Here is a 57,671-nt window from a genome sequence, read left to right as displayed (position 1 = left end):
CCAGTTCCGAGCGGCTCAGCTCGTTCTCCAGCTCCTCCGGGGATACATTCTCGCCGTTGGCAAGGATAATCAGGTTCTTGCGGCGGCCTGTGATATAGACGAAATTGTCCTCATCCACATACCCTAAGTCTCCGGTCTTAAGCCATCCGTCCTTCAGGGTCTCGGCCGTCTGCTCCGGCATCTTGTAATACCCCTGCATGACGCTGGATCCCCTTACCCAGATTTCTTCGTCCACCACCCTGGCCTCACAGTTGGGAAGAAGTTTTCCAACAGAACCCTTCTTATTCTCCCATTCCAGATTGGTGCTGATAACCGGCGAGCATTCCGTCATGCCGTAGCCCTGAAGGATGGTAATTCCGTATTCCCTGAAACGGTCTACGTAGTCCGGATCCAGGTAGGCCCCGCCGCTGCATATGATCCGCAGGCTGCCCCCAAAGGCGGCCTTTGCCACCATCTTTTTGGGAATCAGGCTTCCGGCATCCTTTAACTTTCCGTAGATAGACTCAATGACAAGGGGCACCAGCAGCACAATTTCCGGCTTGAACAGCTTCATATTGCGCTGTACATGCATAATGGAATCATTGATGCAGATAATCATTCCTATATAAAGCCCCTTTATGATATCCATGGTCAGACAGTAAACATGGTTGATGGGCAGCAGGGTCATGGACACGGTTCCCGCAGGTATCCTCATGTCCAGGCAGACCGCATTGTCCGTCAGGTTCCTGTGGCTCAGCATGACTCCCTTGCTCTTTCCGGTGGTGCCTGAGGTAAAGAGTATGGTGCAGAGCTGACCGCCGGCAAGCTCTGTCTCATATGTACCGGCATGTCCGGCTATCAGCCGGGACAGCGAAAGCACATCCCCCACCGTCTCCCGGGCCTGCATGGATACCACGTGCCTGATGCCCGGACATTTCCCGCGCACAACGCCTGCCACGTCAGAGCGCAGTTCATCGTACACCAGCATTTCTACATCCGCCCTGTTTAAGAGCTCACACACGGCTTCTACGGGAAGCTGCGCGTCGATGGGCACTGCCACGCTGCCGCTGTTCACGATTCCGAAATAGGTGGTAATCCACTGGTAGCTGGTAGTGCCTATGACCGCAATATGCTTTCCTTTCATCCCAAGGGCCTCCACGGCACGGCTTACAGCCATGGAATCCAGGTTTACCTCATTGTAGGACTTGTCAATGATTTCCTTCTTTACCTTGTACCGGAATGCTGTCTGCTCTCCATAAGCCTCTGCGCCGTGCCGTATTATATCCCTTAATGTCTCTGCTGCCATATCTGCCTCCTGCCTTTTCGGCCTACTCTGCCTGCAGGGACTGGATATAAGCCACTGCATCCTTCACGGTCTTTACATTGATCACTTCCCGTTCCTCTACCTCCACGTCGAATTTCTCCTCAATCTCCCCCACCATGCTCATGAAGTCATAGGAATTGAAGCCCAGGTCCTCAATGAACCGGGAATCCTCCTTAATAGTCTCCGGCGCCACATCCACATACTCACAGATGATCTCTTTTAAATCCTCAAACATATCTTTGTAATCCTCCTGCTTTTTTATTTCTTTTTTAATTCTCTTTCTTGATATTCTCTTTTTGTTATATTCCGTCTTTGTATCCGTCGCATCAGCTGTTCTGCTGTTTTACACCATCTCTATGATTTCCCCTACCGGGCGCTCCGGGTCTTCCACACCCCGGAATATGATTCTGCACAGGTAATAATAAATATACTCCAGCTTCTCCGGCGTCACCACGCCGGTCTGGTACTCAAAACCAAAGTCCAGGCCATTGTCCTCTGCCCTGTGGCTCACGGTGAGATACAGGGTGTGGGCAGCCACACCGTTGGAATAACGGGCAGTCTTATACTTGATATCGCCCAGCTTGTCCAGGCCGGGACCGTCATACTTCATGGCCAGGGGCTGATAGGTAAGGCTTAAGGGCTCATAGGTCTGCCCGTCCTTAAGCTTATAATAATCATGCCTGTAATTGAAATACTCCGACGGGCTGTAACCCGCATGGCGGAAATACTGGTTCTGGGCATCCCTTATTTTGAGCAGGCCCTCCATGAAGGTATCCTCCCTGGACACAATGGTCCTGAAGGGGAAACAGTGAATCCTGCTTCCGCCGCAGCGCTTCTCCGACAGGGTGGCCCGCCTGGAAATGGTGGTGGTGACGGAAACGTCGTCCTGGTCATTCTCCTTCTGGAGATAGGTCCGAAGGCCCATTAAGAGAAGGCAGGTCATGGAAATACCGTATTTCTCGCAAAAATCCAGCAGGCGTCTGGAAGGCTCCCCTTCCAGATGGAAGTTGGTGATATTTGCCTCCACATTATCAGATGTGTTGGTGGCTGCCCTCAGCTTCGGGTTGCGGGCAGCCTTTCTCTCCTCCAGCAGCTTCTTCGGACCGTAGATGTCCGTGAAAATGGGTTCGGAGGAAGCAATCAGTTCCTGGAAAAACTGCCTGTCTTTTTCACAGGCCCTGTTTCCGGCCTCGTAGGCCAAATCCTTTTCCAGCTGCCTGATATAGGAGGACATTTCCTTTGGATGTTCCACCTCGTCGTAAAACCTGCTGGCATACAGTTCAATCACATCCCGGAAAAACAGAATCAGGGACTGGGCATCCATGGTCATGTGGTCCACGCAGATGTAAAGCCCCTGGTACCCATCCGGCATTTTGATCATTACAATATGGTGCATGGGGGAATCGTACCGCTCAAAGGGAACCTCTGTCCACTCCCTGAGCTTTTGCTCCGCGTCCTCCTCCTTCCAGCCGGTAAAGTCAAAGTGTTCGATTTCCTTTGTCTCCTCCTTCACCACATACTGGTAGATGCTGCCCTCCTTGTCATGGGTAAAGCGCAGGCGCATGGTATCGCAGCGGGCAATGGCCTCCTGAATGCAGCTTTTAAGCACGTCCCAGTCTAAGTCCACCTGGATGGTCAGGCTGGATCCGATGTTTAACACCTGCTTCTTGGGGCAGTATTTCAGGCAGTAAAAGTGAAGCTTCTGCGCTGATGTCAGCGGGTATACCTTGTAGCCTTTCCTTGTCTTCATACTCTGTTCTCCTCTTTTCCGAAAACCCGGGCAATCAGTTCCTCAATTGCATGTTCATAGCGGTCCGTATCCTTATAGTAGGCCTCTGCGTGGCTGGCTCCGGGTATGACTAACAGCTCCTTGGGCGAGGCGCAGGCCCCGTACAGCTCATGTACCATGGAACAGGGCACAAAGGTGTCCCTGTCCCCATGGATGAACAGAATGGGAATACGGGCCTTCATTACCTCTTTCCTGGCATTGCATTCATCCAGGCCGTATCCGGCCTCACTCCTGGCCATGCGGTCCGCAATCTGCAGCACGGGAAAAGCCGGCATATGGTACATACTCCTCAGCACATGGCTGAACACTTCCCAGGCAGAGGTAAAGGCACAGTCTGACACAGCGGCCTTTACCTGCTCTGGAAGCTCCAGGCCCGTGGACATCAGCACGGTGGCGGCTCCCATGGAAATACCGTGAAGCATCAGCCCGCAGTCCTCTCCCAGCCGCTCCACCACATACTCCATCCACTGCAAGGCGTCATAGCGGTCCAGACAGCCAAACCCGATATAGGTGCCCTCGCTTTTGCCGTGAGCCCTCTCATCCACCACCATCAGGTTAAAGCCCTGGTTCAGATAAAATTTCGCAATGGATGTGTAGTCGTTGAGTCCTTCGCTGGTATAGCCGTGAAAGCACACCACTGCCCTCCTGGAACCTTCACAGCAAAAGAATGTGCCGTGGAGTCTGAGCCCGTCCCTGGATGTTATGTACACATCTTCCTGAGGCTGTCCTGCCAGCCATTCCCTGCTGGCGCGGATACCCGGAATATGAGCGTCCCAGTCCGTGCCCGCCATCTTCTGTGTCCTGTCCCGCTTTGCATTTCCCCGGACCACGGTCCGGTGGAAAAAATACCGCGCTATGCCGTATTCTCCCGCTGCTCCTGCTGCCGCCAGTCCCAGCATCCATCCTTTGATTCCCATATACCTCACTCCTTTACCGCGGGCTGACCGGCTTTCCGGCGCCGCACACGCACCTGCCTACACAAACATCTGCAGCATCAGAGCCTTTTCCAGGCTCCCCTCAACCTTCAGTTTTCCTGTGGTAAACGCAAAGACCGGGTCCAGCTTACCCGACGCCAGCTTCATAAGCGTATCGGCGGAACAGATAAACTTTGCGTCCCTGTCATAATACTCATACGGCTCCACCCTCAGAACACCGTCCTTAACCTCTGCATAAAACACGCCTTCACCCTCGCCCGTAATATTGAACTGAAAGGCCAGATGCTCCTCTACCCTGCTCACATCGGCCTTCATGAAAATCTCCTTTACCTTTGTAAATACTTCTTCGTAACTCATACTGACTCTCCTTTTTCGTCCGCCGCGCAGACGGATATAATATATGATTGGTAAACCCTGGACTGGTAAAACCGCCAGCCCGGAATACTCCCTTTTATAACGCCCTCCTCCAGGGAAAATGTGATATCCCCCAGCGGAAAGGCCAGCCCTCTGCCAATGGCCTTGGCATAGCTCTCCTTAAGGGTCCACAGCCGGAAAAACCGTTCCCGGCGCTCCGCCTCAGACCTTCCTTCCATCACAAAACTGCGCTCTGTTCCGGAACACACGCGCCTCATCAGGCCCGCCTTAAACGGACGAATCTGTTCCGTATCCGCGCCCAGCGCTCTGTCTGCTACAGCGCAGACCACCAGACCCTTTGTATGGCTGATATTAAATTCCACGCCCTCTGCACCCCTAAGACGCGGTTTTGAACCGGCTTCCTGCTCTACCTCCCAGGTCCGTCCATATTCCTTCATAAGACCAAAGTTCAGCAGGCTCCTGCCCAGTATATGTTCCCGTTCCCGGTTATAAAGACTGCCGCCGGGTTCATATGAAGCCAGATAAATCATGACGTTTCCTCCTGAACCTTGTACTCCTGCTTTTTCGACCAGTGGTCGAATCGAAATCAAACTAAACATAACACGTTTTCGACCGCCAGTCAAGTCTGGCGTTTTCATTTATATTCTGCTATACTTGGATGTATTCTAAAGAAAAAACCGAGGATTTTTCATGCAAAACCATAATAAAAAGGACATGATACTGGATGCCATGCAGGAACTTATGGGTTCTGCCAATGTCCAGGCCATTTCTGTCAGTGATATTGCCCAAAAAGCCGGTATCGGGAAAGGAAGTATCTATTACTATTTTTCCTCCAAGAACGATATCATAGACGCAGTGATTGAGAGAAACTACTCCCGGGTCCTGGACGAAGGCAGGGAGCTGGCCGCGTCCTCCCACCTGGATGCCTTTAAAAAACTGGAAATCATATACCACGCCTGCCTGGACTCCTCCATGGAATTGAGACGCCGGGAGGAAATACACACCTTCAATGAACAGCTGGAAAGCGCTTTCATACACCAGAAGTTCTCCCGCATCATCATCACCAAACTGAAACCCATCCTGGCCGACATCATCCGCCAGGGGGTGCGGGAGGGCAGCATCCAGTGCAGCTTCCCGGAAGAGACAGCCCAAATCGTGCTGACTGTGCTGACCATCACCCTGGATAACCACCTGATTCCCTCTGACGACGAAGAGATCGCCCGGATTCTGTCTGCCTTTACCGAGATGCAGGAAAAGGGCATGGGAATCCCCTCCCACACCCTCCGGTTCCTGATGCGCAAAATATGATATTTATTTCCAAAATAAGGACTTTTCCCCCACTTTTGGCGGAAAAAGTCCTTATTTTTATACTTTTTCCCTATCCTTTTTTTCCATTCTGGCTTATAATATCAATGGTTTACCGGGCTGGCAATTGTTTCCAGCCCTATTGAGATATCAGCGCCCATTTTCATATCCATCCACATAACCCGGGCGCAGAGAGGATAAAGAGGACTATGAAAGATACACTGAAACAGGCCGCCCGAAAAACCCTGCTGGTGATCCGCGACATAGGAGTCAGTCTCCTGGGCATCACAGGATGGCTGTTCCACGCCCTTCTGGCCGTGATCACCGCCGGATTCATATTAGGTGCCATCCTGTGCCTGCTGATTTACGCCAAGGTCAAGCCGGATCTGGATGAGTGCCGAGAGCTGGCTTACGACAAGCTGGCCCAGATGGAGCGTACAGATTTCTCAAAACTGTCCGATACCGTGATTTACGACAAGGACGGCCGTCAGATAGGGCTTATCAATGCCGGCCACTACCAGTATGTGGGCATCACCGGCATCAGTATAAACATTCAGAACGCATACATTGCTCAGGAGGACAGACGTTTTAAGAGCCATACAGGCGTTGACTGGATTGCCACCTTCCGCGCCGGTCTGGCTCTGGTAAAGCACAGGGGACAAGTCACCCAGGGAGGGAGCACCATCACCCAGCAGGTCATTAAGAATACATACCTGACCCAGGAACAGACCTTCACCCGTAAAATTGTGGAAATCCTTCTGGCCCCTGAGATTGAAAAAAAGTACTCCAAAGCAGACATTATGGAGTTTTACTGCAATACCAATTTCTATGGCCACCAGTGCTACGGCGTGGAAGCTGCCAGCCGCTACTACTTCGGCAAGCATGCGGCAGACCTGAACGTGGAGGAAGCAGCTGTCCTGGTAGGCATCAGCAACAGTCCCTCGGCCTACGATCCGGTAGCCCATCCCAAAGCATCCCTTGAAAAGCGCAATGACGTATTAAAGAGCATGAATGAAATAGGCGAACTTTCCGATGAGGATTACGAAAAGGCCCTGTCAAAGCCCCTCACCGTGGTCAAGCAGGAATCCGAGGGCACGGACGAGAATTACCAGAGCAGCTACGCCATCCACTGCGCGGCCCTGGAGCTGTTAAAGAAAGACGGCTTCCAGTTCCGCTACACCTTTGAGGACAAGGATGACTACAATTCCTACATGGAACGCTATACAACCGCCTACACGGAAAAATCCGACTTAATCCGCGCCGGCGGCTTCAAGATATACACTTCCCTGGACAGCAGTCTCCAGGACATGCTTCAGGCAGACATAGACCAGGGGCTGTCCTCCTACACCGAGCTGCAGGACAATGGAAAGTATGCCCTCCAGGGCGCAGGCGTTATCGTGGACAACCGGTCCAACTACGTGGTGGCCATCGTAGGCGGCAGGGGAAGCGGGGACCAGTTCAACCGTGCCTATTTAAGCGCCAGGCAGCCGGGCAGTACCATCAAGCCCCTCATTGACTACGGCCCTGCCTTTGACACCGGAGAGTACTACCCCACGTGCATGGTGAACGACCACAAATGGGAGGACGGGCCTTCCAACAGCGGCGGCAATTACCACGGTAACGTAACGGTCCGTGAAGCCTTAAACCGCAGCCTGAACACAGTGGCATGGCAGATACTGGAGGACATCGGTGTGGACTACGGCCTCAGTTATCTGGGAGAGATGGAGTTCCAGAAGCTTACATACGTTGACAACGGCGTGCCCTCCCTGAGCATCGGAGGCTTTACCAACGGCGTCCGTGTGGTGGACATGGCTAAGGGATACAGTACCCTGGCCAATTATGGTGTATACAACGACCGGACCTGCATCACCCAAATCATCCATGAGCACGACGGCGACCTGACCAAGGATTTGCCGCCTGCCGCCAAACAGGTCTATCGTGATGATTCCGCCTTCATGCTCACCGATATCCTGAAAGGCACCATGACCTCCCCCTACGGCACAGGACGCGGACTGGAGCTGGATAACGGCATGCCCGCAGCGGGTAAGACAGGAACCACTAACAGCAGTAAGGACACCTGGTTCTGCGGCTACACCCGCTACTATACCACGGCTGTGTGGGTGGGATACGATATCCCCCGCAAGATGCCCGGCATATACGGGAGCACATATGCCGGAAAAATATGGAAAAACATCATGAACCAGATACATGAGGGCCTGGAACCCTGGGATTGGGAGCAGCCTGAAAGTGTGGAATTAAAGGCGGACCCCAGGACGGGAACCCAGGATTACTTCAGCACCACCGCTGAATTCCGGGCCCAGCAAAGCCTGCACGACAAGGAGCAGGCAAAGCTGACCGCGCAGCTGGAACAGGATATCCAGGAATTCACCACCAGGGAAATCAGTTCTGTGGAGGATACCTACTCGGTTAAGAGCCAATATCAGGATATCACCTCCCGCCTGCCCCTTCTGGACGACGGGGAGCTGAGGGCCGGCATGCTGGAGCAGGTGGAAAACCGGTACGATTACTTTACCGGAATTATCAGCCAGATGGGCGATACCATTGCCCTTTACGAAAAGCAGAAGGCCATTGACGATGCCAGGGCCAGGGAAGAAGCCCAAAAGCAGGCCGAGGAGAACCGGAAGCAGGCTGAGAAGGATACCAAAAAGAACGAATTCCTGCAGGCCTTAGAGACTGTGGAGGAACTGGAATACCAGCAGAAGAATGCCCAGGATCTGGTGCAGGATGCCATCGGCAAGCTTTCCCTGGTGGCCGGGGACCCGGAGCAGCAGGCTCTGTCCGACCGGCTTCAGGCAGCCATCACGCGGATCTCCGGCCTGCCCACAGAGGAGCAGTGGAACGCATCCCAGGCCGAGAGCCGGGCATCCGAGGAAGCTGCCATGAAGCAGGCCGAGCAGCAGGTGCAGGTACAGCAGAACCAGCTCCGCTCCTCCTTAAACAGCGAGAAATTTAAGTGGAACAACATGGAATATTACGGACCAGGAGGCAGACCGGATGATGAAAACTGATTTACATAAAAAAGCAGGACATACAGGCGCCCCGCGTCTGAGGCTGCCCAAAAAGGCCCCCGTGGAACCCGAAAAGGATACTGCCAATCCCTACCGCATGCCGCCCAGGCGCTGGTTCCTTACATTCATGTGCATGAACATCCCCATCGTAGGATGGGTTTACCTGCTCTGTCTGGCCTTTGGAAAAAAAGAGAACCAGCTGCGGGATTTTGCCAAGGCTTACCTGGTCTATAAGCTGGTATTCCTGGCAGCGGCTTTGATCATCCTGGGTATTCTGGTATACATCGGACTGGACCTGGCGGACAAGCTGCTGGCTTATATGGAAATGCTGTAGGTCTGCCTGTCAAATAATAAAAATAAATAAAACAATAAAAAGGTTCGTTCTGAATCTTTGGATAACCTAATAATCCAAAGATCAGAACGAACCTTTTTCCATCCGTGGCCCAGCCTCTATATGGCTTCTTCACCCGCAGTTTCCACCGCCTCAGTTTCCACCGCCTCAGTCTCCGCAGCCGTCAGTCTCTGCAGCCGCTAGTTTCCGCAGCCGCCAGTCTCCGCAGCCCTGAAAAGGGCCAGCTCTTCCTTAAGTGCTGCAATCTCCGCCTCGTAAGCTTCTATTTTACGGTCCTTTTCCTCCAGAATCTTTTTCTGTTCCTCCACAATGCGCTCAATCATACTGCGGTCCATCATTCCCTCAATGATGTCCCTCAGCGCATCCACTGTTTCCCCGGGAGTCTTGCCCTCCTCGTCAATGGTAATGTCCGCATATTTCTCATAATAAGGCACGCGCTCATTGTAAAGGTCCCGAAGGGTAAAACCCGGTTTCAGGGCAACGCCCCGGTCCACCACATTGCCAATGCGGTTTTCCATCTCCTCATAGCTCATCTTCAGATAGACCACTTCGCTGATTTCCTTCAGGTGCTCCATGGCCTTCTCACCGTATATAACGCTTCCGCCGGGAGCAATGACAGAGAGGGTCACATCCAGTCCGGCATTGATTCTCTCTTCCACTTTAAGGAATCCGTCCATACCCTCCTGTGCAATAATTTCCTTCAGGAGCCTGCCTTCCTTTTCCTGTATCACGATATCCACGTCCACAAAGGAAAATCCCAGCCTCTTGGCCAGCAGTACCCCAATGGTGCTCTTGCCCGATGACGGCATGCCTATCATGGTAATGTTCGGTTTCACGCTTTTTTCCTCCTTGCAGTCCTTTTCTTATCACTCTGCCTTTTCACCGGCTTTTTCACCGAATATCCAAAGCTCCCCAGCTTCTTTCCCAGCTCAAAGTACTCTCCGTGGGAATAGCTCACAAGTCCGGATGCATTGAGGTTGAACTTTCCCCTGTCGTCCATGTACTGGTTGTCAATGGTCACCCCCATCACCTTGGCAATGAACATATCATGGCTTCCCAGTTCCTTCACTTCCACCACCTTGCACTCAATGTTCACCGGGCTTTCCTCCACTCCCGGCGCCTTCACATACCTGGATGCCTGGGGGGTCAGCCTTGTCTCCTTAAATTTGTCCACATCCCTGCCGGATTTTACGCCGCAGTAATCCGTGGCCCGTACCAGCCGCTTATTCACCAGGTTGATGACAAATTCTCCTGTATCCCTGATGATGCTGTGGGAAAAACGTTCTTTGCGTATGGATATGGACACCATAGCCGGATCCGAGCAGATGGTGCCCGCCCAGGCCACTGTGATGATGTTAGGTGTCTCTCCCTCCCTGCCGCAGCTGACCATAACAGCCGGCACCGGGTAGAGCATGTTGCCTGGTTTCCAGTATTCCTTTGACATATCTTAATCCTCCTGCCCTGCCGGGCCGTTGTCCTAATCCTGCTCCGCCAGCATCAGCTCCGGAATCAATTGTTTTTTACGGGATACCACACCCGGCAGGCTCAGCACCGGTTCCGGCTTTTCCGTGGCTTCCTCTATATCCAGATGAAAGGCCTTGGCCGCCAGCTGCACCGCGCCCTGCCCGTAACAAATCAGGTCCGTGGATTCCTTCAGTATGTTGGTCAGCATGAAAAATGCCATATCCAGGCTGTTGCTCTCCTTGGCCTTTTCCATATAACCCAGCATCTTCTCCTTCAGGGTTTCCAGCTCTATATCGTTTAACGACGTAATCTGTCCCACGCCAATCAGCGCCTTGCCAACAGAAAACTTCTTAAAATCCTGGTAGAAAATCTCCTCATCGGACTTATCCTTAAGATTACTTCCCGCTCCGAACATTTCCATGGCGTATTTCTCTATATCCAGGCCTGCTATGGCTGCCAGGGACCTGGCTGCCATCTCATCCACCGGTGTGCAGGTGGGGGAGCGGAACAACAAGGTATCCGACACAATAGCGCTGCACAAAAGCCCTGCAATCTTCGGCTCAATATCCACCTTGTTTTCCAGGTACATCTGGTAAATGATGGTGGCCGTACAGCCCAGGGGCTGGTTGCGGAAGAACACCGGAGCCATGGTCTGGACGGTTCCCAGCCTGTGATGGTCGATGATCTCCATGATTTCGGCGCTCTCAATACCTGCCACAGCCTGGCTCTTCTCGTTGTGGTCCACCAGGATAACCTGTTTGCCCTTGGCGCCCAACAGGTTCCGGCGTGAAATCATTCCCAGATACCTTCCCTCCTTGTCCAGGATGGGGAAGTCCCGGTGCCGTTTGCTGGCCATGACCTCCCGGATTTCATCTGTATAATCATCGCTGTTAAAGGTTATGAGGTGCTCCCTGGTCATGAAATAGCTGATAGGCATGCTCTGGTTAATCAGACGGGCCGCCGTATATGTGTCGTAGGTGGTGGCAATGACCGTACATCCCCTGTCCTGGGCAATCTTCTTGATGGTCATGGACACGCCTGCACCCTCACACACAATGATGCAGTCAGCCCCCATCTCGATGGCGCAGAGCTGGGACTCATAACGGTTGCCCAGTATAACCAGGTCATGGGGTTCAATGTAAAATTCCATCAGGTCCGGATTGGCGGCTGCAATCAGCACCTTTCCCTTGTCAAAATAGACGTCCGCATCCCCCACCACAATATCAGCTTCCAGAGTTTCAATGATGTTGGAATACTGGGTATGGGCCTTGGACAAGATGCTGCTGTCATATATATTCATATAGGTCTTTGTGATATCGCCTACCGTGATAAGCCCCTCCAGGGTACCGTCGGGCCTGACGGAAGGAATGGTCACCACATTGTTTTCCTGCATGATGTTCCATGCCTTTTTTAAGGAAATGTTATCCGCAACTCCCCTGGTCTTGCGGATTTCAATGTCCTTTACCTGGGTTCTCACGTCCTCCACCAGCTTAGGCTCCTCCATGCCGAAGTAATCCAGGACAAACCTGGTCTCTCCGTTCACATGGCCTGCCCTGGCCGGAATGTACGCATCCCCTGTAATGGCCCGCTTCAGGTTGGCATAACAGATAGCCGAACAGATGGAATCCGTATCAGGATTCCTGTGGCCGATGACCGTTGTCTTTCTCTTTAATTCCTGCTCCATTTTCTCTCCTTCGATTCTGCATCTATGGTAATATATAATGTTTCATAATCTGTTTACAACAAATTCACATTTCGTTCACATTTATTTTTTATACTATTTTCATAAGAGCAAGTCACATATACAAATGATAAATAGTAAAATTGCACATAGATTTTTCATAATTGCCCCGGTTGTTATACAATCGGGGTCTCCTCATTTTATAAGGCTTTTACGGGCTGAAAACTCCGGCTCTATCTTTATACTGTATACAAGATATTTCCCGCCATTTCAGTATATCAGACCGTATTTCTTTTTTCAACCACAACCTAAAAGGGACGGCCCTTCCGCCAGTATGGCGGAAGCCGTCCCTTTCCAAAGCTCAGAAACAAAGCTTATAAAACATCAAAGCTCATATACCTGATCACAGGTGAAATCCGGAAGCGTGGCGCTGCTGTCTGCCTTCTTCGTCTTTTTCCCGTTGTCATCCGTATAGTAAACTTCCCTGTCCTCAACCAAATAGACATAATCCCCATCGCTCTTATAAGCCTTCTCATTGGTCTGTACCTTACCGGATTCATTGACCAGGTAATATTTGCCGTCCACCTGATAGACCTCGTACTGGGAATCCCCGTCCGCTGTCACCAGCAAACCGTTGTAGTACAGGAATCCATCCTTTTCTCCGCTGAAGCCAGCTCCCTTGTTGGATCCCGAGGTGTTGAAATAGAAGGTGCAGCGTTTGCCGTCATCGTCAGCAATACCGGTATTCCTGCCGGTGAGCATCCTGCCGTCAGTCCCCTTTTCTCCGAAATATCCCACCAACACATGGCCGCCGGATACTATCTTGACCAGTCCGTTCCTTCTGCATCCATACTGGTTCACAAAATAATTTTCGCCATCCACCCGGATGGTGGCGGCATTCATGGTGGAGATGCCTGTTTTAAGGTAGGCGGGAGTGCCGTTGTTCTCAAAGTAATACCACTCCTTATCCCCTTCCCTTGGAAGCTCCTCATCCCCCTTCTTTAAGATGGCTGCCCCGTCGTCGGAATCACCGGGATGCTCAGACAGCTGTTTCCACTGTCCCTTTGCAATGGCTCCGTCGTCCTTACCGCCCAGGTATACGAAACGGCTGATGCCTGTGGCATCATCGCTGTCCGCTTTCTCCTTCACCGCATGCCAGCCCGTCAGCATGGCACCGTTCCGGTCAAAATAGAATTTTTCTCCGTGAATGGTCTCCTGGTCATAATTGCCGGTAAGAGAGCGTTTGGCCTTACCGTTATTCTGAAAGAAAAACCACCGGGAATTCTCATCTGCCTTCTTATATTCCTTGGAGATATCCCCAATCTCAGGCAGATCATCCTCATCAAATTCCAGGCATACCCAGCCCCGTCTCATGGCTCCGTCGTCCTTGCCGCCCAGGTAGTAGATATTATCGCCCTCGTAGAACCAGCCCGTGCGCATCTTACCGTCGCTGTCAAAGTTGTACCGGCCGTCTCCTACGTTCTTCCAGCCTTCCTCTGTCTTGCCGTTCTTGCCCAGGAAATACCAGCCCTCTTCCTTCAGGCCGTCCTTGCCGTCTGTGTGGACCCAGGAATTCTTCACCATGACTCCCTTGTCGTCCACATAATATGTATTCTCTATCCAGGTGCTCTTCTCAATCTCCCCGTCGCTGCCCAGGAAGTATGATTTTCCGTCCCGTGTCCTCCATTCATTGGTCACATAGTTACCCTTGTTATCCACAAATTTAAGAACTCCGTCCTCTGTCTTCCATCCGGACTCCGCACCCAATGCAGTGCCGGCAGCCATCACTCCCAACAGCAATCCTATGGCCCATCCTGTCAGTATCCTTCGTCTGGTCATATCCTCCACCTCCTTATAGTACCATTTTATCAGAAAGTGAAAGGAAATAACAGGATGAGAAAGGGGAAAAATTGTGTAAGAATTACTTAATTTTATTTATGCGTGCAAATAATCTCACAGTTTACAGCTCAAACTCGTAATTGCATGAAAAGGCTTTCCCTGATGACCTTTGTGGAGACGCCGCTTATGACGGATGCCGTTGTAAATATTCCTTAACAGACAGTGGAAATTATGTGACATCAGTGATAGAATGTAGGTTGCAATACAAACCTTCAAAAACATTTATATATCTGAAACATTTATATATTTAGAAAGGAGTCCCCCATATGTCAGACACAGCCGTCACCATCCGAATGGCAGAAGAAGCAGACGCGGCCGCCCTCCTGTCCATATACGCGCCTTATGTAGAAAAGACCGCCATTACTTTTGAATATGAGGTTCCCACTGTCCAGGAATTCAAAAACCGCATCACATCCACCCTGAAACGGTATCCATATCTGGCTGCAATCCGGGATGGACGCATCATAGGATACGCCTATGCATCCCAATTTAAAGAGAGGGCAGCCTATGACTGGGCTGTGGAAACCTCCGTCTATGTATCCGGGGATGCGAGGCGCACCGGCGCAGGCTCCCTTCTCTACGAAGCATTGGAAAACTACCTGAGACGCCAGAACGTCATCAATGTCAATGCCTGCATTGCCTACCCCAATCCGGGCAGCATAACCTTTCATGAAAAATACGGCTACCATACCGTGGGACATTTCACCAAATGCGGCTACAAACTGGGCCAGTGGTGGGATATGGTCTGGATGGAAAAAATGCTGGGCCCTCACCCGGAACAGCCGGAACCTTTTATACCGGCAGGCAGGCTTTAAGGCCTGCCTTTTCTATCCCATCATGTCTTTTACCCATGAAGGAGTCAACTCAGGTAGTTCTGTCCCTTCTTTTTTACACTTCCTATATTGCTCAATTGTATCACATATCCAGGCTTACAGCTGTATATCGCTATATGTATGGGAAGATTATCACCGTCTTTTGTATCTACAGTACAAGCGGTTCCAACCACCTTCATGTTATCAGATACAGGTTTAATCTGTTGGCACATACACCGGTTCGCAAGCAGCCCCAGCTTATTTAAACCATCGCAAATTCTTGAGTAAATTCAAATACCCAGCGGAATCCTGTTTCCTATTCCGCCGGGTATCATTACACAATATAATACGATTGTATTATAAATATATTTTTTCTTTCCTTCTACGCCTCCCCCAGCCGCCCATATATCCCGGCCAGCCGCCTGCACCGCTTCACAGTGTCCTCATTCAAATCTTCCCTGCTCATCCTCCACCGCCAGTTCTTCCCCAGGGTAGACGGCTCGTTGATTCTGGCAGACGTATCGTATCCCAGATAATCCTGGACCGGAATCACTGCCAGGTCAGCCACGCTTCCCAGCGCAGCCCTGACTAAATCCCAGTGAATCTCTCCCTCCGGTGTGTATCCGGCTCCTATGTACTCCCTGACAAAATTCCTGTCATGTTCATCCAGTGACGCGAACCAGCCCTCTGCTGTATCATTGTCATGAGTACCTGTGTACACCACACAGTTGCTCCCGTATTTGTGGGGCAGATAATCACTGTTCTCACCGGCGTCAAAGGCAAACTCCAGCACCTTCATCCCCGGAAATCCCGTATCCTTAAGAAGCCGTCTCACAGTAGGGGTAAGGAACCCCAGATCCTCTGCTATGATAGGCAGCTTGTCCCCGCCGAAATGCTCCTGCATCTGCCGGAATATTTCGATACCCGGCCCCTTTTCCCAACGGCCGTACTCAGCCGTGGCATCGCCGTAGGGTATGGCGTAATACTCATCAAATCCCCGGAAGTGGTCCACCCGCACCAAATCATACATGCGAAAACAGTACTCCATCCTCCGCATCCACCAGGCAAATCCAGTTTTCCTGTGGTATTCCCAGTTATACAGAGGATTTCCCCACAGCTGGCCTGTGGCTGAAAACCCGTCAGGCGGACAGCCCGCCACTGCCCCCGGCATATTATTCTCATCAAACTGGAACAGTTCGGGCCGCGACCAGCTGTCGGCGCTGTCAAATGCCACATAAATGGGAATATCCCCTATAATCCGGATCCCCTGCTCATGGGCATATCTCTTAAGGGCATCCCACTGCTCCTCAAATTTAATCTGCTGGAATTCATAAAACCCAATCTCATCCGTCAGCATGGCCCTGTATGCCTCCAGTGCCTCCGGTTTTCTCAGACGGATACCTTCGTCCCACAGATTCCAGCTGCATGAATCAAAATGGTTCTTTACCGCCATATAAAAACAATACTCCCTGGTCTCATCCCCCAGTTTCCGTCCCGCCAGCTCATGAACCAGCTCCGGGGACCGGCCTTCCTTCCAGCGCTCATAAGCCTTCCTTAAAAGCGGGAATCTACCATCGTATATCTTCTTATAATCAATGTCCCTCTCATCGTTTCCAAAGTCCGCGTCCAGGCACTCCTCCCTTGTGAGAAGTCCTTCCTCTGCCAGCTTTTCCAAATCAATAAAATATGGATTTCCCGCAAAGGCCGAAAAGGACTGGTAGGGCGAATCTCCGAACCCGGTGGGACCCAGGGGCAGAATCTGCCAGAAGCTCTGTCCCGCTGCCTTTAGTGTATCAATAAAATCATATGCTTCCTTAGAAAATGCCCCGATGCCATACCGCGAAGGCAGGCTGGCAACCGGAAGCAGCATACCGCATTCCCGCATAGTGATAATCTCCTTTATGTCCGGTGTGCCCATTCATTTCATGCTGTAGGATTATTCTGCCACATAATCACTCTGCCGCATAATCACTCTGCCGCACAATCATTCTGCCGCACAGCTGCACTGCCGCAATCTGACAGGCCCCGGAAAATACCGCTTCATTTTATCACACTTTCATATCCCCTACAAGTAAATCTCCCCATTCTTGCGGTATTCCCCCGGCGTTTTCCCGTACTTTCTCCGGAACAGCCGGTTAAAATAGGATATGTTATCAAATCCGCATCTCTGGGCCACCGCCGTCACCGGATCCGGGGTGGTCAGCAGCATTCCCGCCGCCTTTTCCAGACGGAATTCATTGAGATACTGTATGAACGGCACACCCATATACTGTTTAAAATACTTCATAAAATGGGAATTACTGTAAAAACAGAGCTCTGCCCCGTCCTCCACAGTTATCTTTTCACCGTAGTGCTCTTCCATGTATTCCAGCAGCCGTTTCATCCTCTCCCTGGATTTACGGGGCTGCCCTGCGGCCTCCGGGCCCCAAATTCCTGCAATCAGGCCCAGGAACCAGAACAGGGTTCCTTTTACCCCCATCTGGTAGGCATAGTTCTTTTTCCCGCACAGCTGGTCCAGGATCCCGATACATTCCATAAAAGCCCCGTAATCCGGCAGACCTCCTGTAATATGAAGAGGCTTTCCGATACCGCCCTCTGTCATGGGCCGCAAAAAATCATAGGTGCACAGGTCTGATTCAGCCGACATAAGCATAGAAGGAAGAAAAATAATATTTTCATACTCCATCGCCTCAGAGCCGCACTGGCTGATGCCATGAAGCTGTCCTGGAAACACCACCACGGCCTCCCCCGCCCCTGCTTCATACGGCTCCATATCCACAGTCACCACACCCCGTCCCTTTTTCACCGCAATAATCTCCATATCCTCATGCCAGTGAACAGGAACCTGCCTGAAATCAGCCGGAATAGAGCAGGGGTAAATATTAAAGGGGAAATCCCTTCCCGCATGCTCTTTTATCTCATGGTACCCATATTGCTCACGCCCGCGTCCTCTATACTCCTCACGCCCGACTTCTCCATATGCCCCATTCCCCTGCATCCCGCTCCTGTCTCTCCCCTGATAACCGCTCTCCGTGCTTCCCATTTTCATGCCGTCCTGCATCCGCAGACCACCTTTATCATAAATTTGATAGTATTGTACTATATCATCACATAATTATGCAAGATTTTCTTTTTTCATCCCATTATAATACAGACAAACGTACAATCATGCCGCTACGGCACACCTTACGGAGGAATGTAAATCATGAATCAGAACCAATTGGAGCAAATGCTGACAGAAGCGTGCAAAAAAGACATTTCAAGCTGCACTGACAAAGAGCTGTACACAGGCCTTCTCTGCCTGGTAAATAAACTGTCCAAGGGCCGGGAATCCGCCCGGGGAAAAAAGAAATTATACTACATTTCCGCTGAATTCCTTATAGGCAAGCTGCTGTCCAATAATATGATAAACCTTGGAATCTACAGCCAGGTCAAATCCATTCTGGCAAGCCGCGGCAAAGACCTCAGTGTCCTGGAGGAACTGGAGCCTGAGCCATCCCTGGGCAACGGCGGGTTAGGCAGGCTGGCAGCCTGTTTCCTGGATTCCATAGCCACGCTGGGACTGAACGGGGACGGAATCGGGCTGAACTACCATTTCGGCCTGTTCAGGCAGTTATTCAGGGATAATCTTCAGAATGAGGAGCCCAACCCATGGATGGAAAACACCTCCTGGCTGAGTAAAACCAATGTTACCTACCAGATTCCATACCGGAACTTTACGCTCACCTCACGGATGTATGACATCGAAGTCACCGGCTATGACAACCGCACCAACAAGCTGCATCTTTTTGATGTGGAGACCGTGGATGAGTCCATTGTAGAGGACGGGATTTCCTTTGACAAGACTGATATCAGGAAAAACCTGACCCTGTTCCTTTACCCGGATGACAGCGACAGGGCTGGTCAGATACTGCGCATTTACCAGCAGTATTTCATGGTCAGCAACGCGGCCCGCCTCATACTGTCAGAGGCAGCTGCAAAAGGCTCCACCCTTTACGACCTGCCCGACTATGCGGCCATCCAAATCAACGACACCCATCCCACCATGGTCATTCCCGAGCTGATTCGCCTTCTCACCACAGAGCACGGCATGGAAATGGACGACGCCATACAGGTGGTGACGGATACCTGCGCTTATACCAACCACACCATCCTGGCGGAAGCCCTGGAGACCTGGCCCATGGACTACTTTAAAGAAGCGGTTCCCCAGCTGATTCCCATTATGGAAGTGTTGGACGACAAGGTCAGGAGGAAATTTGATGATCCGTCCGTGTATATCATTGACAAGGGCGACCGGGTGCACATGGCCCACATTGACATCCACTACGGCTTCAGTGTCAACGGCGTGGCTGCCCTTCACACAGACATACTGAAAAAGAATGAGCTGAACAACTTTTACAGGCTCTACCCGGAGAAATTCAACAATAAGACAAACGGCATCACCTTCCGCCGGTGGCTGCTTCACTGCAATCCCCAGCTGGCTGATTATATATCAGAACTCATAGGCGATGGTTTTAAGAAGGATGCATTTGAACTTAAGAAACTGGATGACAGGGCATTCACAGCCAACATAAAGACCCTGCACCGCCTTTTAGCCATCAAGGACAGTAAGAAACAGGAGCTGGCAGACTACCTTAAGGAAACCCAGGACATTGACATTGACCCCAAATCCATTTTTGACATACAGGTAAAACGTCTTCATGAATACAAGCGCCAGCAGATGAACGCCCTGTACCTGATACACAAATACCTGGAAATCAAACGGGGCAGCAGGCCGGCCACTCCCATCACCGCCATCTTTGGAGCCAAGGCAGCGCCTGCATATACCATTGCAAAGGATATCATCCATATGATACTCTGCCTCCGTCAGGTCATTGACAGCGACCCGGACGTAAAGCCATGGCTGAATGTGGTCATGGTAAATAACTACAATGTGAGCCTGGCTGAAAAGCTGATTCCTGCCTGCGATATCTCGGAACAGATATCCCTGGCCTCCAAGGAAGCCAGCGGTACCAGCAACATGAAATTTATGCTCAACGGAGCCGTGACCCTGGGCACGGATGACGGAGCCAATGTGGAAATCCATGAGCTGGTAGGCGACGACAACATCTATATCTTCGGTGAATCCAGCGAAACCGTCATCCGGCGGTACGCAGAAGGCAGCTACTGCTCCCGCTCCTACTATGAGGCGGACCCTGACCTTAAGGAAGCCGTTGATTTCATCATCAGCCCCGCCATGACAGCAGCCGGTTCCGTGGAACACCTGGAGCGCCTGTACAACGAGCTTCTGAACAAGGACTGGTTCATGACCTTCCCCGACTTTAAGGCTTACTGCCAGGCCAGGGAACAGGCTCTGAGCGACTACGAAAACCGTACGGCCTGGGCCAGGAAAATGTTAATCAACATCAGCAAGGCCGGTTACTTCTCCTCTGACCGTACCATTGAGGAGTACAACAGGGATATATGGAAGTTAGATACGGGTCTGGTACCATAATTTGTAATAAAATCGGAAAGATTTTCATAAAATTTTCAAAGTCTTATGCTATCTTATGTGTTATACTATTACAATGGTATAATGAAACATCAAAAAGGAGCATAGTCATGAAAAAACTGATTACGGCCACGGCGCTTTTCCTGGCACTTGCCACAGCGTCCGGGGCCGTCCCCTATAATGCGGCGGATAACGCATTCTCCGCCTATGCGGTAGGCCCCGGCCTCAACAACCTGTCCATCAAGGACGACAAGGCCTCGTACCAGTGGGCCCTTAAAAATGACGGCCAGGCGCAAAAAATAGTCCAGGAACTGGATATTGATTCCCTGGACCCCGCCTATGTACACAGAAACAAAAGAGGAAAGGTAGACGCCATAGCCCTTCCCCCGCTGGAGCCGGCCAATATCCTGACCAGCGCCATTGATGCTGTTCCCGGAATTGATATCAATATCCAGCCAGCATGGGAGGCCTACTCCCAGACAGAGACAAAGCGCCCCCTGACCGTGGCGGTCATAGACACAGGCGTGGACATCTCCCATCCGGATTTGCAGGGTTCCATATGGGTCAATGAGGATGAGATTCCCGGAGACGGCATTGACAATGACGGAAACGGATTCGTGGACGATGTAAACGGCTGGAATTTTTACAGCAATACCAACCAGGTATACGAAGGCCCGGAGGACGTCCACGGCACCCATGCAGCCGGCACCATTGCGGCCTCCAAGGATAACGGCGGCATCGTGGGAATAGCCGACAACAATTACGTAAAAATCATGCCTGTAAAGGCCCTGGGAGGAGAAGAGGGAAAGGGTTCACCGGACAATGTGATTGCAGCCATCAAATATGCGGAGGCCAACGGCGCCCAGATATGCAATCTGAGCTTCGGCTCCCAGAACTGCACCGAAGAATTCAAGGCAGCTATCCGCGACTCCGGAATGCTTTTCATTGTAGCCGCGGGCAACGGGGATGACAACGCAATCGGCTATAACATAGACGCCTCACCCATTTACCCTGCCTCCCTTCCCTTTGACAACGTGATAACCGTAGCCAACCTGATGTTTGACGGCAAACTGGATGAGAGCTCCAACTTCGGCGCGGGCAGCGTGGACATCGCTGCCCCCGGCACCTTCATCCTGGGCATCACCCCGGACAATGGCTACGCCTTCATGAGCGGCACCTCCATGGCCGCTCCCATGGTCACCGCCACAGCAGCCATGCTCTATACCTCCAGACCGGAATTGAGCCTGACAGACATCAAAAACGTAATCCTGGCCTCAGCCCGCAAGATGGACAGCCTGAACGGCAAGGTATTAAGCGGCGGAATGCTGGATGCCAACGGGGCTATGCAGTGGGGACGGCAGTAAGGCAGACAGGAGCATGACAGGAAGTCTCTCCCGTCCTCCGCGTCAGGATTCCCGTATCTTCATTCCTATAGAAACATGTAATGGTATTGCTGTCCTGATTAGCAGACAAAAGCATGTCCTTAAGTACCAGAATATCTCTGGGAGTCCTGCCGCCGGCCTTTTCTATCTGCACCAGATGGAGAAGGCCGTTTTTTGGATCAATCCTGAATACAGCAATGCTGTCGTCTCCGCGGTTGGACACATATAAGAAACGGCCGTCCTCCGAACATTTGATGGCTGCACAGGAGCTTTTATCATTCGGTGCGCTCAGGGAGGAAATTCTCTGCAATATTTGGCATCCCTCTTTTAATATATTCACCGCAAACACCTCTGAACTCAATTCACAGACCACATACATCCTGTGCGCGTTTCCCGGCTGAAACACAAAATGCCTGGGGCCGGTTCCCTTTGGCAGCATAATATCCCGCTCCGGCCTATGGCTAAGGGTCATGGTATGAACATCTATTCCATAAAATAATATACGGTCCAGGCCCAGGTCCACACACCAGATTCCGTCCTTTTCCGGAGACAGACCGCTGAAATGCACATGGGGGCCTTCCTGGCGCAGGGTGTTGGGTCCTTTTCCCTTATGCTGTCTGCAGTCACTCATTTCCCCTAAACTTCCATCCGGCATCAGAGGAAACATGGACAGGCTTCCGCTCATATAGTTAGCCGCATAAATAACCCCTGCTTCCTCATCCAGGGTCACATGGCAGGGAAGGGTGCCCGTAGTTCCTCTGGAATTGAGAATCTCCAGAGAATTCTCACGGCATTTTATGGCGCACACGCCTCCCCCCGCTTTCCCATGATACTCCATATCCTCCATCACTGCATACATCATGGTCCCGTTCTGCGAAAGGGCCAGATACGACGGGTTTGATATACCCGGAAGAGCCAGTTCCCTTTCCAGTATTTGGCTGTTTCCATCCATCCTGTATCTGAAAATACCATTTTCATCCGCACCCGCATATGTTCCTGCATAAATCCTATATTCCATCATACATCCCTCCCCGTAACCTGTTTGAAAAACATTGTTCCAAAAAGATAGGTACTAAAGTATACCAAAGGTAGCAAATGCCTCCGTCGCGCTCATGCCTTTCTCAATAGCCTTTCTTACGTTCTTCTCTCCTCTTGCTTTTTCAAGGGCCTTTTCAATCACATATTCAATATGCTCTGCCGGAATAACCAGAACACCGTCCACATCACCAAAGATCAAATCGCCGGACATAACGGTTACGCCTTCTATTTCAATCCGGCAGCGGTAATCCACCACCTGGGTGCGCACAGAAGAATCCTGGGCATAACATCCCCTGGAAAATACAGGCCAGTTCTGGTCCAGCACCTGAGGCGTATCCCTATGCCATCCATTGACAACTGCACCTGCCGCCCCGCGCTTTTTTGCAGTGGCCGTTAAAAGCTCTCCCCAATACGCGCAACGCATGGTGCCTCCGGCAGCCACATAAATTTCGTCCTCCTGCAAGTCATCCAGCGCCTCTGTCAAATAACCAAAGGGCTTTTTCTGCTGGCCGAATACATCAATCATTAAAACGGTCATAGCATAACCTGCCAGCTTCATATCATCCCTAAGGGGCCGGACTGCCTGGGGGAGAAACTGGTGGTATAATCCCATCTGGTCCAGTATATCCCCTACCACAGGAGTATACAGCTCTTTCTTTATAACTTCCAGCAATTCATGTTTTTTTAACACCATTTTATATCTCCTCCTTTTTAATCCAGAAGCAAAGTTCTGTTTGCCTTACCTCCCCTGCCTCAAGACAGAGAGCGCTTCCATTCTCAATGGCCTTTATTAAACCCGATGACGGGTAACTGGTCCATGGCTCCAGCGCCAGGTTATAAGTTCTTCCATACCATGGATATCCATAAGAACCACCGCATACCTGCCACATCCACATATATGGGAACAGTTTTCCGTCCCAGCTCATTCCATAACTTATGTTTTTAGTTTCATTATGTACCCGGTACCAGGCACGCTCCGGAAAACCGGTTATATAAATCATATCCGCAGTATCAGCATCCTCCCCCGGCACGTTTGAAAAATCCACTCCATTGCCGGCAGCAGGCCATTCAAACCTGGTTCCCGGCTTCAGACGCTGTGTCTCAAAATCGCGCTGATCCATGGAAAAACCTACGGTCCCATTTGTATCAATCCGGCAGCTGCTATCCAGAAAAGGTTTTCCCACGGTGGGGTGATGGCCCCACATAAGCTCCATTGGCTCCTTTGCCAGATTGGTAAGGCTTTCCCGGATTGTGATGGCGCTTTCATCCCTCTTTAAGGATATTTCCTTCTCCAGACGGAACGGAGAACGCAGGGTGGTAATGCATGCCTTAAGGACAACCTCCTCCTCAGAATCCTTTATGATCCTGCAATCCCACGGCACACTTGAAATCTCCCCGTGCATCCCCAGACAAGCGCCTTTGTAGCTGCACTCTCCTCCTCCGTTGGGAAGTATCTCCTGCCATCCTCCTGAATTATGGTCCAGGTAATTCCCCAGACTGTCCCCGGAATTAGACAGATACTCACTTCTTTTATGAAGCCCCGCCGGAGACCGCCACATAAAATCAATATCCTCCGGCTTGTACAGCATTTCCACACAGTCCATGCCCCTGTCAGCCAAAAATGTCAGCCGCAGCTTTTGATTTTCCATGACAACCGCCTTGTTGCCATCCATGATTATCTGGTCTGTGATCCTGCACCCATAATTACGGCTGTACATTGCCACTCTCCTTTCTGCGCACTTGGCAATGCCAATATGCATCCTCACTCCGCAATTCCACTTCCCAGCCTTTAATACTGCAGCAGATTTTCACTGTACCCACCGTCCACATACAATGTGGTTCCGGTTACATAGGAGGAGGCGTCAGAAGCCAGGAATACGGCAGGACCAATCAGCTCATCCGCACGGCCAACCCGTCCTATGGGAATCCATTGTTCAAAATCCATGGCCTCCACCAGTTCACGGTTCATATCCGTAAGAATGGCGCCGGGGGCCAGATTATTGACACGGATTCCATACTTGGCCAGCTCCAGGGCAGCCACCTTGGTAAACATACCTAACGATGCTTTAGCCATGCAGTAATAGCCATTTTCCCGCACCGGCACCTTCTGATGAATGGAGGTCACGTTGATGACGGATGCCCGCCCGGCCTTTTTCAGAGCCGGAAGCAGCTTCTGCAGCAGGAAATAAGGCGACTTGGTATTTACATTGTAGATGGCGTCCATTGACTCCTCCTCAGCGTTTTCAATGGCGCTGTGAGTCTCAAAACCGGCATTGTTAATCAGCACATCCAGTCTGTCCTCCCTGGTCAGGAAAGGACGCAGCATTCCGTCTAACCCTTCCTGGTCTCTGAGATCGCCGTAAAGATAGTCAAATCCATTTTCCTCTGCAATCCTTCTGGTCCTGTCCTCACTGCTGCCATGAATCCATACCCTGCCGCCTGCCTGCTTCACTCCCTGTGCAATTGCATAGCCAATTCCCCTGGTTCCTCCTGTAATCAGGACATTCTTATCCGTCAAATCAAATAACTGCATATACAGACCTCCTTTTATCTTCCTATCCTTCCAGCCCCATTAACTCCGCCCTTATAAATCCAAGAGCAAAGGCCATTCCCGCATGCCATGTATCCTGGCACTGAATCTGCGGCGTATGGTCAGGAATCAGAACACCTTCAAAGTGATTCTTTTTTAAAATCTCCAATGTTCTCTTTATATTGATATCCCCGTCATCCACAAATACTTCCGTATAATCCGGAACCTTGCCCCGTACATTCCTGACATGGGCATAGCCAATCTTTCCCTGGGAGGAATACTGCTCCAAGGCATCATAGATATTTCCATCTGTCATCTCCTGGATACTTCCCATGCAAAAGTCAATTCCATTGCAGGGACTTGGAACCAGGTCCAGCACTTTCTGATACAGCTGCGGCTGGTAGACCAGGCGCGGAGTACCTCTTAAAAATGGCATAGGCGGGTCGTCCGGGTGCAGGGCCATCATTACTCCTGCCTCCTCTGCCACCGGAAGAATACGCTCCAGAAACCATTTTAGCCTATTCCACAATTCCTCGTATCCGATATCTTCTATGTATTCTCCCCGGGCATTCTCTGCATAGGTCATATTCCATATCTCACCCTTTGGAATCCTGGCATCCAGATTGAGCTGTCCGGCATGAAAACAGGTACTGATCGCTCCTCCTCTGGCCTTTTTTGTTTTTTGGTGGCCCCACACTCCAGCAAGACTGAAATTATATCCGAAACATCGTATACCTGCTTTTCCTGCATTGCGTATAATTTCCTTCAGATGCTCCATCTGTTCTTCCTTTTTAGGTCCATCCAGCAATATATCATACCAGTCCGCCGGACTGAAATTCTCAATTCCGTAAATATTAAGCCCCTTTTCCTTTGCCTGCTTCTGGAGCGCCATCATGTGGTCCAGACTCCAAACAGACTCCCCTGCTCTGGCGATTCCGTAATTTTCCTTTTCATCCGTAGCTTTGACAATATCATTTTCTCCATCGTAGTAATTTGCCAGATGGATAATTACATCCGAGCATCCGCACTGTCTTGCAAAGGTAAATTCCTCATCCTTTAGCATGTAACGATATAATCCGACTCCCAGCTTCATTTCCTTCCTCCAAGCCACTCTCATTAATTATTTCTTTTTTTCGTCATGTATGTGTTAAACATAACTGCAAAAAACATCAGGGCGCCATTAATCACATACTGCATGAATTCGTTTACATTCAGCAATGTCATGGCGTTGGTGATTACACCTGTAAATAGTACGCCTATCAAAGTTCCCCATATGGTTCCAATACCGCCCAACATACTGGTACCGCCGATTACTACAGAGGATATAATCTGCGTCTCCCAGCCGCGTCCAAAGGTAAATGTGGCAGAACGGACCTGTGCGGAATTCATAATACCTGACAATACACACATCAGCTGCACCATACACATGACAAAAATCCTGGTTTTCCATACACTGATTCCATTTAAACGGGCAGCCTCCGCATTACCTCCCACTGCGTAAATTCTTCTTCCAAGGTCAGTTTTCTCTGTCAGGAACCAAAAAAACAGGAAGATTAAGATAAAGACAATGGCGGGAAAGGGTATTCCCAGAATCCTTCCGCTTCCCAGAAAGGCATACCAGGTTGGGAAGGCATTGGCGATAGGAAATCCGCCGCACACGATAGCCGCAAAACCATACATCACATTCAGGGTAGCCAGTGTGATAATGAAACTGGGCATATTAAATTTCTGTCTGGCCCATGCGTGGAACAATCCTGTCAAGAGAGCCACCAGGGTGGCTGCTGCAATTCCCACTAACGCGCCAAGCTCAATAGGCATGATTCCTGCCTCAGCAAGTCCCTTTGAGATAAATCCTGCCAGCACTCCGCTTAAGGCTACCTGAGATCCAACGGACAGGTCTATTTCACCAGAAATGATTACCAGACACATTCCGTAAGCAATGACACCCTTCATAGCCGCATTCCGCAATATGTTTAAAATATTTCCCGATTTCAGAAAGGACGGCGCCGCAATACTTACACCAATAATCAGAACCAGCAGAAGAATTTCAATCAGGTGGTCCAGAATTAAATTTTTTGTTTTTTTGCCGGAAAATAGTTCCATATGCAATGAGTCGATTTTTACAGATTTCATTCTACCTTTCCTCCCATACAATACGCGTATAATGCATCTATGGTCACATGGTCGTCCAGACACACTTCCCCAACGATTTTTCCCATATGCATAATCAGAATCCTGTGACATACCTCCACCAGTTCCTCCAGCTCTGATGACACAAAAATACTGGATATTCCTTTTCTGGACTGCTCCCACATAATCTGGAAAATCTGTTGTTTTGCTTTTACATCTATTCCTCTGGAGGGCTCATCATACATCATAATCTTGGGAGCCGTATTCAACCAGTTTCCAATAATTACCTTTTGCTGGTTGCCGCCGGAAAGAGAGCTTACCGGGGCCATCAAATCCGGAATTTTAATCTGTAAATCCCTAATCTGTCTCTCTGAAAATTCTTTTCTGGTTTTTTCATTTATCACATGGCGCTGTGTCATCTTATCCATACTGGCATAGCAGAGGTTATCACGGATGGAATGAATCAAAATCACCCCCTGCGTTTTTCTCTCTTCCGGCGTCAGCCCCAGCCCCATCTGCATCATTCCGATGGGACCGGCATTTTTGGGAGCAGTTTTCTGATCCACCAGGATTTCACCGCTGTCGTATGGGTCTGCACCAAATATACAGCGCAGCAGCTCTGTACGGCCGGACCCCAGCATTCCTGCAATTCCTAATACCTCTCCCTTTCTCAGCTGAAAGGATACGTCCTGGAACTTCCCCTTGCGGGTAAGATGTTTTACATCCATTATGATGCCATCCTGCACCTTAAGGTCTCCGGGTCTTTCCTTGATTTCCACATCACCGAACATCATAGTAATGATATCCTTGTGCTGCAGCGAACTGATTGGCTCTGTTCCTATGTATTTTCCATCCCGCAGCACTGTAACGCTGTCTGCAATCTCCCACAGCTCCTGTAATCTGTGGGAGATGTAGATAATGATTACATCCTGCTTTTTTAACATCCGTATTGCCTCAAACAGCTTCTGGGTTTCATTGGCAGCCAGAGCCGATGTGGGCTCATCCAGCATAAGCACCTTCGGTTTAAAGCTCATGGCCTTGGTGATTTCCACCACCTGGCACTGCCACATACTGAGCCGGAACACCTTTTCATGGGGGTCAATATCTACGCCCATTGCATGCAGCAGCTCTCCTGCCATCTGATATGTCCTCTTCCAGTCTACCAGACGTCCCTTCTTTGGAAGACGTCCCAAAAAAATATTTTCCGCCACTGAGAGATGGGGAACCAGACTCAGCTCCTGATATACAGTGGCGATTCCCTTGTTCAGTGCTTCCACCGGTGTACTGAAATGCAATTCCTCTTCATCCAGATAAAAATGTCCGCTTGTGGGCTGAATGGCGCCTGCAAATACTTTAACCAGGGTTGATTTTCCCGACCCGTTCTTTCCGATAAAGGCATGGACTTTTCCGCTGTCAAAGGATACGGTGACATCATCCAATGCTCTTGTTCCCGGATAATCCTTTATAATCCCTTCCGTTCTCAAAATGCTCATGGCATACTCCTTATTCTTACCGGTAACGAACTCAGCTACATTTTGGATTTAAGGTCTGACATAAAATCATCCAGCTGCTTTGTATCGCCGCGTCTTAACGGTATACCTTCCACAATTACTGTCTTTCCCTGGTCCGCCACATCCTTTCCTTCAATGGACTGGACCAGAGTCTCAACCGTCTTATATCCAATTTGAAACGGATCCTGTCCTGTGACGGCCTGAAGAATATCATTATCTGCTTTCAGCAAATCCACAATCTGCTCAGACGCGTCAGTACCGAATACAAAGGTCTTGCCTGCCTGTCCTGCATTTTCCACTGCCATAACAGCACCGATGGTTCCGCCGTCGTTGGCAGCAAACATGATATCAATATCCGGGTTGGCGGCCAGCATGTCCCCTGCCTTTGCAATGGCTGTATCCTGGAGCCATGCATCCTGGTTGGAAACAATCTCATAGTTTACCCCGCCCTCATCCAGGGCAGCAAGGAAGCCGTTGACCCTCTCTGCTGAGGTTTCCGGAATTTGTGTCTTAAACTGAAGGATTCCCAGCTCGATTTTCTCATCCCCGTATTTTTCCTTAATAAAGTCTACTGCAATCTCGCCAGTCTGTTTACAAAAGGCATAATTATCCGAGGTATAGGCTGCTATGGAAAAAGGGTATGAGTCCATGGCCGTATTGGCCACACAGATTTTGACCCCTTTATCGCTTGAAACCTTAAGTGCCTCCGGAGAAATCGTTGCGGACAGAGGGGAGATGGCGATGCCGGCAACTCCTTGTGCTGTATATGTATTTACCAGCTCAGTTTCCTTCATCTGATCATTTGTGACATTGGAAAGCTGGATTTCATACCCCAGATCCTTTGCAGCCGCCTCATATCCAGCCGACATCAGCTTAAAAAACTGATCTTCCTGGAACACTATACCTGCAATTGACTTTCCTGCACCAGATGTATCTGTCTGCTCTTCCCCTTCTCCGGCCTTCTCTTTCTGACCTTTCTCTTCCTGGCTTGTCCCCTGGGCCACGGTTGTTCCTCCTGTTGTCTTGGCTGCCCCGTCTCCATCCATGCTGCATGCACCCAATACACCGGCCATTCCTAATATCATTGCTGCTAACGCTATCTTCTTCATAAAGCCTACCTCCTAATATCATTATATAGTTTTTGTTTTCATTTAAATGAGCTCATTCATTTATGTTCTTACTATATCTTATTTTATTCCCCAAATCTTCTTTACTTTTGATATTTATTGTTTTATATTGATATTTAGACAAAAACAACTGGATATTCAGGCAGGGAGAGGAACTATTCTTATGCAAATTTCAGCTAAAAATGTAAATACTCCATCTGTATTCCCCATTGATTGCGAGGTCTATTACTCAATCCGTACACTGATTGATGCAAATGAATACCCGCAGGTCCATGATTTTTATGAAATCATACTAGTGACTGAAAATTCACTGGATATTTTGTTAAATAATGACCGAATCAAACTTGGGCATGGAAATCTGCTTCTTATCCGTCCCGGTGATATCCACACCAAAATACAGACCGGGGACTCTGTACATATTAATCTGGCCTTTCCGGCTTATACGGTAAATTCTCTTTTTGGTTACCTTTATAACTCTCAGGCCCCGCGCAAAGAACTGTTTGCTGGTTCCCACTCCCCGATTGTCCGGTTAAGCACCATTGACACGCTGATGATCCAAAATCGTTTGTCCTTTCTTAACCAGCTGTCATCTTCTGATATGGAGGAAAAAAACACCCATCTCAGAGCAATCCTTATTGACATTATGTATTCCTATATCATTCCTGAATTGGAAAAACAAAAAAGGTCCTCGGATGCCTCCAATCTGCCGGCCTGGCTTGTTCCTGCACTGGAGGGATTATCCAATCCCAAAAACCTGACCATGGGGATGGATTATCTTGTCCACCAGACACAGCGTTCCCCGGAACACATCTGCAGAATGTTCCGTAAGCATCTGGGAATCACCCCCTCTGCCTACATCAACGGAAAACGGCTTAACTATGCTGCTAATCTTCTGATACACACAGATATGGAGATTGTAGACGTAATATATGAAAGCGGCTTTCAGAGCATCAATTATTTTTATCATCTGTTTAAAAAAGAGTACGGCATCTCCCCTGTAAAGTACAAAAAGATCCATCTGGTCCAGAAACTTTAGAACCTGTTCCCGCCGGGCACGCAAAAAGGCAGCCTCCACATCTGCAACTGATATGGAGACTGCCTTCTTTTATTTCATCTATAACTGCAATTAGACCGGATAAGCCTTGCTGTCCTTGTCGGCAGCACTGCTGTCCACCTTGGTCTGCTGGGCAGCCCTGTACTCGAAGAAATCCTTGGCCACTGCCGGGAACAGCGCATAGCTGAGAACATCCTCATCCTGCTGCTTCCACTGCGCGCATTCCTTCTCAAACTGAGGAAGCTGAGGAGCAATCAGGTCGGCAGGACGGCAGGTAATGGGTGTCTCGTCGCCGATAATCTTTTTCTGCACTTCCGGATTAAAGGGCTTAACTGTCTGGCCGAATTCACCAAGCATGATTTTCTTGGATTCCTTCGGAACCATCTTATAGCGCTCGCCCATGATAACGTTCATAACAGCCTGTGTACCCACAATCTGGGATGACGGTGTAACTAACGGAGGCTCGCCGAAGTCCTTACGCACTCTCGGAATCTCCTCCAGAACCTGGCGGTACTTGTCTTCCTGTCCGGCCTCTTTTAACTGGCTTACCAGGTTGGACAGCATTCCGCCCGGCACCTGATACTGAAGGGTCTTGATATTAACTCCCAGAACCTTCGGGTTCAGAAGGCCGCTCTTAAGGGCCTGCTCACGTATGGGCTGGAAATGGTCTGCAATCTCAGCCAGCAGTGTCTGGTCATAGCCGGTGTCATATGGGGTGCCGCGGAAGGTCTCCACCATAACCTCAGTGGCCGGCTGGCTGGTTCCCAGAGCCAGAGGCGACATGGCGCAGTCGATGATTTCACATCCTGCCTCTACTGCCTTTAAATAAGTCATGGAAGCAACGCCTGATGTGTAATGGGTATGCAGGTCGATAGGAAGGCTTGTTCCTTCCTTCAGAGCCTGTACCAGCTCTGCTGCCGCGTATGGTGTCAGCAGACCTGCCATATCCTTGATACACAGTGAGTCAGCGCCCATGTCCTCAATTCTCTTTGCAATATCCTTCCAGTAATCCAGTGTATAGGCATCGCCCAGAGTATAGCACAGCGCAATCTGAGCATGTCCTTTTTCTCTGTTGGTAGCTTTTACAGCTGTCTCCAGGTTGCGGATATCGTTCAGACAGTCAAAGATACGGATGATATCAATACCGTTGGAAATGGACTTCTGTACAAAGTACTCCACTACATCGTCCGCATAGTGGTTATATCCCAGAATGTTCTGTCCGCGGAACAGCATCTGCAGCTTGGTGTTCTTAAATCCGTCTCTCAGTTTCCTCAGTCTCTCCCATGGATCTTCCTTCAGGAAACGGAGGCAGGAATCAAAGGTAGCGCCGCCCCAGCACTCAACCGCATGGTAGCCTACCTTGTCCATCTTATCAATAATGGGCAGCATCTGCTCTGTGGACATTCTGGTTGCGAGCAAAGACTGGTGGGCGTCACGAAGGACGGTTTCCACAATCTTCACTGGCCTCTTTTCTATCTCTGCCATAGTTATAATCCTCCTCGTTATGAGCATTTGGCGCCGTCTTTAAGGCGCTTGTGCGATACATGCCGCCCGCGCCCGTCCGGTGCTTTCACAGGCCAGGCGAAACGGCTGTCATTGTCAATATATTATGCCATTATACCCCAAATATTGCCATGAAGGTACCGGCCGCAACTGCGGTGCCGATAACGCCTGCAACGTTTGGTCCCATTGCGTGCATCAGCAGGAAATTGGTCGGGTCTGCTTCTGCTCCCACCTTCTGGGATACACGGGCCGCCATAGGAACTGCGGACACGCCGGCAGAACCGATAAGCGGATTGATTTTTCCTCCTGTAATCTTGCAGAGGAGCTTGCCTAAAAGCACACCGCCGATGGTGCCGAAGATAAATGCGGTCAGGCCCAGGGCAACAATCTTGATGGTGGTTACATTTAAGAATGCATCTGCGCTGGTGGTAGCGCCTACGGAAGTACCCAGCAGGATAACCACAATATACATCAGGGCATTGCTTGCCGTATCAGCCAGCTGCTTCACAACGCCGCTCTCACGGAACAGGTTGCCTAACATCAGCATTCCTACCAGAGGTGCTGTGGACGGCAGGATCAGGCATACAACGATGGTTACGATGATGGGGAACAGAATCTTCTCCAGCTTGGATACAGGACGAAGCTGTTCCATCTTAATCTTACGCTCTTTCTCAGTTGTCAGAAGCTTCATAAATGGCGGCTGGATAATTGGAACCAGCGCCATGTAGGAGTAAGCCGCAACCGCGATAGGTCCCATGATCTGGGTCTGTCCCAGCTTACTGCACAGGAACAGGGATGTAGGGCCGTCCGCACCGCCGATGATGGAGATGGCTGCTGATTCCTTGCCGGAGAACCCTAACAGGATGGCGAAGAAATAAGCAGAGTAGATACCCAGCTGTGCGGCAGCTCCCATAAGGAAGCTGATTGGGTTTGCGATAAGGGGGCCAAAGTCTGTCATGGCTCCAACGCCCAGGAAGATAAGGGAGGGCAAAATGCTCCACTCATCCAGCTGGAAAAAGTACCACAGAAGTCCGCCTGTTCCGTTGGACGTCTGTTCCGGAGAATACATGATATCCGGATAAATATTAACCAGCAGCATACCGAATGCAATCGGAATCAGCAGCAGGGGTTCAAATCCCTTCCTGATAGCAAGGTATAAGAACACCAGGGCCACTACGATCATTACATAGTTGCCTGCTCCCAGATGGAAAAACGCCATCTGGTTCAGCAGGTTGTTAATTATATTGCCAAAATCCATAATGTTCCCTCCATAATGAATCCCACATTGCTATGGGCTCATCTCTATAATTAGTTCAGAGTAGCTAATACCGCGCCAGATTCAACGGAATCGCCGGTGGACGCATTAATGCTGGCAATGGTTCCATCCTGAGGAGCCACGATGTCATTTTCCATCTTCATGGCTTCCAGAACCAGGATTACGTCACCCTTCTTCACAGCCTGTCCTACCGCTGCCTTAACAGCCACTACCTTGCCAGGCATAGGTGCGGATACGCTGACAGAACCTGCTGCACCTGCCGGAGCTGCTGCAGGAGCAGGAGCTGCTGCGGGGGCCGGGGCTGGTGCTGCCGGGGCTGCTGCAATACCGGATACAGCGCCTTCTTCTACGGTTACTGCATATGCTTTACCATTAACTGTGATTGTATAATTCTTCATGATTTCAATTCCTCCTGAATGAAAATAGTTATGGAACGTTTCCCGTCCTCTTATCTGCCTTTAGACCTCTGTACACGGCGGATGGAACGAACCACCAGTCCGTTAGAAGAAGTTCCCTCATATGCTGCAATGGCTGCCGAAATCACTGCCACCAGCTCGGCGTCGCCCATCAGGTCTTCGCCTGCCGCAGGTACAGGTGCTGCCGCCTTAACCGGTGCTGGTGCAACTGGTGCTGGCGCTGGCGCTGCCTTTTCCTTCTGGCCTGTCTCCCACTTGTGAATGAACTTAAAGCAGGCAATCAGCAGGCTGATAAATATAAGGACCGCGAACACGGTGCCGATACCGATTACCGCATATACGGTAGCTGTTTCCATCAGCTGCCCGATGGTCTTGCCCTCTTCTTCATTTGAAGCAAGCTCAGTGAATTCCGCATCAACTATCTGCTGGGAAATCATATTCAGATTCATGACATACTGCATGGAACCTTCGGTGAATGCAACAGGCAGCATAACGGTATAGGTACCATCTGCCATCTGTACCACACTTGCGTCTTCAATGTCGATGCTTCTGACTTCCCCCAGTTCCTTCCTTGCATTAATCTGCTCTTCACAGATGGCTGCCATAACTGCATTGCCCTGGGCTTCCGACATGACCTTCTGTGCAATCAGCCCATCCGTGCTGACGCCCAGAGACTGGACCGCTGTCAGCTTGGCATACTCTGCCATCATGTCATCTACAGGAGTTCCGTCCGTGGCAATCCGGGGAACTGTCCCGGCTTCATCCTGTTTTGCTGAGCAGGCTGACAGGCTCAACAGGCAGGCGGCCATCAGAACTGCTGCTGCCACTCGTTTCATTAATCGTCTCATATACCTGTCACCTCTCTTTAAACCGTGCCATGCTTCTTAGACGGACGGTCCTCTCTCTTTGTGAACAGCATTTCAAAGGCTGCGATTACCCTCTGACGGGTCTCCCCTGCCTTAATTATGTCATCTACATATCCTCTCTTGGCTGCTGCTACAGCGCTGGACTGAAGTGCGGTGTACTCTGCTGTCTTTTCATTGATGAGTGCGGCGGCATCACCGGATGCGGCGATTTCCTTTGCATACATAATCTTCACTGCCTCAGACGGATTCATCATACCGATGACAGCACCAGGCCATGCATATACCACGTCAGCGCCGATGGACTTGCTGCCCATGGTCAGGTATGCGCTTCCGAATGCTTCCTTAACAATTACTGTTACCTTGGGAACGCTGGCATTGGCATAAGCATAGGTAAGGCGTGCGGCTGCCTTTGCAATCCTTCTCTCGCTGCACATCTTGGCCTTGTAGCCCTTTACGTTCACCAGTGTGAGTACAGGAATATTGAATGCGTCGCAGAAATGAATGAAATCAGTTGCCTTGTCGCAGCCCTTGCCGGACAGGACAGGCTCAAATGTTTCCTTCTTCTCTCCGTTCTCATAGATTTCCGTGCGGTTAGCCACGCATCCGATGGTTGTCCCGTTCAGGCGGATGAAACCGGTCACCATGGAAGGTTCATAATTCTTCTTAACCTCCATGAAGAAGCTGTTATCGGATATCAGTGTCAGGGCCAGAGCCGTGTCACCAGTGCATCCCTCGATATTATCGCAGATACGGTTTAAGTCATCCTGGCACTCTCCGTATGACATATCATCCTCGTTGTTGGCCGGAAGGATGGAAACCAGGGCGCGGATCTGAGCGATAATGGAAGCCTCATCTCCTGTGAAGTCTGCCAGTCCGGATTCCCTGCTCTGGAAATCTGCGCTGGAGGTATCACACTTCTCTTTATAATTGCCGTCAATGGCGTTAGGTGAATTAACAAACAGTTTGCCGGACTTCTCTTCCATGAAGGTGAAATCTGTGATGCCGGCAGATACTGCCATGCCGCCGCCGCAGGTTCCAAAGATTGCTGTTATCTGAGGAATCACGCCGGAAGCCATGGTCTGGCTTAAGTACAGCTTGCCGAAGCCGTCCAGGGCATCGGTCGCCTCCTGAAGACGCAGACCTGCACAGTCTACCAAACCGATTACAGGTGCTCCCATCTTCATAGCCATGGAATAGATGTTGCAGATTTTCTTTGCATGCATTTCGCCCATGGAGCCGCCTAATACAGACGCATCCTGGCTGTATACATACACCAGGCATCCGCCGATGGTACCGTAGCCGGTAACCACACCGTCAGCGGGGGTCTCCTGCTCAGTCATGTTAAAGTCAGTGCTTCTGGCCGTTATATAGGCTCCGACTTCAACAAAACTGTTCTCATCAAGCAGGGCTGCTATGCGGCTGCTTGCTGAAGTTTGTGCTGAATTACTCATTTTCCAGTCCTCCATCATTCATAAGTTTAACAATATCTAAGCAACGGAAAACCCATTCTCAGGCCCGTCGCAAAAAAAAGCAGAAATATTGCCACATACAATTATAATAATAAATTTGTCAAATAGCAAGCTCTTTTCCACTAAAAAGGTGAAAATATTAACGAAATTCAAGATTCGTAAATACGAAAAGAGCTGTGGCTTTCACGAAATATGTGAACCGCCGCAACTCTTTTTTGTCACAAACCCATTATTTACTTAACCCATGGAAAAAAACTTGTCATGAATGACCTGTACGGCCTTTTCCGCATCCTTTTCATCCACCAGTACGGATATCTTAATCTCGCTGGTGGATATCATGTTGATATTAATGTTGGCGTCGTAGAGAGCCTCAAACAAGGTGGCAGCCACGCCAGGATGATTAATCATACCCGCTCCCACCACGGAAACCTTGGCAATATGGCTGTTGGTCTCCAGATGGCCAAAGCCAATGGACTCCTGATGCTCCTTCAGGAGCACGGAAGCCGCCTCCAGGTCGGACTGGGCAACGGTAAAGCAGATGTCCTTGCCCTCCTCATGGCCGATTCCCTGTAATATGATGTCCACGTTAATGTGGTTCTGGGCCAGCAGGGAAAACACCTTAAAGGATGTGCCAATCTCATTGGGCACCCCTATCAGGGCAATCCTTGCGATATTAACATTCTTAGCCACACTGCTGATATATGATTTCTCCATGCGTTTTGCAACCTCCTTCACCTTTGTACCCGGATGCCCTGTAAAGCTTGAGAGCACCTCCAGCTTCACATTATATTTCTTTGCCATCTCCACGGAACGGTTGTGGAGCACCTGGGCCCCCAGGGTAGCCAGCTCCAGCATCTCATTGTAGGTGACCTCATCCAGTTTCCTTGCGTCCTTCACGATTCTGGGGTCAGCCGTATATACCCCGTCCACATCCGTGTATATCTGGCACAGATCCGCCCGAAGGGAGGCAGCCAGCGCAACCGCGGAAGTGTCAGATCCGCCTCTGCCAAGGGTGGTGATATCCTCATAGCGGTTGATTCCCTGGAATCCCGTGACAATCACGATTTTCTTCTGATTCAGCTCTGTCTCGATGCGCTCCGTATCCACCTTCTTAATTCTGGCATTCCTGGCCACGGTATTGGTAACCATTCCCGCCTGCCATCCGGTCAGGGAAATAACCGGATATCCCAGCGCCTCCACTGCCATGGCGCAGAGGGCCACGGACATCTGCTCCCCGGTGGACAAGAGCATATCCATCTCCCGGTTGGAGGCAAGGGGATTGATCTCATTTGCCTTCTCAATCAGCTCGTCGGTGGTATCCCCCTGGGCAGACAGCACTGCCACTACCTGGTTGCCGGCTTTGTATGTATCCGTGATAATTTCAGCCACATGGCGCAGCCGGGCGGCGTCAGCCACAGAGGTTCCTCCGAATTTCTGTACAATTAAGCCCATATGTTATTCCTTTCGTCCATACATTGTATCCCGCCAAAAAGCGGCGGCCCCAAAGGCCGCCGCCAGCAAGCGCTTATATTTAAATATTTTACACGCTGGATTTTGTTTGTCAACTGAATCCGGCCTTAACTGTTATTTCTCCAGGTTCTTCCACTTAAAGTTGGGAACCACATCCGACCACTTGCTGATGCCGATGATTGGCTTTGCAAATTCAGTGGCCTCCAGGGTGGCGTTCTTCTTGTCGATATCCCGGAATACCTGCCATATCTTCTTGCGCTTGGTAGCCACAATCAGATTGGGCTGGTTCATGTCGCACTCCCACAAACCGAATTTTAATCCGTCCTTTGCCTCGGAGGGCGCGTCTACCTGACGGCTGACCGTGTAGGCGTCAATATATGGGTTGCTGTCCACCAGGTAATAGGAGTAAGCATAGGCCGCCGCCTGAATCTCCGGAATGTTTCCCCTGGTAGGGCTGTAGGATGTGAAGCCCTGCTCCGTAAGGATGATGTGGCGCACATTGCCTGCGGGCGCCCTCAGGGTATCCTGTACAAAGTAATCTGTCAGCACGTTCAGATTGGCAAAATTGATGACCGGTGAGTTAAAGTCATTTGTGAACAGCCCTGTGGACTGCGGATCATCCCAGAATTCCGGCTCTGTCATGGGGCATGGATATGGATGGTAGGCCAGACCCCAGTCCATCTGTCCCTGGGTGTTGGCTATGGAGTTAAAGCTGTCCACAATCTCCTTGCCTCCGTACTTAAGCTTGCCGTCAATCTCGTTCATCCAGTTATAGTCCAGTGAAAAATATACCCGGTCGTTGGCATTGGTGCTCTTGATGGCTGTGTAGATGACCCGGAATGCCTTCTGGTATGCCTTCACATAATTCGTCAGGTCCATGGGCCCCATGTAATTCCACTGCTGGTTGTTAATCTCGTTGCCGATAATCCAGTTTGACACCTTGCCGTAATTAGGATTGTCGCCGCTGTAATGCTGGGCCAGGAAGGACGCGATTGCCTTAGTCTGGTCAAATCCGGCCTCAGTCTCCGCGTTGAACATGTAATAAAATGCATTGGAATTCTTCTGTGTGCCCGGATACACCAAATCCGGTGTATTGGGATTCCAGTCATTAAGCAGGATAACCGTAACCGTCATCCCCTTGTTGGACAGCGCGCTGATGGTCTTGTCATAAGCGTCCACCACGCCTTTGTTAAAATGGTACGTCTTTCCGTCATACTGGTAATCAATTCCGGTTCCCATAATCTGGGAAAATGCGATATTGGTGGTCACATGCTTCACGCCCAGGTCAAAGGCGTCGCTGAGCATGTCAATCTCAATCACAAGACCCTTCTTAGTCAGAGGGTCATTAAAAGGCGTCTGGTTCTTAGCAATCAGCTCCGGATTGGTTATGTAGTGGGGCTGGCTGACCTTGATGAACTTAGTTCCGTCAAATACAGCCAGGACAAACCGGCTGTAAAGCTTATCCTGCGGTGTGCCCAGGTTCAGGGGCACGCTTACCGAGGCAGCACTTAAGGCAGGTGAGGAAGCAATAAAATTGCTGCGGCTTCCCAGCTCTTCCTCGTAAGGCTGCATCTCAAAGACGTAGATGTTTCCGTCTGTTCCCGTCACATCCCCGCTGCTGGAAAATCCAATCTCAACGTTCTGTTTATCTCCTGAAATCTTACAGGAGGTAATCTGGCCTGCCACTCCCGGCGTGAATACCTGGGCTTCTGCCTGGGCGCCTGCCTGGCTCTCCGCCTGAGCTGCGGCCCCAAAGGCCGTAAAACTTCCCAGGAACGCCGCACCGCACAGCAGGGCCGCCGCCAGGGTCAGGGCCTTACCTCCTTTAACGAATGGTTTCTTCATTTATGAATTCCTCCCAACTTTCTCCAAAATAGGATACATGATACATCATACATAAATAAGTTTACTTTTTCAATGAACTTTTTATTACATGTCTCTTAATTATATGAACAGGAATCATACCTTCCCGCTGTGTTCCAAAACGCCTGCAGCATCACTATATCTGAGTCAGATAGATTGCCGTAAGAGTATCAGGAAACGAAAAAATGCAGAAAAACAGGGAAGGCTGCCTGTATGTGCTACTTACAGGAAACCTTCCCTTCCGCTAATTCATAGAGCCTGTCGCACACGGACGACAGTTCGCTCAATGTTCTTAGATGTTTGGACAGCCCGAAGACACTGGGCCTCATTTTACCATGATTCACCGTCTGACTCGTCTGTACTGTCAGATACCTCTTGCCCACCGGCCGGATTCATATTAAACATATGGCTGAAATCCCTGTTACCGTCAAGCACTAATCTGCCCCTGTAACGTTTATAATCAAAATATGAATCAAATTCACTGCCGGGTTTCCTGGCTTCAAATACCATAGGAATTCTTTCTTTTTCAATCGTCCTTCGTATACTTCCCACATGGCCGCCCACAGTTTTTCCGGAAAGCACAAGATATGTATACGTTTTCTGGAATATTTTTTCTGTCATTCCCGGCAACCCCCTGACTGCAGATTCCAGATCCTTTGTCATAACCCGACGGTTGGAGACATAGGCCAAAAGCTCTGCCGGAGCCATTCTTGGCATCAGTTCCCAGCTGTTCTTTGCTGCCGGGTCTGCAATGTTAACCTTACTGTCAGCCAGAAACAAATCAGCCAGGTGTGAAACTGCACATAAGATGTAATTGTATATCTCCTTATCCCGTTCATTCGCCGTACCTTCAGAAGGGATATACGAGGTATCATATGTCCACCACAGCCCCTTTCCATACTCTTCAAAAAAGGCCCGGACCTCATCAAATCCCATGCCAAAAGATATCTGATTATTTCCCATGACATCCTTGACTATAAATGCGTTGCACAAAAGTTTTACTTTAAATTCTTTTAAATCGGCATTCCCCTCCAAATCTGTATAAGCCGAAAATGCTTCATTTACTATTGCATTAGTGACCATCCCCGGTACTGCTCCCAGCTCGCTGGAATACCGTTCCAGAAAATCCTCCAAAAATGCCATGATTCTGAGATTCTGATTGCGCTCTATTACCTGTCCTATTTTAAGAGGCTCTGTAATCATCTCAATTGTTCTGGTTTTTCCTCCCATGTCAGAAAACAAACGTATTACCGTATCTCCTCCACGTTTTACCTCCAAGAAGGTCATGCTGTCAGGTGATTTGTCCAAGGCAAAACACACCTTATAAGGCAGCTCGCATTCCATACCAAAGGTCCATTCTTTATGACTGCCGTATTTCTCACTCATTATTTTTTATCTCCTTATATTTTATTGAGAAAAGCTTTTCTGAACCTAGTATAAGTATATTTTGTCACTGGCAAACACAAACAGCATGGTTTGTTCATTTTTTGCCATCAATGGTTCACCAAACGCCAAACCTCCCCGCCCCCAGGGATTCCTTAAACAAAAAATCCCCGGCAAAGGAATCATCCATCCTCTGCCGGGGCATTCTCACACTCAGCAACATCTCATTTATTCAACATCAGTCATACATCATCCGGCTATCCCGTTGCGCCGGCCATATCCCATCAGCCAACCTCCGCCACCCGGAATCCCCTGGACTCCAGCATGTCCCTGCACTCCCCGTCCAGGTGCATACAGTATACTTTGTGCCTCAGCTGCTCCGGCACCGTCTCCTCCAGTACACCTACGTAGCAGTGGCTGGGGCTTGGCGGATTGTGGAGGGACGTATCGTGGTAAACGGCGTCCAGCTTCCCGTCCTTAAGCATGCCGGCAATCCGCTCCGGCATCCGTGCGGAATCACCGCTGTAATAAATCCTCATCCCCTCTGTCTCCAGAATGTACCCGAAGCAGTCCATATTGTCCGCATGCTCCACCGGCACCGGTTCAGCCCTAAGACAGCCCGCGTCCTCCGGAAGTTCCTGGTAATAATTGTAAAATTCATCCTTGATGCCCATAAGCCGCAGAAGCTCCACCACGGTGGCCCTGGGATGGATAACGCAGATTTTCCTTCCCAGGATACAGTAATTGTAAGAAATCAGGGACCCAAGGCTTCCCACATGGTCTGCGTGAAGATGGGTCAGCAGCACATATATCTGCCTGTATTCCCTGAGATTGCTGCGCTTCATCAGAAGCTCATATACTGTCTCGCCGCAGTCCACCAGGAACAGGCATCCGTCCATCTCAAACCAGGCAGATGTATTTCCCATTGCAGGATTAAAGGCGCTGCCGCATCCGAAAAAATGCAGTTTCATAACACTTCTCCTCTCATAACTGGTTTCATATCCCTAATCACTCTTTGATTCCGGCGCTGACAAAGCTGTTCATAAACTGCTTCTGCAGGAAGAAGAACGCGATGAGCAGCGGCAGGATAATGATAAAGGTGGCCGCGCAGACATTGGCCCACTGCATGTTGGCCTCTTTGGACTTTGCAAAGATAGCCAGGCCTACGGTCAGTGTGCGGTTGGACGGCGAGTTCGTCACAATCAGAGGCCACAGGTAGTTATTCCAGTGATAGCTGACGGAAATAACCGCAAAGGACATATAGGCAGGCTTTGCGCAGGGCATGTACACCCTCCAGATGGTCTGCCAGGTGTTGGCGCCGTCAATTCTGGCCGCCTCAGCCAGGGCCTTTGGAATGGATTTAAAATGCTGCCTCAGCAGGAAAATAGCCAGGGCGCTTCCAAAGAACGGCAGCATGATGCCCACCTTTGTATCGGTCAGTCCCAGGTCAGCCAGTGTCATAAAGTTAGGTGTGATGAGAACGTCATTTGGAATGATGATCTGCATGAAAATAACGGCAAACACCAGGGTCTGTCCCTTAAAATCCATGACAGCCAGCGCATAGGCAGCCAGAGTGGATGTGACAAACTGTACGCAGAAGGTCACCACCACCAGTATCAGCGTATTCAGGTAATACCGGGCAAAGGGAATGGCATTCCACACATAAGACAGATTCCCAAAAGTAAAACGGCTGTTGGGAAGAAAGGTCATATGAAAGGTAGGCTCGCTGAAGGCGGTTCCCACCAGCCAGACCAGAGGAGCCAGCCACATAAGCGCCAGGGCCAGGGCGAAAACAGAAATTGCAGTACTTTTAACTTGTTTCATACCGGCTCCCTCCTTTAATTGTAATGTATCTTCTTATCCTGGCTGATGAATCTGGGCAGGGACACCACAAGCAGAAGTCCCAGCATGATTACGGTCAGGGCCGATGATACGCCGTAGTTGAAGTTTGTAAAGCCCTGCTGGTAAATATAGTACAGAAGCAGGGTACTTGCATTGTTGGGCGCTCCCTCTGTCATGATGACCACATGGTCCACCAGCTTAAAGCAGTTGGTAAAGGCAATCGTGGACACAAACAAAAAGGTGGGCGCCAGCAGGGGCATGGTGATGCGCCTGAACACGGTCCAGTTGCCTGCCCCGTCAATCCTGGCAGCCTCCATCACCTCATCGGATATACTCTGGATGCCGGACAGGAAGAACACCATCAGGTATCCCGCCTCCTTCCAGACATACATCACCGCCATGGCCGGAAGCACCGTACTCTTGCTGGACAGCACATTCATGGGCTTTAAGCCGATGGCGATTAACAGCTGGTCAAAAAGACCGTTCTTTGCCATATAAATGAACATCCACACGCTGGCAATGGCAATCATGGGCATAACCACCGGGTAGAAATAGGCCGTGCGGATGAATCCCACCCGCTTGCCCTTGCGGTTTACCAGAACCGCCAGGCCTAGGCCCACCGCCATACTGGGAATCACCGTCATAAGGGCGAATACAATGGTATTTTTCATTACCTTCCAGAACAGCTTGGAACCGGCCAGCTTCACATAATTCTCAAGGCCGATGAACTCGGCGCCGTCCATACCAAGCTTGTACTTTGAAAGGCTTAGATACAGGCTCCTGAATATAGGGAACACTGTAAATGCCAGCATAAATATAAGCGCCGGGGCCATCAGGGCCCAGGCTGTCGCATTATTCCTGATTTCACGCTGCTTCTTTGTCTTGGTTTTCATCCTCTCACCAGCCTTTTCATATTCCGCCTGCCGTGCCGCGGCCTGTGACACGCCCCGGTCTCTTAAGGCGCTGTATATGCCCGGCTGCGCAGCAAAGGTCTTGCCTTTGCCGCGCATGGTACCGGGCCACAGCGCCTTATTGTTTCCTAACAGGTATTACATTTACGTTTCATCCGTTCTATTGGTACTCTGACAAAACTTCCTCTGCCTGCTCCTGGGCAGCGTCCAGCGCTTCCTGGGCAGACATATCGCCAACCACGGCTGCCTGGATATTGTCATTTAACACTCTCCAGATTTCTGCCGCATTGTATGTAGTAAGCTCAGGCTTTGCGTACGGCAGCTGCTCGTAAGCAACAGATGCCTGGGGAACCTCTGCGTAATAATCCTTAATCAGATCCGTGTCAAAGCATGACTGTCTTGTAGCCACATAACCTGTATCCAGGCTCCACTGTGCCGCTCTGTCCGTAGAGGTGGCAAACTTGATGAACTTCCATGCAGCCTGCACCCTGTCCTCGGAAATATTGCTGGAGATATAGAAGTTGCCGCCTCCTGTTGGCGCGCCCACTCTCTTATGGGCAGGAAGGAAGGCTGTTCCGAAATCAAAGTCCGCGTTGTCGTGGATATTGGCCATGTTGCCGGTGGTGTGGTAAATCATGGCCACTTCACCTGCAAGGAACTGTGTGGGCAGGTCGGTCCACTGTACGATTCCCTCTGCCATGCATTTATACTCATTCTGGAGATCCAGCCAGAACTGAAGCGCCTCCACATTCTCCGGTGTATTGAAATATACGCTCTTGCCGTCTTCGCTCATCAGGTTCTGTCCGTCGGTGCTGTTCTGTAAGCAGAAGCCCGTAAATGCCCACTGTGCGGAACCGGAATTCAGCGCGATTCCCACGCCATAGCGGCCGTCATTTGTCAGCTTCTGGCCGTATTCAGCCAGTTCCTCCCAGGTGGTAGGAGGCGCTTCCGGATCCAGGCCCACTTCCTTGAAGGCATCCTTGTTATAATACAGCACCATGGTGCTTCTCTGGAATGGTATGGAGTAAATTTTTCCGTCCACATAGGAATCTTCCATGAAGCCCGGAAGGAAATCATCAATATAAGCTTTTCCCTCATCCCCGTCAGCCTCAATCAGTTCGTCAAGAGGCATGGCCATGCCTGTGGATGCCATGGTGAAACGCTGGGTTGCAAGACTTACAAACACATCCGGAGGCGTTCCGCCCTGCATGGCTGTCTGAATCTTTGTCACGGTATCGTCATAATTGCCTGTATAGACAGGCTCCACGAAAATATCAGGGTTCTCTGCATTAAAATCCGCACATATTTTTTCAATCAGCTGCGCTGCGGAACCGCCTACATTAACCGGGTAATAAAATGTAAGGTGAAGTGCGCCGTCGTCAGCCTTAGCTGCGTCATCCTTGGACTCGCCGGCGCTTCCAGCTGTTTCCTTAGACTGCTCTGCGGCCGCCGGGTCTGTGTCCGTACTTCCTCCCTTTCCGGAACATCCGGTGACGGCAAGGCCTGCTGCCATAGTCATGGCCAGGACAGCTGCTGCAATCTTTTTTGTTTTTTTCACAATACATACCTCCTCTTAAACTATTGGGAATTTGTCATCTGTTCTGTAATTTCATCATAGCATTGTATTTGAAACGTGTCAATATTATTTTAAGGCATTTTGCACATTTATCCTATATTTTAACCGGGTTTTACATGAATTTTTTCTACTTTTTGCATATTTTTTACATTTTAACGTATTTTTATCAAGCTGTCTCATCTACAGATTCCCGTTTTTATTGAATCGTAACCGCAACAGTTTTACAAAATGCCCGCCATATGGTAGAATTGAACCAAATATATAACCTGGAATGCATCATTTAAGGTGCACCATTTGAAAGGAGAACCGGCAGATGACTACTATCAAAGACATTGCTAAAGCGGCCGGAGTGGCCCAGGGCACCGTTTCCAACGTTCTCAACGGCAAGGGAAATGTGAGCAGTGAAAAAATACGGCAGGTCATGGACGCCGCCTCTGCCCTTGGCTACGTGCCCAATGAGCGGGCCAAGCTGCTGAGGAAGGGCAGGTCCAATACCCTTGCGGTCATTCTCCCCAACATCCGTTCCAAACAATATATAGACTTCTATCTGAGCTTTAAGGCATATGCGGAAAATCACGGCTACAGCGTGTCCCAGTATCTGACCAGCGATGACAACCGGGAGGCGGAATATGCAGCCATCCAGGATGTCCGTTCTTCCATGGCCCAGGGCATGGCAGCAGTCTCCTGCTGTTCCTTTGCCGACGCCAATCCCTATCTGGACGAGCAGGGTATGCTGGCGGACCATGTGGTATTTGCGGAACGCCGCCCTCCCTTTGCAGCCCCCTATGCAGGCTTTGACTATCACCGGGCAGGAAGCGAGCTGGCTTTAAGGGCGCTGGAGCGCGGCTTCTCCAGCCTGTGCCTTCTCACCGGAAGTCTCCAGCTGCCCAATGAATCCGACTTTTTCAACGGATTTATGAGCATCGCTGGTTCATCGGGCTGCCGGATAAACCACATCCAGACAGACCCCTACCGCAAGCTGCAGAATATCATGCAGATGTTCGGCGCTGCCGCCCCCCAGGCCATCTTCATTTCCAATTACGGCTTTGCGGAGAGCGTCAAGGATATATGGAACACCTTCTATTCTGGGGACAGCCCAGAAATTTATACGGTATCCCCCATGTTCACCATGCCAGAAAATGATTTCCAGAAATATGAACTTAACTACCGGCAGCTGGGAAAGGTTGCGGCGGAGTGCCTGATTCAGGATATATCAAAAGAAAAAAAGGGGGAAAAGAGCGGTCCGGAAGAATCAGAGGAACCAAACCTGCGCACCGGACAGGACAGCGGACAGGGCAGCGGACATCCCTGCCTGCTGCTGGAGAATTCCGGCTTCAGGGACTGGTTTGCGGATATCCTCATCCCATCCTCCAAAAAGCCCTTAAATGTGCTGACCCTGGACAGCCCCAGCGCCTACACCATGCGCAACCTGTCCCGCATCTACACGAAAAAAACCGGTGTCCCTGTGAACATCACCATCTATTCCTACGAGGAAATATATGAGGCCTTCAACCATATGCATCATGATTCTGTCTTTGATGTGCTGCGCCTGGACGTGACATGGCTGTCCTGGTTCGCGGACAAGATTCTGCAGCCCCTGGACCAGATTGACCCCGGCATCTCCAGCTGTCTGGACACCTTCCTGGACGGGACCATCAACCAGTATTCCATAGTGAGGGGCAGGGTATATGCCCTGCCCTCCACCCCCAGCGTACAGCTGCTGTACTACCGCAAGGACCTGTTTGAAAGCCCCATCTACCGCAGGATGTATCACGAAACATACCGCCAGGAGCTCCGGCCGCCTCAGGATTTTAAAGAGTTCAACCAGATTGCCAGGTTCTTCACCAAGGCATGCACCCCATCCTCTCCCGTGGAATACGGGGCCACCATGACACTTGGATCCACCGGCGTGGCCGGTTCCGAATACCTGGCCCGACTGTTCAGCCACCAGGAGAATCTTTATAACGAGGACTGCCAGGTCACCCTGAATTCCCCGGCGGCCATTGGTTCCCTCAGGGAGCTCATCGCCCTGAAGGAATACTCTGACCCCAAGTACTGTTCCTGGTGGACCAACACAGCCACTACCTTTGCAGGGGGCAATGTGGCCATGGCCATCCTCTACAGCAACTATGCCTCAGACCTTCTGAGCCATTCCTCCCGGGTAGCGGGAAATATCGGATATGCCCTGACGCCCGGCCGCAATCCAGTTATCGGAGGCGGTTCCCTGGGAGTGGCCAAGTATACCAAACGGCCGGAGGACGCCCTTTCCTTCATCAAATGGATGTGCAGCGAACCCGTGGCCTCCGCGGCCACGCTGCTGGGCAGCGTATCCCCCTGCCGTAAGTCCTATGACAATTACGAGATACTCAACACCTTCCCCTGGCTGAACCTGGCCAAGGACGGATTCGGCCTGGCCCATGGGCGCCGTACCCCCGAATTCTCCACCCAGCCCTTTGACGAGCGCAGCTTCCTCAGCATCATAGGCATGGCAGTGAAAAATGCCTACAGCCAGGTCATGACGCCGGAGGATGCCCTGAACTATGCACAAAAGCGCTATGACGAGCAATTCCTCCATACCGGTCCATAATAAAAGCGGGCATTAAGACAAAAGTTCCAGGCAGGTCCCCTGATTACAGGAGGCAGCCTGGAACTTCTATGTTAAAACGCGTTTTAGCCGGTTTCGTCCGTTCCCCCTCTCAGCACAGCTTTGCCATGACAGACGCGGAAGTTTTTTCATTATTTACACTGCACTTGTCATAATATGTCCTGTAATATTCCGTGTACAGCATGTCAATCAGGAAAAGCTGGCTGATTTCCGCTGAGGAAGAGCCTGCCTGCAGCGGGCTTTCATTGGCCCCGCACAAGAGGGTCAGGTCTGCGTAGGCCGTAAGAGGCGACTTGATGAACCGGGTCACACAGACAATGGCCGCGCCTGCCTGCCTGGCCAGCTGGGCCACATGGATGGTGTCCTTGGTTGCCCCGGAATAGGAAAAGATAACAGCCACTTCGCCCCTGGACATGGTGGAGGCCATCATGGCCTGCATATGGGAATCAGGAGAACAGTAGACCTTTGGCTCAATCTTAAGAAATTTATCAGCTGCCTTCATGGCTGTTGTCATGCTGGTACCCACTCCGTAAAAGCAGATGCGTCCGGCCTTATGGAAGCACTCAACGACCCGCCGGAACACGTCCTCCTTTAACAGGGAATGAGTCTCCTTAAGGGCCTTTACATTGGAATTGAGAACCTTCTCCGCCACCTGGGAAAAAGAGTCCTCCAGGCTGATATCGCTCTCCATCTGTCCGAATCCCTGCTTTCCCTCATGAAGGCTCAGGGATAAAAGCATCTTGAATTCCTGGTAGCCTTTACAGTTCATGGTCTTGCAGAAGCGGAACACGCTGGTATCCCCCACCCCGCAGGCCTCGGCCAGCTCAGTGATGGACATGAACAGAACCTTCTTGGGGCTGCTCAGGATATAATCAGCCACCTTTTTCTCCGCCTTTGTAAACTGGTTATACCCGCCTCTTATTTTCAACAAAAAATCCTCTGCCATTTTCCTTCCTCCTTCTGCTGCCCGCCCTGTGAAAATTTAATTTACTCTTATTATAAAAAAAAATATTTCTTTTAGCAAGAAATGTAGTAGAATTAAATTAAATAATTGCCATTTTCAAAGAGGGGGGCTGTATTATGAGGCATATCTCAAAAAAGGAGCTTTTGTCCATCCCCAACCTGATGGGGTATTTCCGTTTAATTATGATTCCTGTGTTTGTGTGGCTGTACCTGAAGGCATCCACAGATGCAGACTATTACAGGGCTGCCATTGTCATGGGCATATCCTCCATCACAGACATGTTCGACGGAATGATCGCCAGAAAATTCAATATGATTACGGAGTTCGGCAAATTCCTGGACCCCCTAGCAGATAAGCTGACCCACGGCGCCATCCTGCTCTGTCTGTGGAGCCGTTATCCCCTGATTCTGCTCCTTCTGGTCCTGTTTGTGCTGAAAGAAGGCTTCATGCTAATCATGGGCGCCATCAAGCTCCGGGAAGGCAAGAAGTTAAACGGCGCCAAGTGGTTCGGCAAATGCTGTACCGCGCTTCTGTTCGTGGTGCTTTTCCTACTGCTGCTCTTCCCCCACATGTCACTTGTCACGGTCAATGTACTGATTTTGCTGTGCGCGGCAGCCATGTTCATCACCCTGCTTCTCTACATACCGGTATTTCGCAGCATGTAAGCGGTATAACATAGGGCTGGGGCCCGCATGCAGCGGGGCCTGTCTGCACTTTACTGCCGCGCTTCCTTATATACTCTCTTAAGGGTAAAGCCCCTGCCTCTCACCTCATTAATCTGGTTGATAATCATAAAGGCCTCCGGGTCTTCATCCATGACCAGGTTGTTCAGCCTGGGCAGATCCCGCCTGGAAATCACCGCCAGAATCATTTCCTGCTCCCTGTGGAGATAACCGGTCTCCATATGCAGCAGGGAGGTACCGCAGTCAATGCGCTCCGCTATGAGGCGGTTGATCTCCTCATACCTTCTGCTGACAATCTTCACCTGTATTCTGGCATTTCCCGACATAAGGACCTGGTTAAGCACCATGGTATACACGATAATCAGTATGATACCGTAGAGAATGGCATGGGAATCAGCCTCAATCAGCTGAAGCCCCAGAACCACACAGTCCATGATATACAGAGTCATGGACACATTCACATCCAGCTTTTTCTTAAGCACCAGGGCAGGAATGTCCATGCCCCCTGTGGAGGCTCCTGCCCGCATCACTATACCGATCCCCCCGCCTATGAGCAGCCCCGCATAGAGCACTGCCACCAGCTTCTCTTCCAGCACAAAGCCGCCAAATCCGCTTCCCTCCATCACCCCCAGCAAAACCGGGTAGATAATGGTGCTGAGTACGGTTGTCAGGGCAAACTGTTTACCCAGCACCCATGCCCCCAGCAGAAACATGGCCACGTTAAACACGCTGACAAAAAGGCTGATGGGGATGCCAAGGCTATGGTTCACAAACAGGGCCAGTCCCGTGGTTCCTCCTGTAATGAGTCCGTTCGGCACAATGAACAGCACCACTGCTGCCGCATACATCATATTTCCCACCAAAATTTCTCCCAGACTGAATACAATCTTAGCCGTCGTTTTTTTCTTTTCCATGATTTTAGTCCTTTCTCACTGCACCGGAATGAATTCCCAAATTAAAAGACGGCAGATTTCTCTGCCGTCCTGATGTCTCAAATCTTCTATATATAAACACCCGGTTCCGCCGGGGCCTTCTTCTGTATGCTTTCAGTACCATCATGTTCTGCGCGCTCTCTGTTTCGTATAATGAATCCTGCATTTTATGGTAGCATGTTTCCCCAAACCTGTCAAGAGCCCCTTCCATCCGTCCATCCCATGTGCTAAACTGTAAGTATAAGAAGCCATGTAAGAAGCGCTCAATAGAAGGAGGTATACCTATGAAAAAACTGATTCGCTGCGCCAACCAGTACATCTGGGAGTCCGACTGGAAGACCATCGGACTGTTAAAATTCTGTCTCCTGTCCCTGGGCATCTGCGTCGGCATGGCAGTGCCGGAGGAAAAGAAAAAGACGGTCCTCAGAGCCGCCTTTCTGTCCTTTGTCATAAGCTATATCCCTCTTATGGCCAAATTCATCCAGATTATATGGTCTGATGAGGGCGACTGGTAGGCTCCCCCGTTCCATGCAGCAGAGGGTCCCGGTTCAGCACCTTCAGATAAATGCCGCAGAGCAGGATTTGCAGCAATGTGGAGGCCGGCGTGGCCAGACCGATTTTAAATAAGGACACCGGAACCAGACGGCTCATGAGATAGGACACCGGTATGCGGACACCGAAGGCTCCCGCGATTCCCTGAAACATGACAAAGGCGGTCCTTCCGCATCCGTTAAAGAAACCTGTCATGCAGAACATGAAGGATACCAGCAGACAGTCAATGGCATAGGCCCGCAGATAATCTGCCGCCGCCAGCACCACCTCCCGGTCCCTGGAGAACACACCAGCCAGCAGATCTCCGTGGAAAAATGAAAAATACGCCAGGAACACGCCCACTCCCAGAGAAGTGAGTATACCATATGCAAGGGCCCGTTTGGCCCGTTCCGGTCTCCTGGCGCCGATATTCTGGGCCACAAAGGCCGACATGGCCTGCCCGTAGGCAGATGGCACCAGCAGCACAAAACCACAGAGTTTTTCAGCCACGCCTACACCGGCCGAAGGAATGACTCCCAGGGTATTGACAATGGCTGATATAACCAGGAAGGATATGGACACCAGCACATCCTGAAAAGCAATGGGGAATCCCAGCTTCACCACCCGGCCGGCCAGCTGCCTGTCATAACGAACGCTCTCCTTGCGAAAAGCAAAGGGGAGCTTCTGTTTTCTGATAATCAGGATTGACAGCACCACGCTGACCGCCTGGGCAAACACCGTGGCTATGGCTGCTCCCGCAGAAGCCATGTGGAATACCCCAACCAACAACAGGTCCCCTGCGATATTCACCAGGCAGGCAATGGACACGGATATGAGGGGAAGCCTGGAATTTCCCAGTCCCCTGAATATGCTTCCCAGCAGATTGTAGGCCACGATAAACAGCGAGCCCGCGGAACAGATTTTCACATACACCGCGGTACTGTCAAATGCCTCTTTCGGCGCCCGCATCCATGCGGTGCAGGGAACTGCCAGAAACTGCATGACCGCAGTCACCGCCAGACCGATGACAGCAAATATCCATATGCTGGCGCCCATAACCCGGCCAGCCTCCTCAGGCTGCCCCTCCCCAATCTTCCTGCCCAAAAGAATGGTGGTTCCCATAGCCAGTCCTACGATGGCCGTGGTTATGGTCTGCATGATCCAGCTGCCCGTGGACACCGCGGACACCTCCGCCGCATGGCTGAACTGCCCCACAATCATCATGTCAACAGCCCCATACATGGTCTGCAAAAACAAAGCCGCCAGCACAGGCAGCGCAAAACCCATAAGAGATGTGAGAATGTTTCCCTCTGTCAAACTGTGCGGTCTGCTCATAATACCCCCTGTCTATCCCCAATTTTACTCTGTCAAATCAGCTTTATCCCCAAAAACATACTGTTTTCGCACAAAAAGCCGGAATCAGCATACCACATAGCCCCCTGGCTGTCAACATTCTGTATAAATACCACATTTATACTTGATAATTTTTATCTACTTTGCTATAATAGTATATAAGAATTGTTACAATTTTAACAATAAGGTGATAACACTATGATGATAACACGCGAATCCGATTATGCAATCCGCATTATCCGCGCCCTGAAGGACGGGGAACTGCTTCCCCTGGAACAGATATGCCAGCGGGAACTGGTGCCGAAACAGTTTGCATACAAGATACTGAAAAAGCTGGAGCGTTCCGGCCTGGTATCCATACGCAGGGGCGCCGGAGGCGGATGTATTCTGAACCGAAGCCTGGCGGATCTGACCCTCCTGGATATCATTAAGGCGGCGGACGAGGAATTTTTTCTTAATCCCTGCCTGGACAGTCAATACCAGTGCGGCTATGCCGCCAGTTTTGACGGCTGCAAAGTTCACTGTGAACTGGCAAGAGTCCAGCGTGTGCTGGAGGAGGAATTGAAACGCACCTCTCTGGACAGGCTCTTTAACAAATCCGGCTGATACATCTATTTTTATTCGCCCCAAAAGTGGATAATTTTTATCCACTTTATGATATTCAAACCTACGCAAACCATATATTTCAACAGGAGGTATCCATCATGAATCATTGTTACAGCTGCACAACCTGTAAAAGCGCAGACAAACCACTGGAATGTTACATAGCAGGTCTTCCCATGGAAACATCCCACCACCGTGTGGAAGGACAGTCCGTCAAATGCGGCTTCGGTCTCCAGGGCGTATGCTGCCGCCTCTGTTCCAACGGCCCCTGCCGTATCACGCCTGAGGCCCCTCACGGAATCTGCGGTGCTTCCGCCGACGTAATCGTGGCCAGGAATTTTCTCCGCGCAGTGGCAGCAGGATCAGGCTGCTATATCCACGTAGTGGAGACCACTGCCCTTAATTTAAAGGAGACCGCACTTTCCGGCGGAGCCTTAAAAGGGATGAATGCCCTGGAACATCTCTGCCAGCTATTCACAATCCCCCAGGGCGACCCACACACCCGCGCCGCAGCCGTGGCCCAGGCAGTCCTGGACGATTTGTACCTTCCCGACTACACTCCCATGAAGCTCCAGCAGAAGCTGTCATACGCTCCCCGTCTGGCCAAGTGGAACGAATTAGGAATCCTGCCCGGAGGCGCCAAATCCGAAGTCTGCGCCGGCGTGGTGAAATGTTCCACCAACCTGAACTCGGACCCCACAGACATGCTGCTTCACTGTCTCAAGCTGGGCATTTCCACCGGCGTATACGGTCTGATGCTGACCAACCTGCTGAATGACGTCATGCTGGGCGAGCCCGAAATCACCCCTGCCCCGGTTGGCCTTGGGGTGATTGACCCGGACTACATCAATATCATGATTACCGGACATCAGCACTCCATCTTCGTCCATCTCCAGGAACAGCTTAAGAAGCCGGAGGTCCAGGAGCTGGCAAAGGCAGCAGGGGCCAGGGGATTCCGGCTGGTGGGATGCACCTGTGTGGGCCAGGACCTGCAGCTTCGGGGCGTTCATTACCAGGACATCTTCAGCGGCCACGCAGGCAACAACTACACCAGCGAGGCTGTCCTGGCCACCGGTGCCATCGACGCCGTGCTCAGTGAATTCAACTGTACCCTTCCCGGCATTGAACCCATCTGCGACCGTCTGAACATCCGGCAGATCTGCCTGGATGACGTGGCAAAGAAGCAGAATGCAGCACTGAAACCCTTTGTGTTTGAGGACAGGGCGCGCATCAGCCGGGAAATCCTGGACGAGATACTGGAATCCTACAAAAACCGCAGGGCCCGGGTGCCCTTAAACCTCCTTCCGGAACACGGCAATACCAACACCATCACAGGCGTCAGCGAGGTATCCCTGAAAAAGTTCCTGGGGGGCAGCTGGAAGCCTCTCATCGACCTCATTGCTTCCGGGGATATCAAGGGAATCGCCGGTGTGGTGGGATGCTCCAACCTGACGGCAGGCGGCCATGACGTCCTGACCGTGGAGCTGACCAAAGAACTCATTGCCAGGGATATCCTGGTCCTGACCGCGGGATGTTCCTCAGGCGGCCTGGAAAACTGCGGCCTCATGACCCCGGAGGCAGCCAGCCTGGCAGGTCCAAAGCTTCGGGCAGTCTGTGAGTCCCTGGGCATCCCTCCCGTGCTTAATTTCGGCCCCTGTCTGGCCATCGGGAGACTGGAGATGGTGGCCACGGAACTGGCCCAGGCCCTTAACGTGGACATTCCCCAGCTTCCCCTGGTGCTCTCGGCCGCCCAGTGGCTGGAGGAACAGGCGCTGGCAGACGGCGCCTTCGGACTGGCCCTGGGTCTTCCCCTTCACCTGGGACTTCCCCCCTTTATCACAGGCAGCAGACTGGTGACAAAGATCCTCACAGAGGACATGAAGGCCCTTACCGGCGGACAGGTCATTGTAAACAGCCATGCAGGTGAATCCGCGGACATACTGGAACAAATCATCATGGACAAACGACAGGCACTGAATATATAGGAGGGCGGCTATGAAACGGATATGGATTGACGCCGGCAGGTGCGATGGCTGCCTGAACTGCACACTTGCCTGCATGAATGCCCACAGGGCAGATAAAGGCAGCATATATGATTTGGATCTGACAGATCCTGCCAACGAAAGCCGCAACTTCATCCGCCGGCAGCCGGACGGTTCCTACCGCCCCATTTTCTGCCGCCACTGTGATGAACCGGAATGTGTGAATTCCTGCATGAGCGGCGCCCTTTCAAAGAACCGGGAAACAGGAATCGTGGAATACGATGAAAAACAGTGCGCCGGATGTTTCATGTGTGTAATGAACTGCCCCTTTGGCGTCCTTAAACCCGACAATACAGCCCGCAGCCGCATCATCAAATGTGATTTCTGCAAGGACAGCGGCAGCGAACCCAGCTGTGTAAAGGCATGCCCCAAAAAGGCAATCTGGATTGAGGAGGTGGAGTCATGAGATATGTTATCGCAGGAGCCGGCCCGGCCGGCATCAGCGCAGCCAAGACCCTGCGCCAGCTGGACAGGGACGGTGAAATCGTCCTGGTATCGAAGGATGACCAGGTCCATTCCCGCTGTATGCTTCACAAATACCTGGGCGGTGAGCGGGACGCAGAAGGAATCAGCTTTATTCCGCCCGGTTTCTTTAAACAGAACAACATAACCTGGTGTCCAGGAAAGGCAATGGTCCGGCTGGACTGCGCTGAGAGGCGCATCCTCTTAGATGACGGCACCTTCCTCCCCTATGACCGGCTTCTCCTGGCAACCGGCGCCTATTACCTTCTGCCCCCTGTACCCGGACTTAAGGAGGCTGAAAATGTGTACGGCTTCCGCGATCTGTCCGATGCCCTGGCCATTGACAAGGCCGTAAAACCAGGGGCCAGGGCAGTGATAATCGGCTCCGGCCTGGTGGGTATGGACGCAGCCTATGCCCTTATGGAGCGGGGAATCTCCCCGGTAATCGTGGAGATGGCCGGCCGGATCCTTCCCCTCCAGCTGGATGCCGAAGCTGCGTCTGAGTACCAGAGACTCTTTGAACACCACGGATGCAGCTTCCGGCTGGCAGCCAGGGCAAGCCGGACCCGTCTGGATTCCCGGGGCAATGTAAGCGCCCTGGTTCTGGAGGACGGCGAAGAACTGGCCTGTGACTTCATCATTGCGGCGGCAGGCGTACGCCCGGAAATCCGTTTCCTGGAGCATTGCAGCGTGGAGACGGGCAGGGCCGTCACAGTGGACCAGTATCTCTCTACCTCTGTTCCCGGAGTCTACGGGGCCGGGGATGTGTGCGGCCTGTCCGGTATATGGCCCAACGCCATGAAGCAGGGAGCCGTGGCTGCCAAAAACATGTACGGCATCCCCACTCCCTACGAGGACACATATGCCATGAAGAACACCATGAACTTCTTCGGCCTGCCGGCCCTTTGCATTGGCGACATCAACCGCCTGGACAGCCACACTCTGGTCATAACAGAGGAGGACAGCCAAAACTACAGAAAGGCCCTGGTGGAGGACGGCATACTGAAAAGCATACTGATGGTGGGAAATATATCAGGCAGCGGTATTTACCAGTATCTGATAAAAAACCAGATAAAACTACCGTCTGCCGACCGGAGCATCTTCAGGCTGTCATTTGCCGACTTCTATGGATTTGACACGTCAAAGGGATCCTATACATGGGACACGGACCTGTGCTGCGGTTAAGTTTCATTCCAGATATCACAAAACCCCCGGAAGATACATCTTCCGGGGGAATTTTACTGTTTGGGCACAATATCAATTCAGATATATTATTTTATGATTTTAGCGTATAAGCTTGCCGAAATTATTCAACGATGCTTACAACTCTACCAGAACCAACGGTTCTTCCGCCTTCACGATACTTTAATCCCGTTTTATCTCATATTTTTTATGGTTTTCTCTCCAAAATACAGTGAAAAACAGCTGAATTGCACCACCTATTTTGATTTGCCTGATTTCTTGGCACCGTTTTGGCACCGGAGAATACTCAAACCGATTCTCTTCTGTAGATACTAGATACTTCTCTACCAACTTTATATTGCACCGGTAATTTTTAACTGTTATAATCGAAACATGGGTGCTACCATAACGGTAGGCGGTTAGTCCTTCTCCAGAGGGACTGTGACCCTCTGATTACATAGAAACCTGTAAAGGAATCCAATGATCTCTCGGAATCTTGAGTGATCATGCCAGCAAAACTCTGGCATTGAAC

The 57,671-nt window shown here is 50.8% G+C and carries 50 protein-coding genes (1 of these 50 running past the window's edge); 14 read left to right on the top strand and 36 right to left on the bottom strand.

The features are described from left to right. The 6 genes from LI015_RS12685 to LI015_RS12660 form a co-directional block, all read right to left on the bottom strand. Window positions 1–1,285, bottom strand: the 5' portion of a protein-coding gene (locus LI015_RS12685; RefSeq protein WP_227125258.1) for an AMP-dependent synthetase/ligase. The gene continues 224 nt to the left of window position 1, outside the view; the window shows 1,285 of its 1,509 coding nt (coding positions 1–1,285); the start codon lies at window positions 1,283–1,285; its stop codon lies beyond the left edge, outside the window. Window positions 1,286–1,307: 22 nt separating this feature from the next. Continuing rightward, window positions 1,308–1,538 carry an acyl carrier protein gene (locus LI015_RS12680; RefSeq protein ID WP_227125256.1) on the bottom strand — a complete coding sequence of 77 codons (231 nt, stop codon included), beginning with the start codon at window positions 1,536–1,538 and terminating at the stop codon, window positions 1,308–1,310. A 108-nt stretch (window positions 1,539–1,646) separates the two neighbouring features. Next, a complete protein-coding gene (locus LI015_RS12675; RefSeq protein WP_118017401.1) occupies window positions 1,647–3,053 on the bottom strand; it encodes a condensation domain-containing protein in 1,407 nt (468 codons plus the stop codon). Continuing rightward, window positions 3,050–4,009, bottom strand: coding sequence for an alpha/beta hydrolase (locus tag LI015_RS12670; RefSeq protein ID WP_227125254.1), 960 nt, complete (start codon window positions 4,007–4,009; stop codon window positions 3,050–3,052). The genes LI015_RS12675 and LI015_RS12670 overlap by 4 nt, the downstream gene beginning before the upstream one ends. Before the next feature lie 57 nt (window positions 4,010–4,066). Next, window positions 4,067–4,384 (bottom strand): SCP2 sterol-binding domain-containing protein, encoded by a 318-nt coding sequence (locus LI015_RS12665; RefSeq protein WP_002568173.1) that lies wholly within the window; start codon window positions 4,382–4,384, stop codon window positions 4,067–4,069. Beyond that, a complete protein-coding gene (locus LI015_RS12660; protein ID WP_227125252.1) occupies window positions 4,381–4,932 on the bottom strand; it encodes a 4'-phosphopantetheinyl transferase family protein in 552 nt (183 codons plus the stop codon). Before LI015_RS12660 ends, LI015_RS12665 begins: the two co-directional genes overlap by 4 nt. A gap of 160 nt (window positions 4,933–5,092) precedes the next feature. Between LI015_RS12660 and LI015_RS12655 the strand changes: the two genes are divergently transcribed. From LI015_RS12655 to LI015_RS12645, 3 genes are all read left to right on the top strand, one after another. Next, window positions 5,093–5,710, top strand: coding sequence for a TetR/AcrR family transcriptional regulator (locus LI015_RS12655; RefSeq protein WP_002568175.1), 618 nt, complete (start codon window positions 5,093–5,095; stop codon window positions 5,708–5,710). Window positions 5,711–5,916: 206 nt separating this feature from the next. Beyond that, a complete protein-coding gene (locus tag LI015_RS12650; RefSeq protein ID WP_227125250.1) occupies window positions 5,917–8,736 on the top strand; it encodes a transglycosylase domain-containing protein in 2,820 nt (939 codons plus the stop codon). After that, a complete protein-coding gene (locus tag LI015_RS12645; protein ID WP_227125248.1) occupies window positions 8,723–9,070 on the top strand; it encodes a hypothetical protein in 348 nt (115 codons plus the stop codon). The genes LI015_RS12650 and LI015_RS12645 overlap by 14 nt, the downstream gene beginning before the upstream one ends. A gap of 197 nt (window positions 9,071–9,267) precedes the next feature. Here LI015_RS12645 and LI015_RS12640 read toward each other — a convergent pair whose 3' ends face one another. The 4 genes from LI015_RS12640 to LI015_RS12625 form a co-directional block, all read right to left on the bottom strand. Then, window positions 9,268–9,924 (bottom strand): shikimate kinase, encoded by a 657-nt coding sequence (locus tag LI015_RS12640; RefSeq protein WP_002568178.1) that lies wholly within the window; start codon window positions 9,922–9,924, stop codon window positions 9,268–9,270. Then, window positions 9,921–10,532: a flavin reductase family protein gene (locus tag LI015_RS12635; protein WP_118017393.1), complete on the bottom strand. Its 612-nt coding sequence runs from the start codon at window positions 10,530–10,532 to the stop codon at window positions 9,921–9,923. Before LI015_RS12635 ends, LI015_RS12640 begins: the two co-directional genes overlap by 4 nt. Before the next feature lie 33 nt (window positions 10,533–10,565). After that, window positions 10,566–12,236 (bottom strand): putative manganese-dependent inorganic diphosphatase, encoded by a 1,671-nt coding sequence (locus LI015_RS12630; RefSeq protein ID WP_119204415.1) that lies wholly within the window; start codon window positions 12,234–12,236, stop codon window positions 10,566–10,568. A 381-nt stretch (window positions 12,237–12,617) separates the two neighbouring features. Next, window positions 12,618–14,072, bottom strand: coding sequence for an N-acetylmuramoyl-L-alanine amidase family protein (locus LI015_RS12625; protein WP_002568181.1), 1,455 nt, complete (start codon window positions 14,070–14,072; stop codon window positions 12,618–12,620). Window positions 14,073–14,398: 326 nt separating this feature from the next. On the opposite strand from LI015_RS12625, the gene LI015_RS12620 reads away from it, so the two are divergent. Next, window positions 14,399–14,947 carry a GNAT family N-acetyltransferase gene (locus tag LI015_RS12620; protein ID WP_002570209.1) on the top strand — a complete coding sequence of 183 codons (549 nt, stop codon included), beginning with the start codon at window positions 14,399–14,401 and terminating at the stop codon, window positions 14,945–14,947. Window positions 14,948–14,991: 44 nt separating this feature from the next. On the opposite strand, the gene LI015_RS29015 is transcribed toward LI015_RS12620, so the two are convergent. From LI015_RS29015 to LI015_RS12605, 3 genes are all read right to left on the bottom strand, one after another. Then, complete coding sequence (locus LI015_RS29015; RefSeq protein WP_227125332.1) at window positions 14,992–15,222, bottom strand: hypothetical protein; 231 nt, start codon at window positions 15,220–15,222, stop codon at window positions 14,992–14,994. 104 nt (window positions 15,223–15,326) lie between these two features. Beyond that, on the bottom strand, window positions 15,327–16,829 hold the full coding sequence (malQ, locus tag LI015_RS12610) for a 4-alpha-glucanotransferase (RefSeq protein WP_119204414.1): 1,503 nt from the start codon (window positions 16,827–16,829) through the stop codon (window positions 15,327–15,329). Window positions 16,830–17,009: 180 nt separating this feature from the next. Continuing rightward, the gene (locus tag LI015_RS12605) at window positions 17,010–18,005 is read right to left on the bottom strand and encodes an AraC family transcriptional regulator (RefSeq protein ID WP_119204413.1); all 996 of its coding nucleotides are present in this window, start codon (window positions 18,003–18,005) and stop codon (window positions 17,010–17,012) included. A gap of 144 nt (window positions 18,006–18,149) precedes the next feature. Here LI015_RS12605 and LI015_RS12600 point away from each other — a divergent pair, with 144 nt between their 5' ends. Further along, entirely contained in the window at window positions 18,150–20,438 is a 2,289-nt protein-coding gene (locus LI015_RS12600) for a glycogen/starch/alpha-glucan phosphorylase (protein WP_227125246.1), read from the top strand. A 107-nt stretch (window positions 20,439–20,545) separates the two neighbouring features. After that, complete coding sequence (locus LI015_RS12595) at window positions 20,546–21,799, top strand: S8 family peptidase (RefSeq protein ID WP_002570221.1); 1,254 nt, start codon at window positions 20,546–20,548, stop codon at window positions 21,797–21,799. Here LI015_RS12595 and LI015_RS12590 read toward each other — a convergent pair. The 8 genes from LI015_RS12590 to LI015_RS12555 all read right to left on the bottom strand — a co-directional run bounded on the left by LI015_RS12590 (window position 21,777) and on the right by LI015_RS12555 (window position 30,135). After that, window positions 21,777–22,838, bottom strand: a complete 1,062-nt coding sequence (locus tag LI015_RS12590) for a lactonase family protein (RefSeq protein ID WP_119204412.1) — start codon at window positions 22,836–22,838, stop codon at window positions 21,777–21,779. The two genes, LI015_RS12595 and LI015_RS12590, sit on opposite strands and share 23 nt — an antisense overlap. 51 nt (window positions 22,839–22,889) lie before the next feature. Further along, window positions 22,890–23,549 (bottom strand): RraA family protein, encoded by a 660-nt coding sequence (locus tag LI015_RS12585; protein ID WP_002568188.1) that lies wholly within the window; start codon window positions 23,547–23,549, stop codon window positions 22,890–22,892. 1 nt (window position 23,550) lies between these two features. Next, complete coding sequence (locus LI015_RS12580) at window positions 23,551–24,573, bottom strand: aldose 1-epimerase (RefSeq protein WP_227125244.1); 1,023 nt, start codon at window positions 24,571–24,573, stop codon at window positions 23,551–23,553. 71 nt (window positions 24,574–24,644) lie between these two features. Beyond that, entirely contained in the window at window positions 24,645–25,388 is a 744-nt protein-coding gene (locus tag LI015_RS12575) for an SDR family NAD(P)-dependent oxidoreductase (protein WP_227125242.1), read from the bottom strand. A gap of 22 nt (window positions 25,389–25,410) precedes the next feature. Further along, window positions 25,411–26,478 (bottom strand): mannonate dehydratase, encoded by a 1,068-nt coding sequence (locus LI015_RS12570; RefSeq protein WP_002570225.1) that lies wholly within the window; start codon window positions 26,476–26,478, stop codon window positions 25,411–25,413. A 23-nt stretch (window positions 26,479–26,501) separates the two neighbouring features. Further along, a complete protein-coding gene (locus LI015_RS12565) occupies window positions 26,502–27,518 on the bottom strand; it encodes an ABC transporter permease (protein WP_002570226.1) in 1,017 nt (338 codons plus the stop codon). Further along, entirely contained in the window at window positions 27,515–29,008 is a 1,494-nt protein-coding gene (locus LI015_RS12560; RefSeq protein ID WP_002568193.1) for a sugar ABC transporter ATP-binding protein, read from the bottom strand. Before LI015_RS12560 ends, LI015_RS12565 begins: the two co-directional genes overlap by 4 nt. Window positions 29,009–29,043: 35 nt before the next feature. After that, window positions 29,044–30,135: a substrate-binding domain-containing protein gene (locus tag LI015_RS12555; protein WP_118017379.1), complete on the bottom strand. Its 1,092-nt coding sequence runs from the start codon at window positions 30,133–30,135 to the stop codon at window positions 29,044–29,046. 181 nt (window positions 30,136–30,316) lie between these two features. On the opposite strand from LI015_RS12555, the gene LI015_RS12550 reads away from it, so the two are divergent. Beyond that, a complete protein-coding gene (locus LI015_RS12550) occupies window positions 30,317–31,189 on the top strand; it encodes a helix-turn-helix transcriptional regulator (RefSeq protein ID WP_227125240.1) in 873 nt (290 codons plus the stop codon). Between the two features lie 90 nt (window positions 31,190–31,279). On the opposite strand, the gene LI015_RS12545 is transcribed toward LI015_RS12550, so the two are convergent. The 12 genes from LI015_RS12545 to LI015_RS12490 form a co-directional block, all read right to left on the bottom strand. Further along, complete coding sequence (locus tag LI015_RS12545) at window positions 31,280–32,692, bottom strand: oxaloacetate decarboxylase subunit alpha (RefSeq protein ID WP_002568196.1); 1,413 nt, start codon at window positions 32,690–32,692, stop codon at window positions 31,280–31,282. Window positions 32,693–32,822: 130 nt separating this feature from the next. Then, window positions 32,823–33,968: a sodium ion-translocating decarboxylase subunit beta gene (locus LI015_RS12540; RefSeq protein WP_002568197.1), complete on the bottom strand. Its 1,146-nt coding sequence runs from the start codon at window positions 33,966–33,968 to the stop codon at window positions 32,823–32,825. A 50-nt stretch (window positions 33,969–34,018) separates the two neighbouring features. Beyond that, window positions 34,019–34,384, bottom strand: a complete 366-nt coding sequence (locus LI015_RS12535) for a biotin/lipoyl-containing protein (RefSeq protein WP_227125238.1) — start codon at window positions 34,382–34,384, stop codon at window positions 34,019–34,021. A 50-nt stretch (window positions 34,385–34,434) separates the two neighbouring features. Then, window positions 34,435–35,250 carry an OadG family protein gene (locus LI015_RS12530; RefSeq protein ID WP_227125236.1) on the bottom strand — a complete coding sequence of 272 codons (816 nt, stop codon included), beginning with the start codon at window positions 35,248–35,250 and terminating at the stop codon, window positions 34,435–34,437. A gap of 17 nt (window positions 35,251–35,267) precedes the next feature. Next, complete coding sequence (locus LI015_RS12525; protein ID WP_002568200.1) at window positions 35,268–36,719, bottom strand: acyl-CoA carboxylase subunit beta; 1,452 nt, start codon at window positions 36,717–36,719, stop codon at window positions 35,268–35,270. 255 nt (window positions 36,720–36,974) lie between these two features. Further along, window positions 36,975–38,189: an aspartate kinase gene (locus LI015_RS12520; protein ID WP_002568201.1), complete on the bottom strand. Its 1,215-nt coding sequence runs from the start codon at window positions 38,187–38,189 to the stop codon at window positions 36,975–36,977. Window positions 38,190–38,321: 132 nt separating this feature from the next. After that, the gene (locus LI015_RS12515) at window positions 38,322–40,052 is read right to left on the bottom strand and encodes a DUF5722 domain-containing protein (RefSeq protein WP_002568202.1); all 1,731 of its coding nucleotides are present in this window, start codon (window positions 40,050–40,052) and stop codon (window positions 38,322–38,324) included. A 348-nt stretch (window positions 40,053–40,400) separates the two neighbouring features. Next, window positions 40,401–41,456 (bottom strand): hypothetical protein, encoded by a 1,056-nt coding sequence (locus tag LI015_RS12510; RefSeq protein WP_227125233.1) that lies wholly within the window; start codon window positions 41,454–41,456, stop codon window positions 40,401–40,403. 281 nt (window positions 41,457–41,737) lie between these two features. Beyond that, a complete protein-coding gene (locus tag LI015_RS12505) occupies window positions 41,738–42,424 on the bottom strand; it encodes an MBL fold metallo-hydrolase (RefSeq protein ID WP_227125231.1) in 687 nt (228 codons plus the stop codon). A gap of 37 nt (window positions 42,425–42,461) precedes the next feature. Continuing rightward, window positions 42,462–43,277 (bottom strand): carbohydrate ABC transporter permease, encoded by an 816-nt coding sequence (locus LI015_RS12500; protein WP_002568211.1) that lies wholly within the window; start codon window positions 43,275–43,277, stop codon window positions 42,462–42,464. Between the two features lie 14 nt (window positions 43,278–43,291). Continuing rightward, window positions 43,292–44,305 (bottom strand): carbohydrate ABC transporter permease, encoded by a 1,014-nt coding sequence (locus tag LI015_RS12495; protein WP_002568212.1) that lies wholly within the window; start codon window positions 44,303–44,305, stop codon window positions 43,292–43,294. A 61-nt stretch (window positions 44,306–44,366) separates the two neighbouring features. Beyond that, window positions 44,367–45,764, bottom strand: a complete 1,398-nt coding sequence (locus tag LI015_RS12490; RefSeq protein ID WP_002568213.1) for an ABC transporter substrate-binding protein — start codon at window positions 45,762–45,764, stop codon at window positions 44,367–44,369. A 331-nt stretch (window positions 45,765–46,095) separates the two neighbouring features. On the opposite strand from LI015_RS12490, the gene LI015_RS12485 reads away from it, so the two are divergent. Further along, on the top strand, window positions 46,096–48,369 hold the full coding sequence (locus LI015_RS12485; RefSeq protein ID WP_227125229.1) for an extracellular solute-binding protein: 2,274 nt from the start codon (window positions 46,096–46,098) through the stop codon (window positions 48,367–48,369). 109 nt (window positions 48,370–48,478) lie between these two features. On the opposite strand, the gene LI015_RS12480 is transcribed toward LI015_RS12485, so the two are convergent. After that, window positions 48,479–49,333: a MurR/RpiR family transcriptional regulator gene (locus tag LI015_RS12480; RefSeq protein WP_002568215.1), complete on the bottom strand. Its 855-nt coding sequence runs from the start codon at window positions 49,331–49,333 to the stop codon at window positions 48,479–48,481. 134 nt (window positions 49,334–49,467) lie between these two features. Here LI015_RS12480 and LI015_RS12475 point away from each other — a divergent pair, with 134 nt between their 5' ends. After that, window positions 49,468–50,016, top strand: coding sequence for a CDP-alcohol phosphatidyltransferase family protein (locus LI015_RS12475; protein ID WP_002568216.1), 549 nt, complete (start codon window positions 49,468–49,470; stop codon window positions 50,014–50,016). 50 nt (window positions 50,017–50,066) lie between these two features. Here the strand turns inward: LI015_RS12475 and LI015_RS12470 are convergent, their stop codons facing one another. Beyond that, entirely contained in the window at window positions 50,067–50,948 is an 882-nt protein-coding gene (locus LI015_RS12470) for a YitT family protein (protein ID WP_002568217.1), read from the bottom strand. Window positions 50,949–51,250: 302 nt separating this feature from the next. Here LI015_RS12470 and LI015_RS12465 point away from each other — a divergent pair, with 302 nt between their 5' ends. Continuing rightward, window positions 51,251–51,481, top strand: coding sequence for a permease of phosphate ABC transporter (locus tag LI015_RS12465; RefSeq protein WP_227125227.1), 231 nt, complete (start codon window positions 51,251–51,253; stop codon window positions 51,479–51,481). Here the strand turns inward: LI015_RS12465 and LI015_RS12460 are convergent. Beyond that, window positions 51,453–52,832: an MATE family efflux transporter gene (locus LI015_RS12460; RefSeq protein WP_002568219.1), complete on the bottom strand. Its 1,380-nt coding sequence runs from the start codon at window positions 52,830–52,832 to the stop codon at window positions 51,453–51,455. The genes LI015_RS12465 and LI015_RS12460 overlap by 29 nt on opposite strands. Window positions 52,833–53,048: 216 nt before the next feature. On the opposite strand from LI015_RS12460, the gene LI015_RS12455 reads away from it, so the two are divergent. From LI015_RS12455 to LI015_RS12440, 4 genes are all read left to right on the top strand, one after another. Next, window positions 53,049–53,456 carry an RrF2 family transcriptional regulator gene (locus LI015_RS12455; protein WP_002568220.1) on the top strand — a complete coding sequence of 136 codons (408 nt, stop codon included), beginning with the start codon at window positions 53,049–53,051 and terminating at the stop codon, window positions 53,454–53,456. Between the two features lie 98 nt (window positions 53,457–53,554). After that, window positions 53,555–55,438, top strand: a complete 1,884-nt coding sequence (gene cooS, locus LI015_RS12450) for an anaerobic carbon-monoxide dehydrogenase catalytic subunit (protein ID WP_227125224.1) — start codon at window positions 53,555–53,557, stop codon at window positions 55,436–55,438. Between the two features lie 10 nt (window positions 55,439–55,448). Continuing rightward, window positions 55,449–55,901 carry a 4Fe-4S dicluster domain-containing protein gene (locus LI015_RS12445; RefSeq protein ID WP_002568222.1) on the top strand — a complete coding sequence of 151 codons (453 nt, stop codon included), beginning with the start codon at window positions 55,449–55,451 and terminating at the stop codon, window positions 55,899–55,901. Beyond that, window positions 55,898–57,142: an NAD(P)/FAD-dependent oxidoreductase gene (locus tag LI015_RS12440; protein ID WP_227125222.1), complete on the top strand. Its 1,245-nt coding sequence runs from the start codon at window positions 55,898–55,900 to the stop codon at window positions 57,140–57,142. The genes LI015_RS12445 and LI015_RS12440 overlap by 4 nt, the downstream gene beginning before the upstream one ends. The last annotated feature ends 529 nt before the right edge of the window (window positions 57,143–57,671 follow it).

It is taken from the genome of Enterocloster sp. 210928-DFI.2.20 (genome assembly GCF_020554465.1).
Classification (GTDB): domain Bacteria; phylum Bacillota; class Clostridia; order Lachnospirales; family Lachnospiraceae; genus Enterocloster; species Enterocloster bolteae.
This window is presented reverse-complemented; position numbering and strand designations above follow the sequence as displayed.

Excerpts from the sequence above, each read along its gene's own strand:
- LI015_RS12535 (WP_227125238.1), bottom strand. The coding sequence starts at position 34,384 with ATGAAGAATTATACAATCACAGTTAATGGTAAAGCATATGCAGTAACC.
- LI015_RS12500 (WP_002568211.1), bottom strand. The coding sequence starts at position 43,277 with ATGAAACAAGTTAAAAGTACTGCAATTTCTGTTTTCGCCCTGGCCCTG.
- LI015_RS12570 (WP_002570225.1), bottom strand. The coding sequence starts at position 26,478 with ATGAAGCTGGGAGTCGGATTATATCGTTACATGCTAAAGGATGAGGAA.
- LI015_RS12595 (WP_002570221.1), top strand. The coding sequence starts at position 20,546 with ATGAAAAAACTGATTACGGCCACGGCGCTTTTCCTGGCACTTGCCACA.
- LI015_RS12590 (WP_119204412.1), bottom strand. The coding sequence starts at position 22,838 with ATGATGGAATATAGGATTTATGCAGGAACATATGCGGGTGCGGATGAA.
- LI015_RS12655 (WP_002568175.1), top strand. The coding sequence starts at position 5,093 with ATGCAAAACCATAATAAAAAGGACATGATACTGGATGCCATGCAGGAA.
- malQ (WP_119204414.1), bottom strand. The coding sequence starts at position 16,829 with ATGCGGGAATGCGGTATGCTGCTTCCGGTTGCCAGCCTGCCTTCGCGG.
- LI015_RS12530 (WP_227125236.1), bottom strand. The coding sequence starts at position 35,250 with ATGAGACGATTAATGAAACGAGTGGCAGCAGCAGTTCTGATGGCCGCC.
- LI015_RS12680 (WP_227125256.1), bottom strand. The coding sequence starts at position 1,538 with ATGTTTGAGGATTTAAAAGAGATCATCTGTGAGTATGTGGATGTGGCG.
- LI015_RS12650 (WP_227125250.1), top strand. The coding sequence starts at position 5,917 with ATGAAAGATACACTGAAACAGGCCGCCCGAAAAACCCTGCTGGTGATC.
- LI015_RS12495 (WP_002568212.1), bottom strand. The coding sequence starts at position 44,305 with ATGCGCGGCAAAGGCAAGACCTTTGCTGCGCAGCCGGGCATATACAGC.
- LI015_RS12585 (WP_002568188.1), bottom strand. The coding sequence starts at position 23,549 with ATGGTGTTAAAAAAACATGAATTGCTGGAAGTTATAAAGAAAGAGCTG.
- LI015_RS12515 (WP_002568202.1), bottom strand. The coding sequence starts at position 40,052 with ATGAAGAAACCATTCGTTAAAGGAGGTAAGGCCCTGACCCTGGCGGCG.
- LI015_RS12540 (WP_002568197.1), bottom strand. The coding sequence starts at position 33,968 with ATGGATTTTGGCAATATAATTAACAACCTGCTGAACCAGATGGCGTTT.
- cooS (WP_227125224.1), top strand. The coding sequence starts at position 53,555 with ATGAATCATTGTTACAGCTGCACAACCTGTAAAAGCGCAGACAAACCA.
- LI015_RS12485 (WP_227125229.1), top strand. The coding sequence starts at position 46,096 with ATGACTACTATCAAAGACATTGCTAAAGCGGCCGGAGTGGCCCAGGGC.
- LI015_RS12675 (WP_118017401.1), bottom strand. The coding sequence starts at position 3,053 with ATGAAGACAAGGAAAGGCTACAAGGTATACCCGCTGACATCAGCGCAG.
- LI015_RS12510 (WP_227125233.1), bottom strand. The coding sequence starts at position 41,456 with ATGAGTGAGAAATACGGCAGTCATAAAGAATGGACCTTTGGTATGGAA.
- LI015_RS12600 (WP_227125246.1), top strand. The coding sequence starts at position 18,150 with ATGAATCAGAACCAATTGGAGCAAATGCTGACAGAAGCGTGCAAAAAA.
- LI015_RS12465 (WP_227125227.1), top strand. The coding sequence starts at position 51,251 with ATGAAAAAACTGATTCGCTGCGCCAACCAGTACATCTGGGAGTCCGAC.
- LI015_RS12520 (WP_002568201.1), bottom strand. The coding sequence starts at position 38,189 with ATGGGCTTAATTGTACAGAAATTCGGAGGAACCTCTGTGGCTGACGCC.
- LI015_RS12470 (WP_002568217.1), bottom strand. The coding sequence starts at position 50,948 with ATGGAAAAGAAAAAAACGACGGCTAAGATTGTATTCAGTCTGGGAGAA.
- LI015_RS12445 (WP_002568222.1), top strand. The coding sequence starts at position 55,449 with ATGAAACGGATATGGATTGACGCCGGCAGGTGCGATGGCTGCCTGAAC.
- LI015_RS12475 (WP_002568216.1), top strand. The coding sequence starts at position 49,468 with ATGAGGCATATCTCAAAAAAGGAGCTTTTGTCCATCCCCAACCTGATG.
- LI015_RS12630 (WP_119204415.1), bottom strand. The coding sequence starts at position 12,236 with ATGGAGCAGGAATTAAAGAGAAAGACAACGGTCATCGGCCACAGGAAT.
- LI015_RS12460 (WP_002568219.1), bottom strand. The coding sequence starts at position 52,832 with ATGAGCAGACCGCACAGTTTGACAGAGGGAAACATTCTCACATCTCTT.
- LI015_RS12550 (WP_227125240.1), top strand. The coding sequence starts at position 30,317 with ATGCAAATTTCAGCTAAAAATGTAAATACTCCATCTGTATTCCCCATT.
- LI015_RS12580 (WP_227125244.1), bottom strand. The coding sequence starts at position 24,573 with ATGTACAGCCGTAATTATGGGTGCAGGATCACAGACCAGATAATCATG.
- LI015_RS12670 (WP_227125254.1), bottom strand. The coding sequence starts at position 4,009 with ATGGGAATCAAAGGATGGATGCTGGGACTGGCGGCAGCAGGAGCAGCG.
- LI015_RS12480 (WP_002568215.1), bottom strand. The coding sequence starts at position 49,333 with ATGGCAGAGGATTTTTTGTTGAAAATAAGAGGCGGGTATAACCAGTTT.
- LI015_RS12545 (WP_002568196.1), bottom strand. The coding sequence starts at position 32,692 with ATGGCAGAGATAGAAAAGAGGCCAGTGAAGATTGTGGAAACCGTCCTT.
- LI015_RS12505 (WP_227125231.1), bottom strand. The coding sequence starts at position 42,424 with ATGAAACTGCATTTTTTCGGATGCGGCAGCGCCTTTAATCCTGCAATG.
- LI015_RS12565 (WP_002570226.1), bottom strand. The coding sequence starts at position 27,518 with ATGAAATCTGTAAAAATCGACTCATTGCATATGGAACTATTTTCCGGC.
- LI015_RS12665 (WP_002568173.1), bottom strand. The coding sequence starts at position 4,384 with ATGAGTTACGAAGAAGTATTTACAAAGGTAAAGGAGATTTTCATGAAG.
- LI015_RS12455 (WP_002568220.1), top strand. The coding sequence starts at position 53,049 with ATGATGATAACACGCGAATCCGATTATGCAATCCGCATTATCCGCGCC.
- LI015_RS12555 (WP_118017379.1), bottom strand. The coding sequence starts at position 30,135 with ATGAAGAAGATAGCGTTAGCAGCAATGATATTAGGAATGGCCGGTGTA.
- LI015_RS12635 (WP_118017393.1), bottom strand. The coding sequence starts at position 10,532 with ATGTCAAAGGAATACTGGAAACCAGGCAACATGCTCTACCCGGTGCCG.
- LI015_RS12645 (WP_227125248.1), top strand. The coding sequence starts at position 8,723 with ATGATGAAAACTGATTTACATAAAAAAGCAGGACATACAGGCGCCCCG.
- LI015_RS12560 (WP_002568193.1), bottom strand. The coding sequence starts at position 29,008 with ATGAGCATTTTGAGAACGGAAGGGATTATAAAGGATTATCCGGGAACA.
- LI015_RS12620 (WP_002570209.1), top strand. The coding sequence starts at position 14,399 with ATGTCAGACACAGCCGTCACCATCCGAATGGCAGAAGAAGCAGACGCG.
- LI015_RS12625 (WP_002568181.1), bottom strand. The coding sequence starts at position 14,072 with ATGACCAGACGAAGGATACTGACAGGATGGGCCATAGGATTGCTGTTG.
- LI015_RS12525 (WP_002568200.1), bottom strand. The coding sequence starts at position 36,719 with ATGAGTAATTCAGCACAAACTTCAGCAAGCAGCCGCATAGCAGCCCTG.
- LI015_RS12440 (WP_227125222.1), top strand. The coding sequence starts at position 55,898 with ATGAGATATGTTATCGCAGGAGCCGGCCCGGCCGGCATCAGCGCAGCC.
- LI015_RS12605 (WP_119204413.1), bottom strand. The coding sequence starts at position 18,005 with ATGCAGGACGGCATGAAAATGGGAAGCACGGAGAGCGGTTATCAGGGG.
- LI015_RS12660 (WP_227125252.1), bottom strand. The coding sequence starts at position 4,932 with ATGATTTATCTGGCTTCATATGAACCCGGCGGCAGTCTTTATAACCGG.
- LI015_RS12575 (WP_227125242.1), bottom strand. The coding sequence starts at position 25,388 with ATGCAGTTATTTGATTTGACGGATAAGAATGTCCTGATTACAGGAGGA.